This window comes from Rhizobium sp. 01L419 (assembly GCF_056400025.1).
In genome coordinates this window covers 109,618-159,362 of the sequence record NZ_JBFTSM010000018.1, presented here as the reverse complement: position 1 = coordinate 159,362, position 49,745 = coordinate 109,618, and the positions used below count along the sequence as shown (strand labels likewise).

Sequence of the window (49,745 nt, the reverse complement as noted above, 5' to 3'; positions counted from 1 at the left end):
GTCCTCCGTCAGGCGATCTATTGCTGCCGCAACTTCGGCACGGTCTCCATCGTCGGCGTCTATGGCGGCTTGCTTGACAAGATCCCGATGGGCTCGGCGATCAACCGCGGCCTGACTTTCAAGATGGCCCAGACACCGGTGCAGCGCTACCTGCCGCTGCTGATGGAGCGCATCCAGAAGGGCGAGATCGACCCGTCCTTCATCATCACCCACCGCGCATCGCTGGAGGATGGCCCTGACCTCTATAAGACCTTCCGCGACAAACAGGACGGCTGCATCAAGGTTGTCCTCAAGCCATAAGGAGAAGCGACATGGCTGATATTGCTTCGATAAGGGGTTTCGCCGTCGTGACAGGAGCGTCCACCGGCATCGGTTTTGAACTTGCCAAATGCGCGGCACAGGATGGCTATGACCTCATCATCGCTGCGGATGAAGCGCGCATTGCCCAGGCAGCCGCAAAACTCAAGGAATTCGGAGTGGCGGTCGAGGCGGTCGAGGCCGATCTGTCCACCGTTCAGGGTGTCGATAAACTGATGGAATACGTCGAAGCCGACGGCCGGTCGGTCGATCTCCTGATGGCGAATGCAGGCCGGGGTCTCGGCAAGGGATTTCTCGATCAGGATTTTGAAGAGGCTCGGAAGGTCGTCGACACGAATATTACCGGCACGATCTACCTTGTTCAGCAGATCGGCGTTCACATGCGGGCGCGTGGTCAAGGACGCATCCTTCTCACCGGTTCGATTGCCGGTTTCATGCCTGGCTCTTACCAGGCCGTCTATAACGGCACGAAAGCCTTCATCAACAGCTTCTCCTTCGCTTTGCGCGAAGAGCTTAAGGATAGTGGCGTCACCGTGAGCTGCCTGATGCCGGGTGCAACCGAAACAGAATTCTTCAAGCGGGCGGATCTGATGGATACGTCGATCGGCCAATCGAAGAAAGATGATCCTGCCGACGTAGCCCGCATCGGCTACGACGCCATGTTGGATGGTGAAGGCGATGTCGTCAGCGGCTGGAAGAACAAGCTGCAAGCTGCCGTCGCCAACGTCACCCCCGCCAGCATGCTGGCCCACCAGCACGCCAAGATGGCAGAGCCGGGATCGGGCAGCAAATAACGATCAGACAAGGCACCCGCCCTGGTCACCACTAGCTCGCCGTACGGGGGAACGAGGGCATGATCGAGGAACGATGATCCGAGGCGACCTTTGGCAAGTGCGTTGTGCGTCTCGGTGCGAGCGTCGTCGGATAGTTTCGACAAACGCGGTTACCTGCCCGGCATGCGGCACTCGCCTAAACAATGATTTCCGCTTTAGAACAGGCTCGTTGTGGGATGCGTCTCTGCAGTTCCGTTGCATGAGTATCAAGGGCGCGCTCAGGTATCTGAGGTGAACGCCGGGGGTTCACAGCAGACGACACTCTGCATGAGAGCGTCAACGCCTGATGGCTCGACGCTCTCTGCGCTGCCTCGAGGCGCGACATCAATCCAAAAAATCGCGCTCAGTCCACCTGCACGGGGAGGATCGTGGCGACGGAGATCTCGCCCTCGATTAAGCCTCTCGCGACATCTGTCCGATTGCGATCAATTTCGATGACCGTGTAGAGCTTGTCGTCGCGGAAAGCGCTTGCGTTGATCGTGGTAACGTCTTCGGCCGGGGCCGCGTCAATCTCCATGAAATCAAGCTCGCGGCCAGAAGCCACGATACGCGCATCGCCGGACGTGCGCGCTGCGACAATCACGACCCCGTGGTTGGCACTATTGTTCCACCGCGGATCATCGACAGCCGCGATGGGCTCCAGTCGATAAATATTCATGGCCTCGGTCAGATCGCCTGGCTCCGCACGAGCGTCGCGCATTTGGGCGTGGCTCTCCACGGAGCGACCGAATTCATTGGGGTTAGTGGCGTTGTTGACGGCATCATCGCCGCCGCGCAGGACGTTCGACACATGATTCTCCTCTTTGTGCACATAACAACCGATCGCGGAATTGGTTCCTGTTATTCGATCTTCAGGAGGAACGTTGTGCGTCAACGATCGGTTTCGTTGGACGGTCGTGGAACAAGAGCGTCGAACCCGTGAAAAGCAACAACCAACAGCGGATTGGGTCGTGGGTGGACGACAGGGACGCGGATGCCTGGAACATCGCGTTTTCGCCGGATGTTTTGTTTGAACAATCAAACCGGACATCGAATCGATGATCAAAATCGCCCTGCTGCTGGTCCTTGCTGTTGCTGGTCGCCAGCTCCTCTACTTCTGCGTCGGCTATGTCGATTACCTCTTGGAAATCAGCCGGGAGAGAAAACGAATGCGGAAGGCGTTTCGACACCGCCGCGACTAGGATTGGGCGGGCAAAGCAGCGATCCCAAGCCTGCCAATGCGGTCCGATCTTACCATGAGCGAGCGCTTGTCGGGCCCGGCTGTGATGGTCGGCATGCGGGGAAAATCAAAGATGCCTGCTGCACGAAACACGGACGTCTGCTCGCCCGTAGTCAGCAAGGATTCTAAAAATACTGGCGCCTTAGCCGCGTGTGTGACGGGGATGCGCTTGTGTTGGAATGACGGTCTTTCCACGACATGGGAGCCATCGCTGAGAGCATGCCTGGGAGCCTCTCATCTCCGACCGACTGAGGGAGCTCGCCACGTTCGTCGCGATGGAGTTTCTGATCGTGGATCGGGCCCCGTGTCGATTCCGTTCGGCTCTCGAAAGCTCCGTTGCCGTTGACATCGCTTGAGAATACAAAAAAGCCGCCCATTCCGGGCGGCTTCTGGCAATGTCGTAGTCGTCAGGCGACCTTTTGACCCTTGGGGTTGGCTTGGGCTTGCGCGAGTTGGGTGAGCTTTTTGTCGGTGGCCTCTTCTTCGGCAAGATTGGCCTTCAGGAGCGGCACGGCACCCTTGAGGCCGAGCTGGTTCGCCCAGGCAATCAGCGTGCCGTAGCGCGCGATTTCGTAGTGTTCGACGGCTTGGGCCGACGAGATCAGGCCGGCATCGAGAGCGGCTGACCCCTTGAATTCTTCCATGATTTCATCGCCTTCGGCGATGATGCCCTGGATCGCCTCGCAGGTCTTACCACGCGCCGGTTTGCCGAGAAGTTCGAAGACCTGCTCGAGGCGCTCGATCTGCCCCTGCGTCTCGTCACGGTGCTGCAGAAACCCCGCCTTGCCTTCCTCGGACTGGGCCGCACGCGCCATCTTCGGCAGAGCCCTCAAGATCTGCTTTTCGGCGAAGTAAATGTCCTTGAGAGTATCAAGAAACAGGTCATCTAGGGTCTTTGTCGATGCCATGATGGCTCCTCCTATACGATTGGTTGATGATGTCCGCTGGCGCTCGCGGGCAAGCGAAGACGAATCTTAATTCGAGTAGCGCCAAAATGTTCCCATACCATTTCGAACTGCCTTCCCGTCTCCCGCGTCCCCGGGGCTCGATATCGAAGAGCCCGCCTCAGCCCAACGTGCCTGCCGCCACCGCCCACTATCAGCTCAGCTCTTTTCGACCGGTGGCAGGTCTAAATCCATGCCAAAGACGTCGTAATAATGCGTCGCGATGGCAGTCGCGCAAGCCCCGCTAAATTTCGGGGCAACCTCTGACATTGGCGAAGCTGATGCGGTCAGACCTTCCGTTTCGCGTGAAACCCTGAACGGTGATGCTCCGTGAGGTTTCGCGGATAATCTGTGGGCGGCGGAGGCCCGCATCGCGGGCGTTATCAAGTGCATCACGCGGATCGCAGCGCCGGCGCGGACCGCGTTCGTATCCCGGATCGACATAGCGATCGCGATCACGGTTCTGCACGTCGACGCCCCCGGGGCCGATATGCAATTCCACCTGTGCGTGGGCCGCTGACGGCATTATGGCGCCACCCAGGAGCAATGGTATCAGTACCGACTTAAGAACGGTGTTCATGCTCTACCTCCTTTACGCTACAGCTCAAACTTCAGATGCCTGAGTTGGTTCCAGAAAGCTGTTGCAAACAGCGGCGGCGTCGCCCTGGGCTATAGACTTTACGCCCAAAGCAAATCTGCAGCAGCCTTTCCGGATTGATGCCTCTCACCTTGGCTCGAGGTTCCCGGATGCGCGCTTCCTCGACGGGCTCCAACCAGCGCGCAAGGGTCGCAACGATTCATCATCGCGGCAGTTGGCGATGTGCGACTATCCGATCCTACTATCGTGACAGTTTCTTTGCTGCTGATCAGTGCGGTATCATCGGGCCGGGTCGATCCTGGAGCTGCTGATCGACCTCGCGACGAGTTGATTGCGTTTCCTTTTCCCTCTGACCGGCCTTGCTCAACCTCGCCTTTGTCTTCCTGCTCCAGACAGACAGAACTCCCGGTGTCAGGGCACTGGCAAGCACGATTGGGCATTCATCGACATGCCCGGGGTTCCGAATTTTCCCGAAAAGCGTCATCCGATTTACTCCTGTTTCAGATCCCCAACGTCGCCGAACAACGCCGGTTCCTTTGGGATGCTGGTCGAGCCCATGGCTCGCGCAGCCGATCGGGATGGGCCACGCCGATGAAGAGGAAGAAGAGCACTAGCCTCGCTTGGGACGCAGCCGCCCCGATCCTCTTGACCGTTGCTCAAACGATGCTGAGTGGGCGGGCTCCATTGAGACAGGTATTCACCTGTCTTTGTGCTCCTTGCGGCAGTGGCTCGATCCCCGAGGCGAATTTGGCATCGGCCGGGGCCAGTAAACAGCCTGTCAGTCTTCACGGGCACATTGGGGTGCAGCGCCATGACTGCCACTCAAAGCATCGCTTGCGTATTTTGCCGAGGCTTAGCGCATTCTATCGGATCTCGTCGCCTGAAATTTCTTCCAGCGTCACACCCGCAAGCTCCTCATTCAAGCGCGCGATGTCTCCCAGTGAGAGGATTCCGCTAATCGATCCAGTATCATCGAACACGAGAAGTCGCCGCATCTGAAGTTCCGACATTCGATGGGCCGCCTCCCTCAGTTCGTCCGATCCCAAGCAGCTTTCAACCCCGCTCGTCATGATTTCGGAAATAGGTCTTGCGACATCGATGCTCTCCGCAACGGCACGAACGACAATGTCTCTGTCGGTCACGATGCCGAAAGTGTCTCCGTCAATGACTGGAATAATGCCCGCATCAATCTCTGACATGAGCCGGGCAACGTCACGAATGCTGGTGTCGGGCGCGACGCTGATCACCTGTTTCGTCATCACGTCTTTAACTTGCATATCTATCTCCTTTTTGGGGACACACCTGACGACCAGTTTGGTTCCGCGCCATCGGAGAGCTCAAGCTGATCTCAAGTCACCTCCGTCTGCCGATTGCAGGCGGTTGGCTGGCAACGGCGGCTTGGCTCCGACCAACCAAACCATGCGGTGTGGAAAGCCGGCCTTTGGAGTCGTACGGCATTTTGCTGTCATCACTCTCATTCAAGTCCTGCAGAAACCTCCAAGCAGTGCGCGAGTTCCGCCGGGTTGCTTTGCAGTTTACACGCTCGGGTCTCCATCAGCGGCCTTCGGGGAAAAGACCCACGTTAAAACTGCGGTGCTGCTTGCAGACGAGATGAAGACAGGTCAACCATTGCGCGATCTGCGCCGGGCCGCAGTTTGTGTAGCTTCGCGTGAAACAAGGACGACCGTCTCTCGTTACCTCCTTCGACAGCAAGGAGCTCGATTGATGGCCGATGACAACAAAAGCAGCATTACCGGGACCTTCCGGACCCGCGAGGCGGCGGATATCGCAATCGAGCATCTCGTGCAGCAGCATGGACTTGCCCGTGCCCAAATATTCGCCCGGCCGGTAGGGGAGCGAAACTCAGTCGGTGACATCCCTTCTGGTGGCGACGCGTTCCACGACGGCGGCAACCGGAAAGACGCTCCGACGGCGGAGGAAATCGATGTAACCGTCGATGCTCAGATCAACCAGGTCGGCATCGTCCAGCGGGTCCTCTACGGCGCCGGGGCAGTTCGGGTTTCAATGCGATAAGCGGTGAATGATGTCTCCTAACTTCGCCCATGCGCAGAGGCTTCCATCAGGGAAACCACTGTGTGAGGGGATCCGCACACTAAATCAGCGGCCAAATCCATGCTGCCGCAGCCCGGCTTTGCAAACACAGAGCCCTGGGAACGCTGCCGCGTGAGAGGACGGCCACGAGCCGGTAAAGTCCGACGGAGTCCCGCGTTAATTTTGCCTGAGTGTCCGAACTTGCTTGGAACCTCTGCCAGCAAACGAGGTTTGAACGATCTCTGGCAGGGAAAGGCAGGAAATTGAACGGAAACTGGGTTCATCTGTGCATCGACATGCAGCGAATGTTTGCGGAAGACACGCCGTGGAGCGTTCCCTGGATGTCGAAGGTTTCGCCGGCCATCGCCGAAATTGTTGGGCGCTATCCGGACAAAACGATCTTCACGCGGTTTATCCCCCCCTCTCAGGCCGATCAAATGCCGGGCGCCTGGCAGGCCTACTACCAGAAGTGGGAGGTCATGACGCTCGACCGTCTCGACCTGGATCTCGTCGATCTCGTTCCCGAGCTGCGCGTTTTCGTGCCACCGGCCCGTGTTTTCGATAAAATGACCTATTCCCCCTGGATGAGCGGCGAGCTTCACCGCGTACTTCAGGCCGAAGCGGTAGAGACGCTCGTCATCACAGGCGGCGAGACGGATGTCTGCGTGCTTGCCGCTGTACTCGGTGCAATCGATCTCGGATATCGCATCCGCCTGATCACGGATGCAGTTTGCAGCGGCGCCGACGACACACATGATGCCTCGCTCGAACTGCTCGGCGACCGATTTTCGGTGCAGCTCGACCTTCTTGAAACAGGGGCCTTTTTGGGGAATGGCGCAGGTTCCAGATGATCTGCAGCGGTCACGCAGGGCCGGCAAATCCTTGGCGCGAGAACCGTCCTCTGTCGCCTCAGGCATAGTGGCCGGTCCAGCGCCTCCCTTTGCTCCCCACGGAACAATGGTCGGAGAACGAAGTTGCTGCCTTATCGAGCCGGAGATGCAGATGCTGTACACTGAGGATCAGCAAAGAGAGATTGCCGAGCGGCTCGGTGTGACGGCGTCCTTTGATCCGGGCAAGGAAGCGCGTCACAGGATCCGATTTCTAGCCGATTATCTGCAGGCCGCGTCCTGCCATTCCCTTATTCTTGGTATCAGCGGAGGCGTCGATTCTTTGACCGCCGGTCTGTTGGCGCAAGCTGCGGTTCGTCTCCTCCGCGTCAATGGGCAGCACGCACAGTTTGTAGCCATGCGCCTGCCTTACGGCAGGCAGGCGGACGAGGATGACGCCCAGAAAGCCCTTCAGGTGATCGCCCCTGATCGGGTTGCGACCGTCGACATCATGCCCGCTGCAGACGCCATGCTCGACGCTCTCAGAAATGACGCGACAGACCTTATCGAGCCGGCCCGCCTTGATTTTCATCTCGGTAATATCAAGGCTCGCCAGCGCATGATTGCCCAATATGCGCTTGCCGGCATGATGCGAGGTCTTGTTGTCGGCACCGACCAGGCAGCAGAAGCTCTAATGGGCTTCTTTACCAAGTTTGGCGACGGCGCGGCGGACATATTGCCGCTCGCGGGCCTTACAAAACGACGCGTGCGGGCCATCGCGACGCATCTTGGAGCGCCGGAAGACCTCGTCCTCAAGATTCCGACCGCCGATCTTGAAACGGACGCGCCCCTGCGACCCGACGAGGACGTGTATGGCGTCACCTACGACGAAGTCGATGACTTCCTTGAAGGCAAGCGTATCGCAGAGTCCGCCTTTCGGAAAATTCTCACGACGTACCGCGCAAGCGCACATAAACGCCAGGTTCCCATCACCCCGGAGGCGCACTCATGGTGAGGCTCGAATGCGTTGAGCAACCGACAATCCTTCTCGCTTCTTTTTGTGCGCCACCAAAACAACAGACGGATGAGTGCACCGCGACCTGTGCGGCTGAGACAGTATCTTGTCTGCTTTAAGAGAGCTCTCATGCCGACATTGCGTGGCGACCATCCTCGAAGGATGAGAAATCGATCCGCTCGCCACTGCAGCCTATCACCCGACCTCCTCATAAACGAGATCAATTCAAGTCGAAGTGTTCCAGAACGATTGCCGCATTGCGGCGGTGGGATTTGAAGAAATATCGCCGATCACGGGGAACAGACCGCATGCAGTGTCGAGCCCCAGGTTGACGAGCATGGCCGCGAGCTTGTGTGGCGGGAGGCCCAATCGCCGCGCTTCGTTGACGATGACGAGCCCGATCAAGGAACCGGCGACGTCCCCTACTCCGTGAATGAGAGTGAGAGCGGCGTCGGCACCGAGCCGAATGCCTAAGCCGGAATTCGAACGGCTGTATCCATAAGCCGGGCAAGCCGCACCACGCGCCTGATCCTGGCTTCCTGGGCCGGGTTCATGGACACGCTCGTCCGGATCTGAGGCATGCAACGAGCACCTGTAGTCATGAGACATGGAAACACCAAAACCAAAAACGTCGGAAACTGGTTCCAACCAGCGAGCATTTTGGAGGCCTTATCGGATGACAATGCGGGCGGTTCGATCCGGAAGCAGAATCTGGTTCGTCCGCTAGCGTACAGCTATGTATCGTTGGCGCGGTTAAAGCGTTTCCTCCCCATCAACACGGGAGAACACAAGATGGCTGATGATACTGCCGCGCCCCGACGACGCTTGTCCACATCGCTTACCCAGAGGCGAGAAGCGTTCGAGCAAACAGACCGCGCTGCCCGCGACGCGCTGGAAGATGAACGAAAGCGCCGGAGCGAAAAAAGTGCCAGGCTAAAGGCGGCGAGACAGCAGGCGGAACAGCGGAGCTAGAGCCTGCGGGTGAATGCGATCCCAATTGACAGAAAAGCGCTGAGGGAAAGCGAGCGGGAAGGTGCCCGCGCCGGCGGATACCAGGGGTGCTCAAATGGTCAGGAAAGGGGCATCGCCAAACTGAAGCGGACAAAGGCACTGAGCGCGAAGGTCTTGCGCTCTTGGCTTGCGACCATGGCGGCGAAATCCCCTCAGCGGGGAATCGAACTCCAAAAGGCTGAGGACTTGGAAGCGGCCAACAGCGGCAGCGGTTGCTGCCTCGGTTGAGAGCCCCTGCAATTTTAATTGAGATTGAACCGGGATGCAAAGTCACGCATCGCACTGCGAATAGGACCATTTTCTTGCGAGCTACAGACCTATCCGACCGCGCCACGGCTGAACCAACGGACCCTTCAGAAAAAATCGAACGCCAGCCCGCCACATTCATTGCAACCCGCCTTGTCGCAGCCGCAGACAATGGTCAGAGGATCGCTTACGTTGCGCTGAGCGAAGGCACGGCATCGGCAGTCGTTGATGCGGTTCGCTGTCTCGAGCCGGAATTCGAACCCGTCTTTTTGCCGCCCTGGGACTGCCTTCCCTACGACCGGGTGCCGCCTTCACGACTGTGCATGGGACGCAGAATGGAAGCACTCTGGGCTTGGACTCATCGCGCCGAGCGGTCACCTCTGCTGGTCACATCCCTCGACGCGCTGCTTCAGCGTGTTCCACCAAAGGCAGTGGTTTCGGCCCATCGGTTTAAGCTGGCGGTGGGTGAGATCTTTGATCAGGCAGCGTTTGAGCGATTTGCACAATGCACGGGTTATGTGGAGGGCGCCGTCGTCGACGATCATGGCGAATATAGTATCCGCGCCGACGTCATCGACATCTTCCCCGCCAGCAGCGAGGCGCCGATCCGCGTCCTGTTGTCCGATCAGGGCCGGATCGTTGAACTGCGCACCTTCGATGCGCTCAGCCAGAGAACACGCGAAAGCAAGGATGAGATTTGCTTCGGACCCGCCTCTGAAGTAATTTCCGCGCACAGTTGTTCCGGTGAGGGCGACATCGCACAGTCGCAGTCGCCGCTCGACATGGAGCGACATTTGTTGAGCACCTACGGAACACTGGAGACAGTGTTTGACGCGCTCGGCAACGTTCCTGTGCTGTATGCGGCGGGTTCCGAGAAGAGGACTGCAAGCTATCACGCGATCTTAGACGACGCTCGGCAGGCCCATTGCGACCTGCGTGGCCGCTCGCAGGCGACAGGACACTCGCTCTATCTCGATCGGACCGAATGGCTGGAGGCGACGCGCAGGCAGCCATCCACTTTCTTGGACATGGGTGGGGCAGAGGATGCGCCACGATTTTACGATAGTCCCAACCCGCGCCGGGCCTTCACCGACTTTGTGACAAATGCATTGCAGTCGAACTGGAGGGTAGTCATTACCGGCCGGGGCGATCTATTTGAGAATCTGTCGAGGCGCGCCGAGCGCGCAAGCAAGGTCAGGATCGAAACCGTTGGGAGCTTATCGGCCGTCGAACAGGCTAAGCCCGGGTCGCTTTTGAAATTCTCCTGTGACCTGGAGCGAGGTTTTACCCGTTCGTCCGAAAACCTCGTGGTAATCGCACTTGGCGATGTCGTGGGCCCGCGCTCCCCGACGGGCACTCCACAGGCGCTTGCAGAGCCCGATCTTCAGATCGGCGATGCAGTCGTTCACGAGGACCATGGAATCGGCATTTTGCGTGATCTGGAAACAATCCAAGTCGACGGGCAAAACCAGGACGCGGCATGACTCGTTTATCGCGACGGCGCATCGATCCTTGTACCGATGGAGGATTTCGGCAAGATCTGGCGATATGGCGGCGTGCCAGAGGCTGTGCCACTCGATCGCTTGCACACCGAGGCATGGGCAAAGCGGCGGGCAGCCATCGCTAAGGATATCCGCCTGGCCGCGCGGCACCTTTGCCGGCTTACCAGGCAGAGGCAGGAGACGACCGCCCCCTCGTTCGTCCCACCCCGGCGCGATTATGAACAGTTCGTGGCGCGTTTTCCGTTTATGGTGACAGTCGATCAAGGCGGAGCAATCGATTCAGTCGTTGCGGATCTTCGCTCGGGCCGACAAATGAACCGCCTTGTCTGCGGGGATGTCGGCTTTGGCAAGACGGAAGTTGCGCTGAGGGCTGCAGCAACGGTAGCGCTATGCGGCGGCCAGATTGCCGTCATCTCGCCAACCACTGTCTTGACGCGCCAGCATTTTTCAACCTTCGAGCGCCGCTTTGCAGGCACCGGTATTCGGGTTGCCATGTTGTCACGCGCTGTTCCAGCCAAGGAGGCCTCAAGGGTGAAAGAGGAGCTCGCTGATGGCAAGATCGGTATCATTGTGGCAACGGAGGCGATATTGGCTAAGGACGTCGGCTTCGCACATCTCGCACTAGTGGTTATCGACGAGGAGCAGCGCTTCGGAACACGAGCCAAGCAGCGGATGAAAACCCTGTCACCTGGCCTGCACAGGCTCACCATGTCGGCAACCCCCATTCCGCGAACATTGCAGGCAGCCATGGCAGGTTTGCAGGAGGTCAGCCTGTTGACGACGCCGCCGGCGGGGCGACGTCCCGTCCGGACATCTTTAATCCCCTTCGACCCAGCGGCCATGCGCATTGCGCTTATCCGCGAACATCGGCGTGGCGGTCAGAGCTTCGTCGTAGCACCCCGGATTGAGGATCTCGATCATTTGGCAAAGCTCCTCAAGGAGATTGTCCCGGAACTATCAGTGCGGGTCGCACATGGAAAGATGCCGGCCGCAGCACTCGACGTGGTCGTCGTCGACTTCGCCGACGGTAAGGGCGACATTCTTCTGTCAACGAACATCATCGAAAACGGTCTCGATTTACCACGCGCCAACACCATTTTTATCTGGCGTGCCGACCGCTTCGGATTGGCCCAGTTACACCAGCTTCGCGGCCGCGTTGGTCGAGGAAAAGCTCAGGGGATGGCCTATTTGCTGGCCGGGTCACCGGATGACGTCTCGGAAGAGACACGTCGTCGTCTGTCGGCACTGGTAGGAAACGATCGCCCCGGCGCCGGCCTGGCCATCAGTTTACAGGATCTCGACATCAGGGGTGGGGGCGATATCGCCGGCGAGGATCAGGCCGGTCATCTGAAAGTGATCGGTGCCGGCCTCTACCACAAGCTCCTCGGAGAGGCGGTCGCCGCAACATCGAAGACAACACCGCATGGATCGTCGGCCGTCTCGGTTGCAATTGGCACAAGTGGTTCCATTCCCGCCGATTACGTGCCCGATGCAACGCTACGTCTCAATCTTTACACCAGGCTTGCCAAAGCGAGCTCGGCGTCCGAAGTCGACGGCTTTGCGGAGGAGTTCGAAGACCGCTTTGGCGAGCTTCCCGAAGACGTTTTGACTTTGCTGCGGCTCACACGGCTTAAGATCGAAGCCAAAAACCGCACCATCGTCAGACTGGAGGCGGGCCCGAATGCCTTGGCGATCACGTTCGGCGCCAAACCCAAGGCCAGCTTCGTCAAATCGCTCTTGCGCAGCGGGGGCGCGGCACTGCATGGCAACCGTCTGGTTTACAGGAAGGTGACAGCATCGGCGGGCGAGAGGATTACAATGTTAGAGAATCTACTGGGGTGACGCAGCGCCGGCGACTTGCCCCGGTCGCTTGAGAGACCACGTGATGGAGATTGCATCAGGTGTGGGCTATGCGGCCTCTTTATGTTCGGTTGCGAGTTTCGTGCCCCAAGTGCTCAAGGTCTTAAGCACCAGGGACACCGGGGCCATATCGACCCGAATGTATTTGTTGACGGTAGCGGGCTTTGCGCTGTGGACTTGGTTCGGCCTGCTGCAGGAAGAACTACCGATCGTTGCAACGAAGGCGGCCTGCTTCTGCCTGTCTGCCTTCATTCTCTACGTCAAGGTCCGTTTCGGTGACAAAACCCTTCCTGAAGGCTCCTACAATGGGCAATAGCGGATATCGAGCACTACGAGGTCTACCGGGAAAAAGGTGGCTTTGCCGCCTGGCCCGCCAATTACGGCGCGTGGATCTGGGGAGAGGAAGCACTGGTCGTTTTCGCGGCCGGGCACAAAGGCAGCCAGGGAAAATTGCACGCACGCGACAAGAACAGACCTTTCCCGCCCCTTCAGGCCCGCAGTTTCGACGCCGGCCGAAGCTGGATCATCGAGCCCTCCAATGGCCGTGTTCCGGGTGCGGAAAGCCTATCGGCTGACGAACATCTTTCGCCAGGTCTGAAAGCTGGCAACAATCTGGATCGCCTGGCACCGACGTCAGTACGATCCCCCGTCGATTTTCTCGATCCGGAGACGATCGTCATGGACGCACGCACCGGACTCGGCGGCGAGGCGCTCAGTTGGTTCTATGTTAGCCGGAACCGGGGCAAGCGCTGGGACGGGCCACATGCCTTCGCTGGTCTGTCGATCAACGGTTTAGCCGCGCGCACCGACATTGTCGCCCGTTCGTCAAACAAGGCGCTGTTGCTGCGTCAAGACACAGGACTGCGCCAGGAGCTTTCGCGAGATCGGTGCATCCGTCAAGGATCCCGACAATTATGCGATTATGCCAGCGAGCGTGCAGTTGTCCGACGGAACGATACTTTCGGTCATTCGCCGCGGCCGCGGTGTTGACGGTCCCGGTTGGCTCGACGCCTATTGCTCCATGGACGGGGGCTGCATATGGCGCAGGATCGGGACAGTCGTTGAAAACACCGGCAGGGGTGGCAATCCTCCCAGCCTGACGCTGTTGCCGGACGGTCGCCTTTACCTGGTGTATGGTGTGCGCGCCAAGCCTTGCGGTATTCGTTTGAAGACAAGCTCTGATGGCGGGAGAACCTGGTCTGATGAGCATGTGGTTCGTGGCGACGGCGGCCTTCCCGATCTCGGTTATGTGCGATCCGTCCTTCGCCCAATAGACGGTTGCTCTGTCTCTACTATTTCAATGAGGGGATGAGCGCTATAGCCGCATCGATCATCGATACCTCAAGCTTTGCATGAGGAGGTCGTCTTGATGACAGTTTCAGGCCAACGTCAATCCGGCCCGCTCCACACGATGCCGTCCCCTCGGTCGGTTTCCGAGACAGCAGTTCGCCATTCGATGAGAAAGCCGACGCCTTCGAGCGCTTCTAGGATGTCAGCCCGATGGGCGGCTTCCATTCCAGCGAGCGTCGCGTTCAACGCAACGAGCCCGCCCTGCCTGTAGATCTCGATATATTGGTCGATGATGAGTGTTGATTTCATTGGTGCCTGTCGATGACGTTCCGTTCGTTGCAACAACCCGCAACGTCAGCCCAAGTTCCCGTCGCAGGTGGGAGATCTCGTGCCGAACCCATAGGTCGTGTGCGGAGTATCCTTGGAAACGAGCAGTGGCCAGGGCTTAGCAGAAGCAACAGGCGCTGCCGTGGTTTGCTAACGCCGCGATAGCCAACGGCTGCTCGAGGGAGTCGCTCGATGGTCCGGCTGGCGCCGGGGTGAAGCCGACGGAAAGGCCGCAACAGAGATCGGCGAGCAAAGACCCGGAATGATGAATTTGCTGCCTTCACCCCGTCTGTGCGTCCGCCAGCGTACATACGGGCTGTCACCGGGTTTAACGAGCTCACCAAAAGGAACTCGTGATGCTGCGTAGCGTTTAGATAGCCGCCAAAGACGGGATGGAAAACTATGAACAACAATCGCAATGAATGGATCGCGGCACGGGCCTACTCGCTCTGGGAGCAGGCAGGCAAGCCGTTCGGCCAGGACGAGATCCACTGGCAACAAGCTGTACTCGAGCGCGAGCTTCTGGAGACAACTCAAGCATCGGCCGACGGTAGGGAAGTGATGGAACGACCAAGGGCAGCCGTGACCGTTGAGGACGAGCCGCGAATTGTCCTCGTTGTCGAGGACGAGTTCCAGCTACGTTACAACATTGTCGATTTTTTGGATCAAGCAGGCTTCAGGACCCTAGAGGCAGCGAACGCCGACGAGGCGCTGGTTCTATTGAAGAACAACGTCGTCGACACGCTCTACACGGATATCGATATGCCGGGCAGCTTGGATGGCCTTGGTCTCGTTGCCAAGGTTCGTTCTCATTGGCCGTCAACCCGCGTGATCGTGACATCTGGACTTGTCAAGCTCTCTCACAAGGACATGGAAGCGGGCGTTACCTTTGTCGCCAAACCCACGGCCGGGTTGGAGTTACTTAAGCTCATGGCCTAGCCCGGTTCGCAGGCAGGCATAGATGAGGTAATCATAGAGGTCCAATGATCTTTCGGTGGAGCGGCGGCAACAAGATGCCCTCTCGCAGGGAGGCTGCCAGAGGGCATCCAATGGAGGCGACGCCGGCCTGGCACCGGCAGCTCGGGGAGGGAAAGATCATCGCCGTCTCGAACGCAGGAACTTTGCCGACGACCACTTGTTCCCTCAAAAATTTGGAGGGCCCCATGTCGAAACTTGAGACTTGGTGGTTGCCTTTGTCGGATTCCTGTTCTCCAGCTGCCCGGCTAGACATTTAGAGGCGAACGACTTCGATCGTCTCACCCAGGCGGCGGTGGGCGCGTCAATGATTAGATTTCCCAACCGGCGTGCGAACTCACCGCCACTCACTTCAAAGCGGAGTGTCGTCTGCCCGGGGAGCCCGCATGCGACGCGAAGGGAACGTCAACGTGATCAGCAGCATTATCAATAAAAGATCGGTGCTCCGTCAGGCCTGCGGTGATACTCGAAAGGGTGGAACCCTTGGGCGTTGATGATCGTTGGAATCTTCCAGCAAGGTACCAGTGAGTCGTCCTAACGAGCGGCTTCTTCACCAAGGCGCTTGCTCAGTTTGAGACGTGCACGATTGAGCCGGCTCTTGATTGTGCCCGTCGCACAGTGGAAATGTGATGCAGCGTCTTCGTACGAACGCCCTTCGACCAGCACATATTCGAAGACGGATCGATAAGGCTCGTTCAGTGCAGCGCAAGCGACTTCGAGTTCCCGGCCGCGTATATGCCACTCCTGATCAGCCAACACGGAGACATCCAGCGATGCGCATTCGGCACCGCCAAGGATTTCACGCTTTCTTGCCTGGTATTGCGTGCAGAACGTGTTGCGCATGATGGTAAACAGCCATGATTTCAGCCGGGTACCTTGCTGAAACCGATCGATATGGCTCAGCGCTCTGACGAGCGTTTCTTGTACCAGATCATCGGCGTCGCCAGGATTTTTTTGGAAGGTTCGCGCAAAACCCCGCAACGCTGGCATCAGCCCTACCAATTCGCTCTCCAACGGGGCGTACTTGTCATCTTCTAATGTCATTCGTTCGTTCCTCCACCTGAGCAGATAAAGGACAAGCGGTTTCTTGGTTCCTCACCCGTACGCTAGCGTACGGGCTTTATTGGGCGTTCGGCGCAGGATTAAAGAGCGCTGTTGCGATGTCGTCGAGTGCATTTGGTTTGCCGGCAAGATAATAACCTCCATAACGCTGCGGAATATCACTGCCGAGATAAGCTGTGGCGAAGACAAATGGAATTCCAATGTCTTGAAGCCGTTCTGCGATCGGGAAAACCGTCTCTCCGTCGAGCCGAATATCCAGGATCGCGCCTTCGATCACGTGCTCGTCGATCAAGGCCAATCCGATGTCAACGGATGGAGCAGGACCTATGACAGTGGCGCCGGCCCTTTCCAAGGCGCGTCTCGCTTCATCTGCAACAAAATACTCATCTTCGACGATCAGGATACGTTTCCCCTTGAACAGGTGAAGACTTTCACTTCCCATTAGACGCATTCCCCCGTCATCGACAGCCACCCCATTCAAAAGGCCTCCGAAGCCCTGCAGCTAATCTGGCAAACTTTCTATCATCGAGTCCACCTCCTGCGCTTGGATGTCATAGTCTAAGCATCACCACGAAAAGAAGGTCCGGCAAAGCGGCCTTGACCGAGATCAGCACGCAAGACTCATGCCAATTTGTCAATGAACGTTATACTAGCTGCGCTGCGCCACGCCATTAGAAATGCATGCTTTTGGCCATTTGGAGCATCCAGGACGAGCGGGCCAGGATCGCGCAGAGGGCGGCGGGGGCGACCCTGGTTGCACGGCTTGCCTCAAGCAGGCAGACCCAACAATTGGTTCAAGCCAAGCATGCGGCGGTTGATTGCGGGAAGTCGAACGCGCACTGGCTCCTTATTGGGTGACGTCCGGGTGTTCACCTCGAAGCTCTATTCACAGCCAAGACGGCGGCACTGGTTTTTCAAATTCGGCCGACGACTTTTAAGGCAGTCTTCGGTCAGAATGGGAACAGTTCTGGGTGAACAAAGTTCAGTGTCGGTAGCGTTCACATCGCTGTCGGGTGGGCAGTCTTCAACGTGCTTGGCAGCCTCGTGTTCCTGTTCAATCTTCAGCAGCGGACCGCTATCGGCCGAAGCCTGAGCCTGGCGTGGCACTTGTCGATCTTGGCCTTTCCGACGGCTCGAGCGGAGCGGCGCTCGCACGAAGGCTGATCGATCGGTTCCAGATCAAGGTAATCTTCGTTACCGGTCGCCCCGGCGCCGTCGGCCGCGGTCTTGAAGGTTCGCGGGACGTGATCGGAAAACCTTTTTCTGACGAGAGCGTTCGTCGCAGTCTCGCGAAGGCGGCAAACGCTTGACGAACTTGGACACACTTGGCCGGCCAACCAGGAACTAGCTATTACAAACATTCGCGCGGGTGGCCGCAAGCGACCCGGGAAGGCCTTCGCGAGGCTCGCTGCAACGCCAGAGCATAGAAGAGCCGCAGACCCGTCGCTCAAGGCAATGTTTAGCGCCGAGATGGCTCATTCGATCGAACGATGCGCGCAAGGAGAGCAGAGCAATCGGCAAAATGCCCATTGCAGCCTTCAGACACGTCCCATCACGTGATGGCACCCTGTTAGACAAAGGACCAGAATACCGACCAGGGATCCATCCGCCCCTCCTCGTGCGAACCGAGAGCAAAGATTGCCACCTCAGGGTTTGCCTCTTCATCAGAGTCGACGATCTGGTTGCTCAAGTTTGCACAAAGGCGCAGCCTGCGACCGTCCGAAAGGTGCCATTGAACGGAAAGCGCGGCACCCGCGCGCGCGCGATAGCTTGCAGTGCCGCCGACAATGTCCGGTAAAATAGGGGCTATGCTGTCTCGGCGGATGGACAGCAGCTCTTTGTAGAACAACAGCCAGCGTCTGGCATCCTCCGTCTCCCGCTTTGTCCAATCGAGCTTCGCGGACAAGAAGGTTGCTTCATCGGTCGGATCAGGCAGATCGTCGGCGTCGAAACCGGGAAGACGGGACAATTCCTCGCGACGCCCTCGCCTTACCTTTTCGTTGAGATCCTCATTAAAATCGCAGAAATAGGGAAACGGCTCTCTGGCGCCCCACTCCTCGCCCATGAAAATCATGGGGACGTGCGGAGAGAGCAGATAGATGGCCGCGATAGCAAATAGAACGTTCTCCGGCCGGCCTGCAACCATGCGATCGCCGAGCGCACGATTTCCGATCTGATCATGGTTCTGGATAAAAGAAATGAATGCCGAAGGCGGAAGGTGGCCGCTCGGCGTTCCCCGCTCCTCGCCGCGATAGGGCATATGTTCGCCTTGAAACACAAAACCCTCCGCCAGTGCTCGCCCGAGCTTTGCATTCGCATCGAGGTAGTCGGAGTAGTAGCCGAAAGATTCACCAGTCGCTGCGACGTGCAGGACATGATGGATGTCGTCGTTCCATTGTGCCGAAAAGAGGCGAGGTTGCCCCTGGCCGTCGCGCGCAAGGAGATTACCATCATTGTTTTCATTTTCGACGATCAGGTGAACCGGGCGCCCACCGGCGGCAGCCTTCACTCGGCGTGCTAGCTCGTGAAGAAGATGCTCGCCCGACCCATCCTTGATTGCATGGACCGCGTCCAGGCGGAGACCATCGAGCCTGAATTCGGTGATCCAGTAAATGGCATTCTGAATGATGAACTCCCGGACCAGATGCGATCGGTCCCCGTCATAATTGATGGCACTCCCCCACGGGGTCTTGTGTTTGTCGGTAAAGAGTGGCGCGTAAATCGGCAGGTAATTTCCGTCCGGTCCGAAGTGGTTGTAGACCACATCGAGAAAAACGCAGATCCCGCGTACGTGAGCCTCGTCGATCAGCCGTTTGAACTCTTCCGGTCGGCCGTAACTCCCGTCCGGCGCGTAGGGCAGCACGCCGTCGTATCCCCAATTACGCCGTCCCGGAAAATCGGCGACAGGCATGATCTGGATAGCTGTCACGCCAAGCGAACTCAGATGGTCGAGACGGTCGATGGCAGCGGTGAAGGTCCCCTCCCTTGTGAATGCACCGAGATGGAGTTCATAAAGGACGAGGTCATCAAAACCACGACCGTTCCAACCCGCCGTTTTCCACCGATAAGCATCGGGATCGATGACTTCGCTCGGCCCATGGACGTCACGGGGCTGGAAACGGGAGGCTGGATCCGGGACAGCAAGACCATCCTGCAAAATGAAGGAATAGGCTGCGCCGGGGCGCGCACCATCAACCTCGCAATGATGCCAACCGTCCGTCGATCCAACCATCTTAAACGTTCGCTCCCCATCGATTGCGAGTGCGACATCTGACTGGAAGGGCGCCCACAGACGGAAACGTATACCGTTTGGCGTGATTTCAGGTCCAAAATCGAATTCTATCATGATCCACCTTTCGAGCCTGCGTGCAGTATTAGGACGCTACGCGCCGGCAGGGTATATTCCGGAGACTCGACCTTGCGGGGCTCGGAAAGTGGATCGGCAGTATCGAGAGCCACGGTCCACCCGCCGCGGGCCTCCGGCAGCGAAAAGGGCACATCTCCATCATGCGGGTTGAACAGGATCATCACGTCGCGCCAATTGTCCTCATGGTCATTTTCCTGTTGAAGCGACAATCTGAGTCCTATCGTCGTACTGCCGGCGTGGGCCCATTGCTCCTCGTTTTGTTCGCCGCCGCCCGGATTGATCCAGGTCACCGTCATGCCGTCGCGCCAACTGGCGCGACGAAAGATCGGCTGTTCACGGCGCAAGGCGGTCAAGCGCTTGGTGAACTCACGAAGGGCTTCGGCACTCTCCGGCAGGTGCTCCCAATGCACCCAGCTCAGCTCGTTGTCCTGGCAATATCCATTATTGTTGCCCATCTGACTGCGTCCGAACTCGTCGCCGGCAAGGAGCATCGGCGTGCCATGCGACAGAAAGAGTGTCGCAAGCAGGTTGCGCTTCTGCCGGTCGCGCACCGTATTGATGCCATCGTCATCGGTCGGGCCTTCGACGCCGTAGTTGAAACTGCGGTTATCGTTATGGCCGTCCGTATTGTCTTCCTTGTTAGCGTCGTTGTGTTTGTCACTATAGGAGACGAGATCGTTTAGCGTGAAACCGTCGTGGGCAGTGATGAAGTTCACGCCCGCCCAAGGCCTGCGACCGCGCAGGTCATAGACGTCGCCAGAGCCAAGAACACGGGCCGCGAAATCCTGCGTCGTGCCGTCTTCATCCTTCCAATAGTCGCGAACCGTGTCGCGATATTTGTCGTTCCACTCTGCCCAACCCGGCGGGAAGCCACCCACCTGGTAGCCGCCTGGTCCGACGTCCCAAGGCTCGCCGATCAGCTTGACCCTGGATAGCACAGGGTCCTGGCCAATGGCGTCAAAGAAGCCGCCGCGTTGGTCAAAGCCCTCCGGCTCTCGGCCTAGGATCGTGCCGAGATCGAAACGGAAACCATCTACATGCATGTCTTGCGTCCAATAACGCAGCGAATCTGTGATCATCTGCAGCACGCGCGGATGTGACGTGTTGACAGTATTTCCAGTCCCTGTGTCGTTGATATAGTAGCGCGGTTCCTCGGGCATGGTGCGATAATAGGAGAAATTGTCGATGCCCTTGAAGCAAAGGGTGGGGCCGAGTTCATTGCCCTCGGCTGTATGGTTGTAGACGACATCTAGGATGACTTCGATGTCGGCATCGTGGAAGGCCCGGACCATGTCGCGAAAACCGGAAATCCCATTCGGCCCAAAATACCGGGACGCCGGCGCGAAAAAGGCGAGGCTGTTATAGCCCCAATAATTCTTCAGCCCACGATCGAGGAGATGGGCATCATCGGGGAACCAGTGGATCGGCAACAATTCGATCGATGTTACACCGAGGCTTTTCACATAGTCGACGATTTGCCTATTGCCGAGGCCATCGAACGTACCGCGAAGTGGCTCGGGTAACGCCGGATGTAACTGTGTGAAGCCTTTGACATGCGTTTCATAGAAGATCGTGTTCGCCCAGCTGATGGCAGGGCCGGTGTCGCCCTTCCAGTCGTACTCAGAAGGATCCGCCACCTTGCATTTGGGCATGGATGAGGCGCTGTCACTCTCGTCGAAGGACAGATCCTTATCGACGCTGTCCATCTGATAAGCGAATTGCGCCTGCCCCCAGTCGATATTTCCAACGAGTTCGCGGGCATAGGGATCGATCAAAAGCTTGTTGGCATTGAAGCGATGACCCCGTTCGGGGTCATAAGGGCCATAAACCCGGTAACCATAAAGCGTTCCAGCTTTCAGCCCGGGCACATATCCGTGCCAGATTTCATTTGTGAACTCGGGGAGGACAAGGCGCCCCACCTCCGTCCTTCCGTCAGCTGAGAATAGGCATAATTCTACGCGTTCGGCATGCGCGCTGAAAAGAGCGAAATTCACACCATCGCCGTCGTAGTTCGCGCCGAGGCGTGTGAAATCCCCCGGTAAAATTTCCAACTTCGGTTTTGTCATGTCGTCCGCCTTGTTTCTGCCGCCCCTAAATCTTCACGCAGCCCAATAGTTCCGCTTTGTCACCTTGCGTACGGTGCGGCAGCCAGCAGATTGGCGGAGGAGAGGCGCATTTTGTTCAGTTTCGCCGCCATCTTGCCCCCAAGTGTGGCAGCGTGCGCTGGGCGAGATCGCATAGTGCGCGCCAGCCAGGGGCGACGGCTTTCACCGGCAGTCATGTCAGTTTGGTGACCTGCGGTCATGCGCTTTTCGACGAAGCGGAAGACAACATATGCATGAGACGGCAGCAGAGACGCGCTCAGCTGCCGGATTACCCTGCCAAAGCATCGTTCGGCAGCGCGATGGAGATGTCTTCAGAGAGCCACTTATGGGCGCCGATTGCGGCGCGCAGTTCAGGAAGCGTTCCGTTCCCCTGGCGAAACAGCGTGAAAACGGTAGCAGCTGCTATTTCATATTCCGGATCCTGCCGGCTTACGCCCTTCGCAACCCGCCATTCTTCGAGCGCCTGGGCGATGAAATCGAGTTCTACTGAGCCGAATGTGGCGTTGACGAAATCGCTCATTGGGATCCCCTGAATTCACGCGGGGGGGGGGGAGATGGCAATTTCTCGCATGCGATTCAAGGGCCGCCGACGCCTCCTTCATCGAGGTCGGCCCATCTCGTCCGCACTTAGTCGATGGTAGCGACGAATTCGCCAGCGCCACCAAACTTTCAGGCAAGTGATTGGCAGTGAAAATTGAGCCTGAGGAATGTCAGCGAGCCGCCCATTCCCACCGGCACGAGGCTGCGATCGCAGCCCTCTCTGTTGTTAGGGGCCTTCGGTTGCAGATGATGACCTGCGCCTTCTCTGAGGCGCCCCGGGCTTGCAAGATGCCCCGGGGTTACCGGCTACTATCGTTCATGGACGACAATTCGGTTGTACATCCGCTTAGACGATCGAAACCGGCATGTCGCTGACATCAACGCGATGTGCGTCCATCGGAATCCATGATCGCACCTGCCTCAGCGGGTCGCGATCAATCCTGGCACTGACAACACCAGGCCTGTCCCGGGCACGCGCGAGGATCTGTCCCCAGGGATCGCAGACCATCGAATTCCCAACATATACCGCTCCTCGCCGGTAACCGTCTTGTAGGAGCCGCATTGGCCGCAGGCGACCATGAAGGCCTGGAACTCGACTGTGCGGGCTCGGCACAGGACCTCCCAAAGGTATTTCCCGGTCTGGGTCGTGAAGGCCGCCGGCAGGATGAACCTCTCCATTCCGCAGATTCACCAAGTGTCATGCCATAGTCCGCCCCATACGCAGCGGCCCGTGCACAATGGGTCGACATGGAATACCTCTCCGGACTTAGGGTACGGAACCTCCGATGCTGCCATGATTGACTCTTCGGCATTGACGGAACATAATAAGAACATCCCAGGCACGTACGTGCCGCTCCGACAAAATTCGACAGGGAGAACGACGATGCAGATGCATTTGGACGACGGCGAAGCTTCGCCTGAGGTTACGGTGACGCCCTTTAACGGCGTCTATTGGGGCCCGCTTGCCCCGTTGACGGTCAATGGGGCCCACGAAATGCTGCTCCTCGCAATTAAGGGGCGCAAAGACGTCAAGCTCTTCACGGCGACAGCTTTCAATCGTGCATCAGACACGCCGTGTGCCTCTTTCGATATTGCGATCGACGCTCGGTCGGGCGACGGATGTGGTATCTTTCGCACGATTATCGTGGAGGCCGGACGCCATGAGCCTCATGATATCGCAACGCCGGCGTTCTGGTATCAATGCGAAAAGCCAGAGGAAGTGGTCGCCAAAGTTCACAAACATCTCGCCGACCTGAAGTTCTTCGATAATTTCTATTCGTATGTCGCGGCGGCAATCGACCTGATCGAGGAAGAGCATAATCAGCGCATTCATTGAAACCGGCCTCTGCGTCCTCGGCCAGTGGGGTCTTCGCTCATGATCGATCCGAGCCGATCACTGTCCTGACCACACTTGCGGTACGGTCGGGACGGAGCCTTTGTTCGCGCGCGGCAAGCCGCACGGATCAGCTGGCTGCGCTCGATGTGGCGATTAAGGAGCCGGAAAAACGGCTCGCCCTCCTGGAGCATCTGCAATACAAACCACATTGCACCCGAACCGGCTCAGACGCTAGTCGACCCGCATGCGTCGACGTGGAGGATCCATGTCCGATGACTATCGGGCTGACGCTGGGATATCGAATACGTCGTGCAGGAGTGAGCGGCGGATGGACTGCACACTGCTACGGAACCAATCGAAAGCAGCCGGGTTTAGTGGGTTTGGCCGGGAGTGGTTGTATGCGTGTGCTCGTTGTCGAAGACGAATTTCTGCTGGCGCTGGACGTGTCGCAAATGGTGGAGGATCTTGGCCACGAAGTCGTTGGACCGGCGGGCAGCTATTCTCAAGCAGTTGAGGCGATTGATTCAGCCGAGATCGCTCTGGTCGACGTGCGTTTGTCCGACGGTTTTACCGGGCCCGACGTCGCTGCCCATCTGGTCAACGAACATGCCGTCACCGTGGTTTTCGTCACCGGAAATCCGGAAGCAGTCTACGAAAACCCCGACGCGGTCGGCGTTCTGACGAAGCCATACTGCGCCGAGCAGATCGAGGAGGCCATCAATCTGGCGATGGCGTGTCATAGGGGAACCGAGCCACCGAAGACACGGTACGTCCAGCGGCTGCCGATAACTTTCCAATGACGCTGGAAGGAACGGATATTCGATAAGCAAAGACCTTGAGGGCCAACACATCTTGAAGGCCGGCGGCGCCCGGAAACATCCGACCATATCAAGGTTGCTACAGCCGCCATTCCTGGTAGTTGCGGGTATCCAGTTCCCAACCGAGATGGGAGGCGGCACCTATCAGTGCAAGTTGGCTTTCGGTCTATGCTTGTCCGGTAGAAGCCGACACCGTTGCAAGCTCCCAGGCCTTTGCGTTCTCAATCGCGATGCTCAGGCATGTCCTTGAGCTGCTCCTTGGTCCAGGCCGTTACCGCATGGACATCACCACTCTCGTCGCGCATGAAATCGAGGTCGGACATCGGAACGGAAACCGGCTTCGCGCCAATACCGAGGAAGCCGCCGACGTCGATAACAACGGCGGCGCCGGAGCCTGATCCATGCACATGGTCCACGCTTCCGACGGTATGGTCATCGGCCCCGTAGACGGTGGCTCCTTCCAGGATTGCGGGTGTAAGTTCGTCGGCACCGAGCCGGATGTGTTTACTGTGGTCCATCGTCAAGCTCCTCAATGGCGGTTGAACTCCATCAACTCGTCGAAACGAGCATTGTTCCGAGGAGTGAGGCGCCGGTCGCGTCCCAGGGGCCGGCAGATCAGCTGTGGCAGCGTCGCACAATGGTCGCTGACCGCCGACAAAAACCGGCAAGTAAGAATATCGAGGGAAGTCCACTTCGGTGCCTTTCCTTTTTGCTCGGCGCACCGGAGTGAACAATGGCTGTGCAGAAAGCATCCACAAGAAGTGCTTTGCGCGCGGCAGTCGATTTCGTCGATCAGGTCGCGGCGGGCGCTCAGTTGTCGAAGCGTCCGTACGGTAGCGGACAAAGCAACACGGCATATTGCGAATCTGGTCTTTGTCGATCGGAACTCAATTCTCCCGCGCCAGTGTTTGTTGCGAGCCAGCCACGCAGTTTCTACCAGAGATCATGGTGTAAGCAGAGGACCTAGAACGATGACAGGGATGGAGCCCGGCGGCTTTTATTGGGCTGTCGAGAAGCACGAGGATACAAGGGCAACGATCGTTCACGTCTCGACGGTGTTTGGGGAGGATCCGGAATATTGGACGCTAGCGGTGATCGGATCGGAACAGCATCGTATGCCGGACGAATTCGTCATAATATCGAGAATAGAATGTGACCATCCAGAAGTTCGCGCGCGGAATGTCGGACCAACAGTCTAGGGCAAGGGGTTTCTTACAGGTCCCCGCTTCAGCATGCGGTCGGTAACCAAAAGGCCGCCCCGGCGGTGTCATGGCTCCTGACTTGTGCTGGCTTTCTCGCAAAAGTGCGGGAAACAGAAACAGCGCCGTCCATTTTCGTCCTGAGTACTGCCATGATACCGGCCATGCGCAGGTTTTTAATGAATCCCCGCCAATAACGATCCGCTCAGTCAGCGGCACACACTGTCTCTGAGGAATTTCTCAACCACGCCCCGAAATGGGCGGAGCCTCCGATAGCAACCACGGCTGCCTCAACATCATCGCTGATTAGGAGGACTTCTAATTGTCCGTGGGGGGGATTTCAACGGATCCATACCGTTCTTGATCTGGAGTTCTCAGTTGTGCGAGCTTTGAGACGAATGCCTTTCAATTGGCGAACAAAACCATTCCTGCCGCGCCGCTTGCTGCTCTAGTCCTCAACGGTCACAACAGGCCCAACGCGCGAGGTTCCATCGACAGTGCCCGTATCAATCGAGCACCCGGTAATCATGACACGGGATCGGGACGCCATCACCTTATCGACCGAACAAGCGAGGGAGAATGGTTTTTAGTGGTTTCTAGGTTGCAGAGCCGCTGTTCTTCAGACGATCCACTTCATCGAGGACACGGTCCCTGGCCGTATCATGGAGGTCAGCGGTCACTGAAAGCGCTCTGTCAACGAGATCCGAGGCCGCATCTCTGCCATGTTCAACCGCCTCGCTTACGTCGGACGCGACCCTCGCCTTCACAGCGTCGGCCGCCTCTCCTATCATCTCATCCTCCTGTTCGGAGTGCGGAAGCGCTGCTCCGATCGCCGCTCCGACGGCAAAAGCCAGTGCGCCACCAACCAGCGGCTGATCGCGAAAATGCGACAGGATTGCTTGATTCAGGCGATTCGACTGATCCATGAGGTTTGTTCCCGTCGAGGCCGCCGTGCTGGAAACGGATTCTGCGGCCTCGCCGATCCTTTGCGTTGCGCCCTCTACTGCACCTTTGACATTGCCCCAGGTGTGGGATGCCCATCCGAGCGAGGCATCGAGAACCGCGCCGGCTTCGTCTCTGATGGAGGAAACCTGCTCACCGGCCGCGTCCGAAAAGCCCCGATAGGCTTTTCCCGTCGAATCAAGGAAATCGCCGGCGCGTCTCCCGGTCGCATCGGTTAGCGCCTTGAAATGCTGGCCTGCCTCATCCGTGAAATGACTATATCGACTACCACCGATGTCTTCGGGAGGACCAATCCGCTGAATTGTGCCACGGGCTGGATACAGGGGCAGAACGTCCTGCCCTGCCGTGGCCGGCGAGGCTTGAGATCCCTCCGCGCCCTGTTTGGCCACCAGCCACGCCAAGCTCACACCCATCAACGCTACTGGCAACGGATTAGTCCTGACGGCTTTCCCAAGATTGCTCAGATAGTCCGCGCCGCCGCTTCCCTTGGCGTAGGCAATGACCTCATCCACAAGCTGCCCCGGAGACATGCGTTCCTGGATCGCATCGATCCGTGCTCCGATCCTCTGGCGATCGACGTCGATTTCACGCTGGATATCAGCGGAGGATTTTTCTGAAGATTGCGTCATCACACTTTTTCCTTGACGATGTCGACATCACGGCGAAGCGAAGCGGTCGTGCGATCAAGTTTGAATTGCCCACCTCGCAGTGCGGTGATTCCTTTCGAGACAAGCAACCAAGCAATGCCGGCAATGACGAGGCCGACAATCAAGGCCGCAATCGCGTTGGCACTAATTTCAGTCATACCGTTTTGTGCAAGTGCCGCGGCCAGTCCGCTGACCAAGGCGCTGAGCAGCACGCCAACGGCGCCGATCGCAAGCACGACGCCAATCAAAAGAAGTTCGACGCCACTCAGCGCCTTATCGAGTTTTTCGGAAGCCTCGGTCTTTGCGAGATCGATTTCCTTGCGCAAGAGTCCTGTTACATCCGCAAGAAGCCCGCCCACGAGCTCGGCCAAAGGCGTATTGTCACCCGTCTTAGCCATTGTTTGGTCCTCCCGTGCGGTCGGACGAATCCTCCGCATTCACCCGCTCGGACGATCGGCGTGGCAAGGACGAAGGGGACGCGGGACGTTTCGCCGAGGCGGTCAGGAATCGGCTTGCAACCAGACCGGCCAGCGCGGCGGCGCCCAGAAAAGCGACGGGCTGACGACGGCCGAATGCCTCTGCCATGCCGGCGATTTCGCCGAGATCGCGCCCCTCCATATCTTTTGCAATTGCCTGGATGTCCTTGCCTATCCGGCTGGCCAGTCTGCCTACATCCCGCTGATCACCGGCTTCCAGTTCGCTGCCGACCTTTTCAAGGGCGGTAGCGATCCCACCAACCTGTCGCGCTGCGAAATTCTTTTGTTCGGCGACCGCATCCTGGACCTTGGCCATGACAGTTGCCGAACTTGTTCCAACGGCCTCTGCAGCCCGCGACAGGTCGTCAGAGACCCGGTCCTTGAGGTCGCCCAGTGTAGGCGTTCCGGTTGCGGACGGCACATTGATAGGTTTTGCGGCCGTACTGGAGGGCCACGAGCCAGCGTAGGGGGTTTCTTCAGGCATCTCTTCCTCCCCGGAGGTGGGTAAATTCTATTCGGATGCTTCCCAACCTCGCCGGAGGAGGTTTGTTCCCAAGTCGCTCGCCCCGTTCTTTCGAAAAACCGCAAGTTAATTTTCGTCATAATCTGTCCAACGCATCGGCTATGATGGAACGCGGTCCTCAGCACGCCTTCCCGGCGCGTTGACCAAGCAGTCGGCACAGGGTCTTGGCGTTCTTGGTCGCACTGGCGTCCCTGTCGTTGTTGAAATACGCCCAGACGCGCTTGGCCCCGCTCCCCTTGATTCGATCGGCCCAATTTTCCAGCTCAGCGTCGCTATAGTCGTGACGATACCAATTGGTCGTGCCATGGAAGCGCACATAGACGTCATCTGCCGTTTTTATGAGCTGATCGGGTAGACGGGGGCCGCTGATCGAACAGAAAATTACGCCTGCTGCTTCAAACTTTTTGAAAACGTTCTCTTCCCACCAGCTCTTGTGACGAAACTCCACAACATTTCGACGCCTTGGATCGAGCTGGCGCAGGATTAGCTCCAAGGTCTGTGGAGTGTAGCGGACGCTCGGTGGGAGCTGAAACAGGAAGCATCCCATGCGATGTCCCAGCATATCCCCAATGTAGGAAAAATCCTGGATCAGGTCATGGGTCCCTTCGAAACGCTTGATATGGGTGATCAGTTCGCAGACCTTGACAGTGTAGATGAACTCCTGGCTGGCTTGGCGAAGCCAGGTTTTCACCGTGGCGACCGTCGGCCAGGAATAAAATGGAGCGTTCAGTTCGACGGTTTGAAGCTGCGTTTGGTAGAAGGAGAACCATTGGTTCCGCGGCAAACCTTCGGGGTAAAAGCGACCATTCCAGTGCCAGTAATACCATCCAGAACAACCGACGTGGACACTGCCATCATGTTGGGTAGGACCCCCTAACCTCGATTCTCGCTGTTGCATCCTCTCATCGTGCATTTTGGAAGCGCGCGCTTCGTTGACGGCACGCTGCTTTTGCCGCCGTTCGTCCCGTCGGGCGTTGCGCTTTGCAAGTTCTTCTGTTGTTATGACCGGCAAATCGCACCTGCAGTTTTGAGTATGCGCGTTGCTAACGCGATTTCGAAACAGCTCAAACAACTCCGGTTCCCGCACTGTGTTCCGGTGCTTTAGTGAACTGGGTCGCGGACCTTGGCCTCTCGCTTCATGCAGCGATCGCGGCGTAGCCTGATTATTTACTAGTCCCCGATTGTTTCGGTACACTATTTCCCGGACCGGTTTCAGTGGGGGACTGCGGCGTCAGAAGAAACCACGCGCCGACGAGGATCAGGAACGCCGCAAGCAAAGCAACCGCCCAGGCAGATTTGGCAACACCGCCCTTGGGGGGATTGCGTTGTCCTTCGTAAGGCGTGGTCTGATCGGTTGAACCGTAAGAATCGCGGCCGTCATTTGTCATCGGAGCATCTCCCGCTACAGAGATCCAACATCGGTTGCGGACGCTTGTTCCAGCTTCTTTGTGAAGCAAATTGAACAACGGCCGCATCAGATCCCAGTCGACCAAACTAAGGCAGAGCGCTGACCTTGAGCCGCGGTGTAACCGAGCATGACGCGGCGCTCCCGCCACGCTGCCTAATCCCGTTGGCTCAGATTGGTTTGGGGCGATCGTATGAACGCGTCCGGATGGGGAAAGAACGGCTGTGTCGGGACACATCGTTTGCACTTTGTAGTCTCGGAGCAACCGTGGCGGGAATCATTTTGCCAGTGTCAGCCGCGCACTTGCCGCATGGCGCTGGCGATGGCCTGGACAAGTGGGACGCCTGGTAGATCCTCGACTGGAGCGGAGAGTTTGGGCTTCCAGTTAGGATAGCTGTCCTTGGTGCCAGGAATATTCGTCGGGGATTTTTCACCGGTCATGTCAGCAAGTCGAACCGCGGCTAGCATCGAAGGCGTCTTTGCAATGAACAGGTGTGCGCTGACCACAAGCGACGTCAGCGTTTCCGCGGTCGCGGTTTGAGGCGGAAGTCGCTTTGGGAGTTCGCCCCCCGCCTCCACTAGCGCCTGCCTCAGGTCCCTTCGCTCTTCCTTGCGCTCTTCCACATGCCTTTCGGTCAGGTCGGAAGGGACAATCCCATGCTCGGCGCGCGCCCTTATATCGGCGCCTCGCCACCATCCGGCGAGGGTCTGGTGATCGTGGGTCGAGATGCAAGCGAGAGCAAGCTTGGGGTAAGCTGCGGCGGGCTTGAAACCATCCTGATCCCGCTCATAGGAGAGGATGCGGTAGGAAAGGATGCGGGCTTCCGCCAAGTCCTCCTCCAATCCGTCCGGCAACATCCCCAATGCCTCCCCAATCACCAGGCAGCGGTATTGACCAGACGCTTGTGCAAGAATTCGCAGCAGATCTGCCTGCGGATAATCGACATAACCACCGCCGTCCGGTCCACAATCCAAAGGTACCAGGAAGAGGCGCCTCAATGCTGCGGCATGATCAATGCGGATCGCGCCCGCATAGCGCATCGCCGCATTCACCATCCTGCGATAGGGAGAATTCCGGCCAGCCGCAATTGCGGAGGGATGGAGGGCGGCAAGATGCCAGTCCTGACCTTCGGTTGCGTTTGGATCTGGCGGGCTGCCGATCGTTGCTCCGGCGATGTAGACGTCAGGATCGCTCCAAGTGGCGGAACCATCAACCGCTTCGCCGACAGCAAGATCCAGATAGAGACCGACCTTCAGACCAGCGTCGCGCGCCGCCTGCGCCGCCCTCATCAGCTGTCGATGCGCAAGCCACTGCAGCCACATATGAAAGTTGACATCGTCGTCGTGATCGCGGCAAAATTGCGCAACAGCCGGGCTCGTGGCGCTCTGATACTCCGCAGGCCATGTCGTCCAACCGGTGCCGCGGCCGGAGCGGCTCATAGTGGATGAAATTGCTTCGAAGAGCGCATGAAGACGTAGCACTTCTCCGCGCTCCTTGACGAAGTCGATAAATTCGTCACGTCCCAATGCAGGACGATGCACCGCCTCGCTTTGCCAGCTCCGCCAAATCCTGCGAAGCGCCGAGTACTTGGTATGGGCCACCCCGACATAATCAACGAGCTTGGTCATACGCAATTCCTGCAGTCGCTTTTCGAGTTCAGGCTCGCTTTGGAAGCCCGGCACTTTGTCTACCGCGATGTAGAGCGGGTTGAGCAACTGGCGATTTGACGGCTCGTAGGGACTGCAACGATCGGGATCTGCTAAAAAAGGGGCGTGCAGCGGGGTCAATCCGATGAAGTCCGCGCCCAACGGTCGGGCAGTGCCGATCAAGTCAACAAGATCTTCATAGTCGCCAATTCCCCAGTTTCGTGCCGAACGGAGTTCATAAAGCTGGGTGCTGATGCCCCACACGCGTGAATTCTCGAGAAACTGAGGCACATAAGATTTGGCGACAGTCGTCTTGGCGGAGCCCTTCCTGGCGCGCTTCAACCCTCCATCGGGCAAGCCCCTTGCAACGGTGAGATCCACATTGAGGGCAGCGAGAAGCTTTCGCTTGGTTTTGTCCGAGATCGGAACCTCGACATTGTCAGGGCTGGGCCTCGTGAGGCTCACGCCGTGGTGGCGCGCAAACTCGTCAAGGATAGCAGATTTCATGTCTTAGAACCCCTAAGCGGTTCATGCCGCAATAGCCTGCGATACGTTCCGTGGCGCATCGCCCGCCTCCCATTAACGAAGTAAACCCTGCCCACCGTCCACCCAGACAGGCGATCCCGTGATATGGCGGGATTTATCGGACGCAAGAAAGGCAATTACATCTGCAACGTCTTCACTGCGCCCGGGCCGGCCGCCGGTGATCGGCACCTGGCCTTCGGGCCAAACTACCGGAATGACAGTCTCGTCTTCTTTTCTTATGGTCGTATTCAATTCGATTTTCGTCTCGATTTCGCCCGGGCAGACTGCATTTATTCGGATGTGATGGCGGGCGAGCTCTAGGGCAAGCTGCTGCACCATCGCGACCTGGCCGGCCTTCGTTGCTGTGTATGCTGTCGCACCAGGTGTGGTGAACGTTCTTGTTCCGTTGATCGACGAGACCACGACAATCGAACCTCCTCCGGCACGCTTCAGCTCGGGCACTGTCGCGCGGATGGTCAAAAAGGTGCCGGTTAGATTGACGGCGATCGTCCTGTTCCATTCCTCGAGCGTAAGGTCGTCGATCGGAGCCCAGACTCCGTTAATACCAGCGTTGGCAACGACAAGGTCTAAACGACCAAATGTCCGCACCAGGAGGCTGACGGCACTCTGCAGCTGTTGCTCATCGGAGACGTCAGCCAAAAGCGGAATCGCCTTTCCGCCAACGGCGAGGATTTCATCCACTGTAGAGGAAAGCTCCGCCGCGGTATGACCGAGCGCGCCGATATTGAATCCATCTGCGGCGAGCGCAATCGCCGCCGCTCTGCCGATTCCGGACCCGGCTCCGGTCACTAGTCCAACACCTGACGTCATATCATCTCCCAGAGTGGGCGAGTGCGCGGCTCTCAACGGGGCTGGCCGCGAGACCATGGCGTCGATTGTTGCCAAAAGCGCGTCACGTCCACGGTCATCGCCTCAAACACCTGCTAAAGCCGAGTGGTTCCAAAGCCGGAGTGGTTGGTACGCTAAGAAACGAGAAGGCACCGGACAGGAACCGTTGGCACCATTCAGCAGCAAAACATGCATGCGGTGAGACCCCTGCGATTACTCAACCCGGCAGGGTAAGGCCCGACCCGCTCCGGCAGCTTCGCGTTTGTTTCCCCCGCGATTGCGGTAACTACCGGCGTTTTCATAGCCAGCGAAGCAGTCGCGCCGAGGAATGTCATCGGAATGGCTCTCATACTCCTGTCGGCGGCCGTATGCCTGCTGGGTCCCCGTTATGGGCAATCGAGGCCGGCGATGGCGCTGCCAACCAGTGGCTCTCCTGACTGAACGACCCCGCAATTCCTAAACGAGAATATAGCACTCGCATCCCGTCAGCGCGAAGGACGCGTCTTGATAGACCGCCAGTCTGCCAGGGTGGCCACCTATCACGCAAATCGATCGTTCTTTCGGGTCTGTGAGGGAACGAAATTCGTATCCAACGCTTAGAAAGCTTAAGCCGTTGGAGATCGCTATGAACGAGAAAACATTCGCCCAACTCAGCAAGGTAAGCAGTCAGCTCCATTTCAGGGTTCGCGAACTGTCCAGGGGCGAGAATGACCGCGACATCGCATTGCTGATGTCGGCACTTGCCGTGACAATGGATGCGCTTGCATCTCTCGGTGATGGTGTCACGCAATTGACTGGCCCGAGAGGGCTAGGTGCCAAAGGAGAATAATTGGATCCTGCAGGCGGTTGTATTCCGCGCTGGATACGCTTGCGCTAATGCGTCGGCGCATTCCTTACTGGCACCGCACATACTGTTCTTGCCCCACAAAGGCGCGAGATCATCAAAAGGCGATGGTTAGGAGCACCTGCAAAACCAGTTTACGGGAGAAGAGGCGGCACCTGCATCGGCGCCCGGGTGACGCGCATCGACGGTCGGTGCGCGTTCGTGTTGACAAGCACCGTTCTTCAGTAGCCCGTCATTTCCAGATATCCAACCCCTGACGAAGTCCCCGAGAATGCAATCGGCCCCTCCCAATAAGGCGTTGTGGTCGACATCCACGATTGGTCGTTGAGGGGTTCGGTTGTTATATCAAGTGACTTTTCATGAATCTGGACATGCCACGCGACCGGAACTTGTCGGCCGTTCACGCTCGCATGTCGAACCGGCTCGAGCTTGACCGCGTCGCCAGAGAGGGGAACGGTTTGACCGTCGGGCGAAATCCACGTCGCGGAGATGAACCCATCTCTGTCGTCGCGGAGGCGGAACGCCATCACCTTCTCACCGCCTTCCAGATGCAATGAAAACCAGTCCCACCCCGTCTGATCGGAAGAGAGTGGTTGGGACGACCACTCTCTGTCGAGCCACGCTTTTCCGCTAACATGCACGTCGGCGCCACCGATATTGATTGTGCCCGAGACCAGATAAAACGGCTGAGAATAATAGTAGCTCGCCTGTCCCTTGGCAGATTTTACGGAATATCCACGGTCGCCTTGAAGAACCACTGGCTTGCTCGTCTCAAGATTGAGCGTATAGCCGAAATCAATGCCTGCCGCGCTTAACGATATGTTTGCGAGCGCGTCGGCACCTGGGACAGCCGTACCCCTCATTTCCCAGTCGTCGATCCAGGCACGGAATGGGGCGGCCGTGACATTTGCCTGTCCAACGCCGCCCCGGGCGAGGCGCTCTGCCACATAATGGCGGCTCTCTGACGTCAGGGCAGCGTGACCCATCCAGATTTGCGGGTCCGAAAATCCATTTCGGTTTCCCGGCTCCATAGCCGATCGAAACAGGGTCCACTGCGCACCATACTGCTTTCCATCATCATCCAGCAGGTTGGCCGTCACATACCACCACTCGATCCTGTAGTCTGGATGCGGGCCATGATCGGAAGGAAGGGAGATTATGCGTCCGCGTTGAGGCACTGCAAAACCCTGGGCATCCGAACCGAGCCCTGCAAATCCCTGCGAGGGGGCACTTTGCGGCAAGCTGGCCACAGCCAATGCGCCGAGGACGGTGAGAACGATCCTAGCGTTCATAGGTGAAAATCCTCAGCAGGTCCGCCGGATCGATCGTTGCCAGGCGTTGGACAGGCACCAGAACGGACAAGAGTGCAGCGGCAAGCGCAATAGCCCCAAGCCAAAGCCAATCGGACGGAAAGAGAATCATTGGCAATCGCCATCCGAACGCCTCGACGTTAACAATTGCTAGCAGGACCCAGGCGAGTGCCAGACCGACGGGTATTGCGGCAACGAAAGTCGCAATCCACAGCGCGAGCGTCCGGAGAACCTCATAAAACGCCAAGTCACGCCGTCGCACACCAAGTGCCCAAAGGGGCGCCAGTTGAGGAAGCCTGATGCCCGAGAGCGTCAGCAAGCTCGAAAACATCGCAAATCCAGCGACCGCAAGCGTCAGTACGTTCAACGCGCCGGTTACTTTGAAAGTTTGCTCGAAAATCGCCAACGACTGCTGTTTGAGAGCCGCCTGGTCGACGACCGCATTTTCCGGTAGGCCGAACTCGTTAATGAGCCCGCGCTTGAGATCTTGTGCCTGGGCGGGCTCAACCCGTATGCCGTAGCGAAGTTTCGATATGTCGGGATAGTGATCCACCAGCGCATTTATCCCGACCATCACTTGTCCCTTCGGATTGCCGTAATCGGAGTAGACCCCGACGATCGACACGTTCCACCCACCCGTCAGAGTGACGGTCTGGCCCACCCTTGCCAATCCCGCCCGCCACATCTGCTCGTTGATGAGCGCTCCCTGTCCGGCTGCGACCCGGTCCCAGGCGTCGGCATCGGCGGAAATCAGGGGCCAATAGTCCCTGTAGGTCGGATCATCCGCGACCCCATAAATCTGTAAGTCCTCGCCTGATACTTCGCCTTCAGTGCTCCAGATTGGCAAGACAGCCTTCGAACGCTGCGGCAGCCACGCGCGCAGCCGCCTGGCTTCTTCTTCATCTCTTGCGGTCACGTAAAGCTCGGCGGCCAGTCTCTGATCGAGCCAGCCCACAAAGGTAAGCCTGAAGCTAGACACCATTGTTCCGACCCCGATATTGGCGGACAGCGCCAGAAGCAGCGCCATCAAAGCGAGAGAAAGGCCTGGCAGTTGCAGTCTGGTATCGGCCCAGAACCATTGGACGAGGGCGCCGCGCGATGCACCCTCTGCGGCCACAAGAGCAAGAGCGAGGAGAGGTGGGAGCATCAAGGCCGCTGCAAGCAAAAGGCAGCCAAGGATCGCAAAGCCCGCGAGGAGACCGGATCCAGCAAGAGCAAGCAGGATCGCCAAAATGAGCAACAGGCCACCGGCAACGGCCTGATGCACCAACCCACGTGCAGACGACCTCGCCCATGCCCTTGGCTGGGCAGCCGCCAACAGGGGCAGTCTCCACACTCGCCACAGGCTTTGCGCCGAGGAAATGGCGGTACCGGCAAGAGCAACCCCCAGTCCTGCGAGCCACCAGTCCGCCCGTAGCGAAAGCGATCCCGAGACTGACGCACCGAAAAGACCTCTCAACGTGGCAGCGACGCCCGGCATCAAGGCCGACGCAACAAAGTAGCCAAGCACAATGCCGATCACTCCTGACAGGAGGGCCAGAACCCCGAGCTCTATGACCAGCATGACAGTCAGCGCCCGCAACGAGACCCCCAGGGAGCGCACCGTTCGAAATGTCCCGCGCCTCTGCTCGAATGACAGTCCGGTAGCCGAGTAGACGATGAACAGTCCAACAATGAAGGACAGAAACCCGAAGGCTGTGAGGTTGAGATGGAAGCTGTCGGTCAACCTTGCGGCGTTCGGATGGTCGTTCTGGCGCAGCGTGACTTCCGGCGCGATTTTTCCGAGAGGCTCCAGATCAGGTAGTTGGTCACGAGCAACGACCAGACGGCTGATCCTTCCCTGCATGTCCAGCAGTTTTTCCGCCGCGGAAATATCCACGAAAGCTGCATCTTCTGGAATTTCATCCGAGATGGTAATGCTCATGTCCGTGGCGCCGCGCAGCCTTTCTGCGGTCGCCGCCGCAACGATGAGTTCCCTGCCCGACACGAAGTTGCTCAGGTTGGAGTTGATGGCGATCGAGAAACCATGCTGGTCTTTCGGCATGGTCAGGGGCTCGATGCCAACGAGCCGCAGCCGTGCAGGTCCGACCTTGATCGATCCTTCGATGACAGGCGAGACGTCCCATCCGGCCTGTCGCAGGCGGCTATAGGTTTGGAGAGGAATTCCCTTTCCATCGCGTGCCACGATCTGCCGGAGCCCGCCCTGCTCCAGCACCGAGGCCGCGCGGGCATAACTCGCGCGCGCTTCGGCATTGATCGCCTGCACACCAGACCATAGTGCCGTAGCAAGAGCAATGCCGAGTACCAGGGTCAGGAGCTGGAGAGGCTTGCGGCGCCAATGAGACGATAGTGCCAGAAAGGCGGACAGGCTCATTCGGCAATCCTTCCGCCGCGGAGCATCACCTTCCGATCTAAACGATTTGCCAGTTTTGATGAGTGAGTGACGAAAAGCAGCGCGGACCCGGCAGTTTTGGCGAGCGTCAGCATCAGGTCCAGGACGGAATCACCCGTCGCTTCGTCCAGATTGCCGGTCGGCTCGTCGGCGAGGATGAGGAGCGGCCGGGCCGCAAGCGTGCGCCCGATTGCAACGCGCTGCTGCTGACCGCCGGACAATTGCTCGGGATATCGCGCTATATAATCCTGGAGCCCCAGCTGGGCGATGAGGTGTTTCTCCCATTGAGGGTCGTATCGGTCAGCAAGTTTGGCATGAAAGGAAATGTTGGCGGCAACGCTTAGCGACGGGATGAGGTTGAATTGCTGAAAGACGAGGCCGACCTTCGTCCGGCGGTAGTTCGCCCTCTGGACGTCCCGGAAAGCGCCTATGTCTTGTCCGTCCATGATGACAGATCCCGCATCCACCCGATCAAGCCCGCCCGCCAAGTGCAAGAGGGTACTCTTGCCGCTCCCCGATTCCCCCGTGAGCGCCACGGTTTCGCCCGCAGAAACGTTGAGATCTGCCCCCTTCAATATCTCCACCGGGCCTTCGGCCGTGATGTAGGATTTTCTGACGCCGGACAGGCTTAAAATCATTTTAGTCATTGTACCCATGGGATCTCACAAGCGCCTATCCGCTTTGATCTTGAATGCAACAGACAAGAATTGTCGCTAGAAGCAAGTCTCGCTGCTCGCGCCGCGGCCGGTCGTACGTCCCGCCCTCAATTCTGTTCGGTCATGATGCCGGGCAAGCCTTTCTGTGGATCCCCAAGCCGCACGGCCGCGGCGTGTCTTCGCGCTTCGCTCGCGCTTGAAACGGGGCCGCGAAAATACACTGGCTCTAACCCCATTCTCAGGAAGTGCCGAATCGGGCACGAGGGCTCGGACCATTCGCTGATCCATGAACATGATCACGCTGGCGCCCACGACCCCTCCTAGCCTACAGGCGGCTCCTTTAAGAAACGCCCATGCAGGGTGGTCCCGACACGCCATCATCCCGCAGGTTGGTTGAACATCCCCAACCCTTTGACGAGGGCTTAGTTCCGGTCTGCCGATAACGACAGCGCAGGCTGGGCGCCGGTGGGACATTTGTTTCGGCGGCAAAGGACCTGGTGGTGCGAATGGTTCCGGCGGCAAGCGTCGACCGCCTCATGTTTAGCTCGCTAAGGTCTTCTCCCGCTTTTCCGGTGCACACCAGCCCTCTGCTCATGCCGATAAGGGAGGCTCGTGGAAGCGTTCGGCGATAACGCTCGTTGCGGGGCCTTCTCGCACGATGGCAATTGAGTGCCGGGGCGCTGCCGGTTTCGGAGATGAAGGATCCAATTGGCCCCGAAATGCTCAGAGCCGGCCACCCCGGGAACAACAACGATACAACGGGGTTTGAGCGCATGACAAATCGGAGCAAATCTACATGAACTTTATATGGCTTTTTGTCGTGGCTGGCGGCGCGGCGCTCCTGGGGCTCGCGTTGGCTTTCGGTATGATCACGCAGGATCCAAAACGATCGCTAGGTGCAATCGTTGGTGCCTTCGTCGTTGCGGCCCTCGCCTTTGTTGGCGGCTTGTATGTTTCCCGCGCTCCCACCGCCCCTATTGTTGCCCCGGATCGTCAGGGTACGGATGAAAAGTTGCCCGCAGCACAGGCACAGGCCAGCGAACTAACGGGGAAAAGCAAGGGAAATTAATTGCGAAAGGCTTGCACAGGGATGAACGGGCCTGTGTGGAACTGCGTGGACTAAAGTCTTCTCTAGGCGACTTATCTACGGCAGACCCCCATCACGCCTATCTTGCCGGTGGATGATCACTTGGGGAATTCCAGCGCTGGCTTGACGTTTGCGGTGCGGCGAGAACTGCGCGCAAGACGCGCGCTTGACGTTGACGGTGGTCGCCACGCTAATGAGCCCTAGCCGGCGCCGATCAAGGGAACATTTCGAATGAAAAACGTTATTTTGAGGGTCCTCTGTTTCAGTCTGCTTGCGGGTTGTACCGCGGCGAATTTTGACGGTCCAGGGATCGCACCGATATCCGGCAGCATCACGTATAACGGACAGCCCCACACCAAGCTGACCAAATCGCCTGTTGGCTCGACTTTCCCCCATGACTTTACGGACCAATGGGGCAGACAGGTGGAGGAAACCTACATCATTCGCCCTGATCGTAGTCTTGCAATCGTCGACCGCCAATACCGCCCCGACATTTTCGGCGACGACTAGAGGCGAATTCATCGGGACGCCGAAGCCTGGGCGATGATGTCTCTTGGGTCAGTACAGATATCGGCCCACATCCGCCATGATTGCAGCTGGGCCGCCTGGGAAGGCTAGGCCGACCGGCTCAATGGTTAGCTCTCGGTAGCGCCTGTCCTAATTCGGCGCTCTTGGTACGTTCCCAGACATTGGCGGAGTCGAACTTTCCCTGCTGGAACAATGGTAACTGCTTGGGGTTAGCGCAATGCAAAGACGATCCAACCTGAAAGGCAATACTCATGATCATGAAGATCCTGGCAACATCGGCGCTCGCGCTCGCGCTTGCGACTTCTGCGATGGCCCAGTCGTCCGGAAGCTCTGGAAGCTCCGGCGGAGGGAATTCGGGCAGCGGCACGTCGTCGGGTAGCAATACATCCGGCACCAGCGGCGGAAACTCGGGTACCAATGGGACAGGCGGCAGCAACATGAACGGGAATAAGGGTGGTGGCGGTTCCACTGGCTCGGGCGCCGACGCCGGCAACCCCTCGGACAGCTCCAGCAATTCCGGTGCATCCGGTGGCGACACGAATGACTGCCAGCGCGCCGCGGGAACCGGCACCGGCAATCCTGCGCCGGACAGCTCCGCTCAGTCGGGCGCCGGCAAAGCCTGTTGAGCCCATTGGATTTAGAGGCGGCCAGTTCTTGACACCGCCAGCATCAATCCATGAGCAAGCCTGTGACGGATGATGGGCTTGCTCCATGCTTTCCAATGACCATTCGAAGTGGCGTGGCGCCAAGGGCGACTTCCCGCAACAGATGGCGAAGAGAGCGCTGCGAGGTTGGACGGCGGCAGCCGACATCGTGAACCAGCAGCGGAATGGCGCGCGTTTGGACTTTCCTCGTCCGCAAACGGTCCTCCAACGAAGCCAATCGCTCACATTTGACCCTCCTGATCAAGCGCGGGAACTCTCGACGCACGTTGTTTGGGTTCAACCAGGAGGAGGCCATGTCAGACGGACGAGAACAAGCCCAACCACACCCGGCTAAATTCCAATCTCCCGGTGAAAGCCGCTATGATGATCCGACGATGGGGATGATCAATGCTGAGCTCGCCGACAAGGGTTTTTTCGTCACCAGCACCGATGAACTCATCACCTGGGCACGCACTGGCTCGCTGATGTGGATGACCTTCGGGCTTGCCTGCTGCGCCATCGAGATGATGCAAATGTCGATGCCCCGTTACGATGTCGAGCGTTTTGGCGTGGCACCGCGCGCGAGTCCCAGGCAATCGGATCTGATGATCGTCGCCGGCACACTCTGCAACAAAATGGCGCCGGCCTTGCCGTGGTGCGAGGCTGCGACCGCGTCGTGCCCGTCGACATCTACGTTCCCGGCTGTCCTCCGACCGCTGAAGCTCTGCTGTACGGCATTCTCCTCCTGCAGAGAAAGATCAGACGCAACGGCACAATCGAACGATAGGAGGCTGTCCGAGCTGTGAGCCGCGGTAGCTGGTGGGTTGGAGGCCAAGCACAACGCTGAAGAACCGAGCGAAGGAAAGCTTGTCGTGGACATGCCAGCGCTCTTCACAACAGCGTGGATTACGCCGACGGGGTTGAGAGTCCCTGGGCGGGTTAAGAGCCATGTCCGGCCCGCCAGACCTCCCCGAAACGTATCCGGCAACATCGTCGGCTCCCCGCTGACCCGCGGTCAAGCCACACTTCGAGTCTTCAGCGCAGTTGAGTGCCAAGGGGGCTCGTCGCCCTCCTTTTGCCAAGTCGGCCCTATGTGCGAAATCTTCACGACGACGGTCGGGTCGTACACCGCCTGTTCCTGTGAAACCGCTGAGCCTAGCCCTCGATCAGGCGGTTCGCCTTACCATGCGGGCGAGCGCGATGAGAATGCAGGCCCCGATAAAGCCGGCGATGAGATAGCCAAGCCATCCGCCAAGGACGATGCCGAAAAGCGAGAGAAGGAAGTTCGCGACGATCGCTCCGACGATCCCGAGCAGAACGTTCATCAGAACGCCCATGTTACTTTTCATGAGCATCTCTGCCAGCCATCCCGCGATACCGCCGATAATGATTGCGGCGATCCAGCCGATTCCTGCGTCTTCCATGAGATTTCCCCCGGTACGTTGAACTATGTGACCGCCCGACAGATTCCGCTCGTTGAAATGCCTGCCGCCGATCGGGGTTTTAACACCCACAGGAGCAATTGGTTCCGCCTTGCCATGCCGCTGATCGGGAACCGTCGGATATCGACGTTGGTCGCCTTGACTACGGGGTCATTCGCCTCCTGCGTGGGAATCGCTTGAAGCGGTAGTCCTGGCTACCGATCATAACCTTGCGGACGACGGCGGTTTCCCCAAAGGGTTTGCTGTTGAACGTTTCTGACCTGTGCGAAGCCTTCGGCCGCCTGGTGGTCGCCGCCTCGACGTCAGCCGAGTTCGTTGACCCGTTGAATGGGTCCCTATGCCGGATCGCCGATGTTTTGCCGGCGAGGCGTCTTGCTTTTCGGGCAGTAGCGGCCGGCTGCATGTTCCTGCGCACGGGGAGGTTCCCGCCGCCAAGGATGGACGAGAAAAAAACCGAACCGACGCCACCGAATTCGGCGACGGGAATGCAGCGCATTGCGCCTTAAGAGCGACTGTGATTTTGCGAACAGACGCGCTGCACCCAGCCTTAAATCATGATCTCGCCGCCGGTGACCGGAACGATTGCGCCGGTCATGAAACTTCCGAGGTCGGAGGCCAGTAGTACGTAGGCGCCCGCGAGCTCGGCCGGTTGCCCGGCTCGGCCGATCAAAGTCTGCTGCCCGAACTTGGCAGCCTTCTCTGCGGACATTGTCGAGGGAATAAGGGGCGTCCAAATAGGTCCGGGCGCCACCGCGTTGACGCGGATGCCCTTGTCGGCGACCATTTCTGCAAGCCCAGCCGTAAAATTCGACACAGCGCCCTTCGTCGACGCGTAGGCGAGCAGCTGGGGCGAGGGCTGACGCGACTGGATGGACGTCGTATTGATAATTGAGCTGCCGGGCCGCATATGCGGAATCGCCGCCTTCGACAGGAAGAAAGGCGCATAGATGTTGGTGCGGAACGTTCTATCCCACTCTTCACCCGGAATGTCGGAAATGTCCGCATAAGTTCGCTGGAAGGCAGCGTTATTGACGAGAATGTCGACGCCACCAAGCTCTTGAACCGCCCTCTGAACCAAATCCTTGCAATGGCCCTCAGCAGTGATATCGCCCGGTACGGCCACGGCCTTTCGGCCTGCATCTTCCACCCACCGAACCGTGTCCTCCGCGTCGTCGGTTTCATCAAGAAACGAGATGAGAATGTCAGCGCCTTCGCGAGCGAAAGCGATCGCGACGGCCTTCCCGATTCCGGAGTCGGCGCCGGTGATGAGAGCCACCTTGCCTGTCAACCTGCCGTTTCCCCGGTATGTCTTCTCCCCATGGTCAGGAATAGGCTGCATTTGCGCGGTCTTGCCGGGCGGATCCTGCTGTTGCTTCGGGTACGGCGGGATCGGGCGTCGTTCGTCGCTCATAAAAACCTCCTGTGTAGCGGCTGCGACTCAACCTCCAGGATGGAAATCGGTTCCCTTCGGCAGGCGGCAAGCCTTGCAAGCAACGGCCATATCAATGGTGACGGTGAGCGCTGGCAATGCGAAAGCGAGCGGATCCGTGAATGGATCGATCAGAATTGCCGGTCCAAAAAAACAAGCCTACACCATGTATGCCAGGTGCGAAGATCTCGATGCCGCCCTTCTCCTCACGACGCGGTTCGGTTTCGAGCACGATCAACGATTGCTCAAGACGCGGTCAGCCATAGAACGCGAATCGCGGTCGGCGCTTTCGTCTATCGGTACAGCCGGGCTAAGGGAGGCGCCTTCGTTGCCTGCTCCTGTTGGCTCGTCGAAGCCTATGCGTGCTTGGGCGACGTCCCGCAAGCGAAGGAATGTTGGAGGCCCTTCTTGGCCCTCTTGGAAACAATTTTGGCATCCTCAACGAGCAGATCGATCCGGCGACCGGAATGGACCTGGGCACCTTTCCCCAAGGACTTAATCACCTTGCCCTCTTGCATGCGACCTTTTCAATTCGTCGAACGCCCGGCGCTGTCGGAACCCTTGAGTTCTATTCAAATCTCCAAATCGTCTTCGCGGGCACAACATGCCGAACGACAGTCGCCCTTACCCTGCTGGCCTCCTCAGGCAAGTCGGGCCCCAACCCGACCGCGCCGGGGGATCGGGCTCAATGCATCAACATCTGGCACGTGCCTCGAGGTGGGCGGGAACTTCGGAGCCCATTTCATGTTCTTATCACCATGAAGGACACGGAAGGAAAAGCCAGTAAGGGCATGATCAAATTCGTGCTGACCATTTCATCATCGGGTTGATGATTGCCCTTGCTTATCTGGCTTTTTTACGCCTAGGAAGGCTGAGCCAGCGAACTCTTGGGACGGAGGTTTCCATGAGGTATTACGTCTATGCAATCCACAACCCGAAATCGCCTGCACCACGTATGCGAAGACAGACACGATGCTGCAGAAGCAGAACGTGAATTGCAAAGTCGAAATCGTCCAGACGCTAATTTCTTCATCCGGATGTTCCGGCTCACAATATCGGTGAGGCAAGGATGAAAGCGGCTGGTATGCGGCCATATCCTCGTTCCGACGATTGATGGTCTGAGACGCCCCCGGGGAATTGGAGCATCCAGGCGCAGTTTTCGATGCGGCTCTGGCTGGCTTGCCTCCAGGTGGAGCAGATGAGATGAGCGAAAACTTCAGCGCCAGAGAGACCTTCGCCATTTACGGCGAGAGCGAAACCACTGTTACAGTTCTACGAGATGGGTTTTCCGTCGAAGAAAAGACCTTCGCGACGATGCGGGATGCGGTGGATTACCTGAGACGATTGGACCCTGTCCGCCTTAGGATCGTGCTGCGAATCCGTGCCCACGGTCGCGACATACCATTCGAGGGCGAAAACGTCACCAAGCTGATGCAGGATCTTTGACCGGGGGCGACAACCACAAGGCCCCCGGGGCTGATGTTGGCATATCGACGGAGCCGGTTTCGATCGAGCGCTCGGCCTGGCCTCACCGATGATGCGATGGGCTTCGAGCACCATCACGCCCCCGTTCTTTAAAAAAGGGCACCGACTCCGGCTCTTCGGCAACAACGAAATCTGACTAGCTGCGATCGCGAAGCTTGCCGTAGAGAGTGCCAATTTCGTCCAGCATGCGCCCGTAACGCGACCGTGGCGGGGCCGACCGCAGACCAGCAATGACGAGAGCGACCGCACCGGCAATTGCGGCTACAGTCATGAGACCGGAGACGGGATAGAGCTTCACGCCGGCTTCAGTTTGTCGCCCCGCCTGACGAACCCCTCCTTTGATCTTGCTGGCGGTGTCCGAGACCTGCTGGCGAAGGGCGTCCAATTGCTTATAAAGGGCGCCTATCTGTTCCTTGGCATTGGCCTCCGGCTGCGGTGGGATGCCAACCGATGCCGAGTTCGTGTCTACAACGGCCCGCGGTACAGGCTCGCCTAGTTTTGCGCCGTCCGAGATGAGAGTGGCGGTTCCATTTGTCTTAGCTGGCATGATGTTGCTCCGTCCTTGCCGGTGCCGTGATTGGCGCACTTTTTGATCGGACCTATACGCCGCGTCATGGCAGATTGTTCCACGCGTCAGTGATTTCTGAGCTTGAACGATCCGCTCGGGCACTCTTTCCCTCTTGCCTTCGCAAAGCTCGGCAGCGGCGGGCAAAACACGTGATCGCATTTCAAGGTCAGGTGAAGCGCTCAGTCAGCATTGTCAAACCACGTCATCTCGCGATGGGACGGGGAATGAAATAAGAATGGCAAAAGCCTGTGGAATGGCGTGCGGGAGGCTTTAGGTCCTTTTGAATCGGTCACTTCGTGCGGATTGGTGGCGCATGCTTGACCCACTACGTCGTGGGCATCGTCCCCGGCTGAACGTCGCTCATGGCGTTCAAGTGCGAGGCCATCGCACGCGCTGCCCGTCGCTTTAAGGGCGTCAGTTGTGCGCGTTGAACCTGCGGTTTTTGACGATGCCCTTCCCAACCTGCGCCGCATCAAAAAAGCGCCAGCAATGTGCGGGTACGCTAGCAGACAGGATCTCCCAATACGTTGAAGCAGTTCGCCATTCTACCATATGTAAGAAAACCCTTGAGGATGATTGTCATGGTAAGCAGGCTCGGGAAGACCCTGACTGTGCAACAGCGCACGGCGGCATTCGAGCATACACACAGGGTAGCGGCTGAGGCGACCGAAGAAGAACGTCGTCGGCGCAATGAGAAGAACGAGAAGTTGCGCGCCCTTCGACTGGCCGCCGATCGCAACGTGACGGTTGGATGTGACACGCACCATGTTGCGTCTCTCGCCATTCCTTACCCGGCAAAAAACTGGAGATAAAGATGGACCAAATCATGATGTCGAATATGACGCCAGCGGAACGCCGCCGTGCGGCTCGCCTTGCCAAAGGTTACAGTCTTGAAGATCTCGCGATTGCGACGGGCCTGACAGTCGGCGAGATTGCAGCGACAGAGCGGCTCGATAGGACGGTGCCGAGGAACCATGCGGATCGCATAGAACATGCTTTGAGCTAAGATCGGGTGGTGTAGTTTCGGGCGTTTGTTGCATCACGCGGCGAACGCTTCGGTGGCGATCGCAGGAGACTATTTACCGCTCGAGATCGCGGCGGACCGACGCGACAACCTCGTCGCCTTCGCGCGCTCGAACAACGAGGGCGCTCTGATTGTCATTGCCCTCGGCAGGTCTTCGACGCGCTCAACCACGGCCCACCCCAACCTGCGTATCGCATCGGACTATCCGGTATCCGGCTTCCGCCACGACTTGCCCACCGCACTATCGGAATGTCTGGACGGGCGACGGTTCGAGGACCAAGACCCCATCAAGATCGACGTCCGCGATGACCTGCCGTTTGTCGCACTGTGGGCTGAGTAGGAACGGCAAGTGGCTTACGGCGGCATCGCGCGGTCGACCTTCAACGTCGATGATGCTCGCCTTCGCGGAACAACATGCCCGCGGCGCCGTTTCATGCGGCGCGCAGTTCCCGTCCGCGCCAGAGGCTCATGCGCACCGTCGCGATGGGTTTTTCTCACAACTCTCGCCCAGCCAGCATCGACACACCAACTCGCCGAACCTGGAGCATCGTCGCTGATAGCCTTGTTGATTGTGAAGCGAGAGCGAAGAAATAATGGATAACCATCATGGAAAATACCGCTGAATCGATCGCTGCCACTCCGACCGCGCTTGCGCAGCTCGGCGCGTTGGCCATCCACTATGGCCTCTCGCTCGCCGGCGCCGTCGTGCTTCTTGTTGGCGGATGGATCCTGTCGGGCCTTGTCAGCCGATGGGCTTATAAGGGCTTGTCGCGGATTCACGGAATTGACGAGACGCTCGCGCGATTCTTTGAAAACGTCCTGCACTACGGTCTCCTGATCCTTGTCTTCGTCATGGTCCTCGGGCAGTTCGGCGTTCAGACAGCTTCAATCGTTGCCGCCCTCGGCGCCGCCGGGCTTGCAATCGGACTCGCGCTTCAGGGAACGTTGCAGAACATCGCGGCAGGCATCATGCTTCTCGTCCTTCGCCCTTTTCGGGTGGGTGAGTACATCGAGACCTCCAGCATCAGGGGCAAAATCATCGAGGTGGGCCTGTTTGCGACCGAACTGCGGACGGCAGACGGGCTTTACCTGCTCGCGCCAAATTCCACGTTATGGAATACGCCGATCATTAATCATAGCCGCGAACCGGAACGTCGCCAGGAGCTTTCCATCGCAGTCGGCAACGATGCCGATGTCCATCTTGCAAAACAGACGCTCCTCGACATTGTAGCCTCCGACAAGCGCGTTCGCCGCGAACCAAACCCCCGGGTCTATTCTGATGACTTATCGGCAGACAGGACAACGTTGAAGATCGAATATTGGGCGGCAACCGGGGAATGGACTGAAACACGCCATGATATAATTGACAGGCTGAAGGCCGGATTGAGGGCCAAAGAGATCGCTATCAAATGATATTCCCAGTTGCGTCGGGTCCCGCAGTACAAGCGACAGCACAAGCAGACAGGGCGACGAGCAAAGCAGCAGGCAACGGTAGGCGCTTAAGGGCGACGGGAACGTCGGTATGGCCGTGAAGATGACGTTCCGGATGTGAACAGAGCCCGGCTCGCAAAGTTCCCTCAGCAGGGGCAAGTCCGAAAGCGTACCCGCCCGAGCGGCATAGCATTGTCCCAAGCGAGCGCGGTGTCCGTGGGAGTGCCATCCAGGGATGGCACTCCCGCTTTGATCAGGCGACCTGCTTTTCAGCGTCGATTTGCAGCGGGACCTGGGCTGCGCTTCCAAGACCGATTTCGATCTTCCGCGGCTTCATTGCCTCCGGAATTTCCCTCTTGAGTTCGATGCTCAAGAGGCCGTTCATCAGCAAGGCATTTTCGACCTTGACGTGATCGGCCAGCTCAAAACGGCGTTCAAAGGCGCGCCCGGCAATTCCACGATGCAGGTACTCGCCGCCTTTTTCGTCGGCCTTCTGCCCCTTCACCACAAGCACGTTACGCTCCTGCGTGATGTCGAGGTCCCCATCGCCGAAGCCTGCGACAGCCATCTGTATGCGGTAGCCGTCTTCGCCGGTCTTGACGATGTCGTAAGGCGGCCACGTATCGATGGTCTGCAGGCGCGACTGTGCATTGTTGAGAAGGTTGAAGACACGGTCGAAACCGATGCTGGACCGATAGAGCGGTGCGAAGTCAAATTCGTTTCTCATGACCAAATCCTTCGTAAAGCGAGATGGATAGAGACGCGGAAACCAGCGTCTCCGGTTCTTCCGGCCCCTATTGGCGACCGGCCAAAAAAATCTGGTTTCGGCGATTTTCGGATTCAAGAGGTCGTCAAAAAAAATTTGAGCGTCATTTCGACCCCTTGTTCCTCCCGCTCTCGCCGGCCTCAATGCTTACCTTGTAATCGGCAATATTCTTCCTCAGTCACGGCAGCCTCCTTTATGCGAAGCTGCTGGGAGGCACGAGACAACTGGTCGAATGTGTGGAGTAACCGGCGCGTTCAGGACAACTCATCAAGTTGAACCAGCGGAGCGGAAGCCGGCCTCCGGATCTTCGGATAGCTGGACAGTCTCCTCCCACAGATCAAACCACCGACATCCGCCGGGGAATGAATGGGCGTGGTTTTGCCACTGGATGGCTTGAAGTTGGCGGTTGGGCCGCCAGTGGCGCCTAGTCGTCATTCTCAGGTACCTGCGTGGCTCCCAAGCGCAAGCCCGAGCCAAGAAACCACCAATATCCCTTTGGCGTCACCGGCCAAAGAGAGCTGGGGAAAACGGCGTCCCAGGGAGACCACCGTCGCTTTTCGTCTCGGCCAGAACGACATACCGATGCTGGGGCGATAGCACCGCCTCCAGCTTCCTAGACGCGCACACCGCTTGGTCTTCTCTTTCGGCACCACCACATCCGTCGCGCCGACGTGGTAGTCCCTATGGATGCTCAGCGAGCAGCCGCGTTGCCAACGCGATGGCCAGCATTCTGCGTGGCATTCACGGTGTTTGCGGTGTCTTGACCCATGCCCCGGATCGTGTTGCCGCAGGCGGACAGCATGAGCATCATGCAAAGGGTGGCTGTGATTACAGAAGTGCTTTTCATTGGGAACCCCCGGTTGGTTGAACAAGGGCATAACCGCCGAACGGCGCATGGGTTCCACAAGCTTGACGCAACCAACGCGCGGTACGCCATCATCATACTGCCTCCCAAGATTTCATCACGGTCAGCCTCGCCCCAGGGCGAGGCTTTTCTACCTTGAGCCCCGGGGATGCGACGCCTCTGTTCGTCGGGCCAACGCGTTCATCAACTGCGGCAGCTGGCGTATTTGCTATGCGGCCCTCCCTTCCCCGCGTTTCACCATCAGGATCGGTCAGCGCCCATTCAATGAAGCGTTCCGCTGATCACCATTTTCGAAACAAATGCAGAGAGCAGTTGACTGTCGAAGTGGCCGGGAGAGGTCATCATCATGCTGATTGCCTCGGCCTGGGAGAAGGCCCGTTTGTAGGGCCTGATTGTGGTGAGAGCCTCGTAGACGTCACAGATGGCAGCAAGCCGGGCGACATATGGGATCTTCGTCCCAGAAAGCCGGCCGGGATAACCTGAGCCGTCATATCTCTCATGATGATAGCGGCAGATGTCGAGCACGGGCGGCGGCACTTGGCCGACTTTTGACACCATCTCGTAGCCGCGTTGCGGATGTTCGCGAACGAGCGCCATTTCTTCGCTGGTCAACTTGCCCGATTTCGTGAGAATTTTTTCGGGAAGAGCGACCTTGCCGAGATCATGCACGATTCCACCGAGGCCGAGCAGCCGGACCTCTTCTTCGCCATGACCAAGGTTGCGCCCGAACGTGACCATGAGGGCACTCACCGCCAGCGAATGGAGGAACGTCACCTCGTCCTTTTCCTTCAGCTT

General features: G+C 58.3%; 50 protein-coding genes and 4 pseudogenes (1 of these 54 running past the window's edge). 25 read left to right on the top strand and 29 right to left on the bottom strand.

Annotation, left to right across the window (positions count from 1 at the left end; all coding sequences use genetic code 11):
* A pseudogene (locus tag AC1DUP_RS29300) lies at positions 1-300 on the top strand (glutathione-dependent formaldehyde dehydrogenase); the annotation flags it as partial.
* Between the two features lie 11 nt (positions 301-311).
* Positions 312-1,112: an SDR family NAD(P)-dependent oxidoreductase gene (locus tag AC1DUP_RS29295; protein ID WP_477836192.1), complete on the top strand. Its 801-nt coding sequence runs from the start codon at positions 312-314 to the stop codon at positions 1,110-1,112.
* Positions 1,113-1,494: 382 nt separating this feature from the next.
* Here the strand turns inward: AC1DUP_RS29295 and AC1DUP_RS29290 are convergent, their stop codons facing one another.
* Entirely contained in the window at positions 1,495-1,941 is a 447-nt protein-coding gene (locus tag AC1DUP_RS29290) for a hypothetical protein (RefSeq protein ID WP_477836190.1), read from the bottom strand.
* A 247-nt stretch (positions 1,942-2,188) separates the two neighbouring features.
* On the opposite strand from AC1DUP_RS29290, the gene AC1DUP_RS29285 reads away from it, so the two are divergent.
* Positions 2,189-2,332 carry a hypothetical protein gene (locus AC1DUP_RS29285; RefSeq protein WP_477836188.1) on the top strand — a complete coding sequence of 48 codons (144 nt, stop codon included), beginning with the start codon at positions 2,189-2,191 and terminating at the stop codon, positions 2,330-2,332.
* A 445-nt stretch (positions 2,333-2,777) separates the two neighbouring features.
* Here the strand turns inward: AC1DUP_RS29285 and AC1DUP_RS29280 are convergent, their stop codons facing one another.
* From AC1DUP_RS29280 to AC1DUP_RS29270, 3 genes are all read right to left on the bottom strand, one after another.
* Entirely contained in the window at positions 2,778-3,278 is a 501-nt protein-coding gene (locus AC1DUP_RS29280) for a YciE/YciF ferroxidase family protein (protein ID WP_113301880.1), read from the bottom strand.
* A 280-nt stretch (positions 3,279-3,558) separates the two neighbouring features.
* Positions 3,559-3,894, bottom strand: coding sequence for a hypothetical protein (locus AC1DUP_RS29275; RefSeq protein ID WP_113301881.1), 336 nt, complete (start codon positions 3,892-3,894; stop codon positions 3,559-3,561).
* 881 nt (positions 3,895-4,775) lie between these two features.
* Positions 4,776-5,189 (bottom strand): CBS domain-containing protein, encoded by a 414-nt coding sequence (locus AC1DUP_RS29270; protein ID WP_113301883.1) that lies wholly within the window; start codon positions 5,187-5,189, stop codon positions 4,776-4,778.
* 448 nt (positions 5,190-5,637) lie between these two features.
* On the opposite strand from AC1DUP_RS29270, the gene AC1DUP_RS29265 reads away from it, so the two are divergent.
* From AC1DUP_RS29265 to nadE, 3 genes are all read left to right on the top strand, one after another.
* Entirely contained in the window at positions 5,638-5,946 is a 309-nt protein-coding gene (locus AC1DUP_RS29265; protein WP_477836185.1) for a hypothetical protein, read from the top strand.
* Between the two features lie 281 nt (positions 5,947-6,227).
* Complete coding sequence (locus AC1DUP_RS29260) at positions 6,228-6,815, top strand: cysteine hydrolase family protein (RefSeq protein ID WP_477836183.1); 588 nt, start codon at positions 6,228-6,230, stop codon at positions 6,813-6,815.
* 151 nt (positions 6,816-6,966) lie between these two features.
* Complete coding sequence (gene nadE, locus AC1DUP_RS29255) at positions 6,967-7,806, top strand: ammonia-dependent NAD(+) synthetase (RefSeq protein WP_477836206.1); 840 nt, start codon at positions 6,967-6,969, stop codon at positions 7,804-7,806.
* Between the two features lie 220 nt (positions 7,807-8,026).
* Here nadE and AC1DUP_RS29250 read toward each other — a convergent pair.
* Positions 8,027-8,387, bottom strand: a pseudogene (locus tag AC1DUP_RS29250) (DUF4112 domain-containing protein).
* 732 nt (positions 8,388-9,119) lie between these two features.
* On the opposite strand from AC1DUP_RS29250, the gene AC1DUP_RS29245 reads away from it, so the two are divergent.
* The 4 genes from AC1DUP_RS29245 (at position 9,120) to AC1DUP_RS29230 (ending at position 13,415) form a co-directional block, all read left to right on the top strand.
* A complete protein-coding gene (locus AC1DUP_RS29245) occupies positions 9,120-10,547 on the top strand; it encodes a CarD family transcriptional regulator (protein WP_477836181.1) in 1,428 nt (475 codons plus the stop codon).
* A 36-nt stretch (positions 10,548-10,583) separates the two neighbouring features.
* Positions 10,584-12,407, top strand: a complete 1,824-nt coding sequence (locus AC1DUP_RS29240) for a helicase-related protein (protein WP_477836179.1) — start codon at positions 10,584-10,586, stop codon at positions 12,405-12,407.
* Between the two features lie 43 nt (positions 12,408-12,450).
* On the top strand, positions 12,451-12,741 hold the full coding sequence (locus AC1DUP_RS29235; protein WP_113308639.1) for a SemiSWEET family transporter: 291 nt from the start codon (positions 12,451-12,453) through the stop codon (positions 12,739-12,741).
* Positions 12,742-13,103: 362 nt separating this feature from the next.
* On the top strand, positions 13,104-13,415 hold the full coding sequence (locus AC1DUP_RS29230) for a hypothetical protein (RefSeq protein ID WP_477836177.1): 312 nt from the start codon (positions 13,104-13,106) through the stop codon (positions 13,413-13,415).
* A 399-nt stretch (positions 13,416-13,814) separates the two neighbouring features.
* Here AC1DUP_RS29230 and AC1DUP_RS29225 read toward each other — a convergent pair whose 3' ends face one another.
* Positions 13,815-14,024 carry a hypothetical protein gene (locus AC1DUP_RS29225; protein WP_113301890.1) on the bottom strand — a complete coding sequence of 70 codons (210 nt, stop codon included), beginning with the start codon at positions 14,022-14,024 and terminating at the stop codon, positions 13,815-13,817.
* A gap of 420 nt (positions 14,025-14,444) precedes the next feature.
* Between AC1DUP_RS29225 and AC1DUP_RS29220 the strand changes: the two genes are divergently transcribed.
* A complete protein-coding gene (locus AC1DUP_RS29220; RefSeq protein ID WP_113308638.1) occupies positions 14,445-14,981 on the top strand; it encodes a response regulator in 537 nt (178 codons plus the stop codon).
* A 570-nt stretch (positions 14,982-15,551) separates the two neighbouring features.
* Here the strand turns inward: AC1DUP_RS29220 and AC1DUP_RS29215 are convergent.
* The gene (locus AC1DUP_RS29215) at positions 15,552-16,061 is read right to left on the bottom strand and encodes a sigma-70 family RNA polymerase sigma factor (RefSeq protein ID WP_113301892.1); all 510 of its coding nucleotides are present in this window, start codon (positions 16,059-16,061) and stop codon (positions 15,552-15,554) included.
* Between the two features lie 76 nt (positions 16,062-16,137).
* Positions 16,138-16,521: a response regulator gene (locus tag AC1DUP_RS29210; RefSeq protein ID WP_113301893.1), complete on the bottom strand. Its 384-nt coding sequence runs from the start codon at positions 16,519-16,521 to the stop codon at positions 16,138-16,140.
* Positions 16,522-17,179: 658 nt separating this feature from the next.
* Here AC1DUP_RS29210 and AC1DUP_RS29205 point away from each other — a divergent pair.
* Positions 17,180-17,389: pseudogene (locus tag AC1DUP_RS29205) on the top strand (response regulator); the annotation flags it as partial.
* Positions 17,390-17,649: 260 nt separating this feature from the next.
* Here the strand turns inward: AC1DUP_RS29205 and treZ are convergent.
* The 4 genes from treZ to AC1DUP_RS29185 all read right to left on the bottom strand — a co-directional run bounded on the left by treZ (position 17,650) and on the right by AC1DUP_RS29185 (position 22,599).
* Complete coding sequence (gene treZ / locus AC1DUP_RS29200; RefSeq protein ID WP_113509367.1) at positions 17,650-19,425, bottom strand: malto-oligosyltrehalose trehalohydrolase; 1,776 nt, start codon at positions 19,423-19,425, stop codon at positions 17,650-17,652.
* A complete protein-coding gene (gene glgX, locus AC1DUP_RS29195) occupies positions 19,422-21,512 on the bottom strand; it encodes a glycogen debranching protein GlgX (protein ID WP_477836175.1) in 2,091 nt (696 codons plus the stop codon). The genes treZ and glgX overlap by 4 nt, the downstream gene beginning before the upstream one ends.
* Positions 21,513-21,819: 307 nt before the next feature.
* The gene (locus tag AC1DUP_RS29190; protein ID WP_113301898.1) at positions 21,820-22,071 is read right to left on the bottom strand and encodes a hypothetical protein; all 252 of its coding nucleotides are present in this window, start codon (positions 22,069-22,071) and stop codon (positions 21,820-21,822) included.
* Positions 22,072-22,437: 366 nt separating this feature from the next.
* Complete coding sequence (locus AC1DUP_RS29185) at positions 22,438-22,599, bottom strand: carbon-nitrogen hydrolase family protein (RefSeq protein WP_162748475.1); 162 nt, start codon at positions 22,597-22,599, stop codon at positions 22,438-22,440.
* A 375-nt stretch (positions 22,600-22,974) separates the two neighbouring features.
* Between AC1DUP_RS29185 and AC1DUP_RS29180 the strand changes: the two genes are divergently transcribed.
* Positions 22,975-23,427, top strand: a complete 453-nt coding sequence (locus tag AC1DUP_RS29180; protein ID WP_113301899.1) for a hypothetical protein — start codon at positions 22,975-22,977, stop codon at positions 23,425-23,427.
* A gap of 272 nt (positions 23,428-23,699) precedes the next feature.
* Positions 23,700-24,227, top strand: a complete 528-nt coding sequence (locus tag AC1DUP_RS29175; protein WP_477836172.1) for a response regulator — start codon at positions 23,700-23,702, stop codon at positions 24,225-24,227.
* Positions 24,228-24,466: 239 nt separating this feature from the next.
* Here the strand turns inward: AC1DUP_RS29175 and AC1DUP_RS29170 are convergent, their stop codons facing one another.
* The 8 genes from AC1DUP_RS29170 to AC1DUP_RS29135 form a co-directional block, all read right to left on the bottom strand.
* Positions 24,467-24,763 (bottom strand): PRC-barrel domain-containing protein, encoded by a 297-nt coding sequence (locus tag AC1DUP_RS29170; RefSeq protein WP_113308631.1) that lies wholly within the window; start codon positions 24,761-24,763, stop codon positions 24,467-24,469.
* 1,277 nt (positions 24,764-26,040) lie between these two features.
* Positions 26,041-27,036, bottom strand: coding sequence for a DUF3618 domain-containing protein (locus AC1DUP_RS29165; RefSeq protein ID WP_477836170.1), 996 nt, complete (start codon positions 27,034-27,036; stop codon positions 26,041-26,043).
* Positions 27,036-27,452, bottom strand: coding sequence for a phage holin family protein (locus tag AC1DUP_RS29160; RefSeq protein ID WP_113308628.1), 417 nt, complete (start codon positions 27,450-27,452; stop codon positions 27,036-27,038). The genes AC1DUP_RS29165 and AC1DUP_RS29160 overlap by 1 nt, the downstream gene beginning before the upstream one ends.
* Positions 27,445-28,014, bottom strand: a complete 570-nt coding sequence (locus AC1DUP_RS29155) for a nutrient deprivation-induced protein (protein WP_477836168.1) — start codon at positions 28,012-28,014, stop codon at positions 27,445-27,447. Before AC1DUP_RS29155 ends, AC1DUP_RS29160 begins: the two co-directional genes overlap by 8 nt.
* A 157-nt stretch (positions 28,015-28,171) precedes the next feature.
* Positions 28,172-29,065 (bottom strand): DUF72 domain-containing protein, encoded by an 894-nt coding sequence (locus tag AC1DUP_RS29150; RefSeq protein WP_113301907.1) that lies wholly within the window; start codon positions 29,063-29,065, stop codon positions 28,172-28,174.
* 151 nt (positions 29,066-29,216) lie between these two features.
* Complete coding sequence (locus AC1DUP_RS29145) at positions 29,217-29,441, bottom strand: hypothetical protein (RefSeq protein ID WP_162747308.1); 225 nt, start codon at positions 29,439-29,441, stop codon at positions 29,217-29,219.
* Positions 29,442-29,749: 308 nt separating this feature from the next.
* Complete coding sequence (malQ, locus tag AC1DUP_RS29140) at positions 29,750-31,612, bottom strand: 4-alpha-glucanotransferase (protein ID WP_477836166.1); 1,863 nt, start codon at positions 31,610-31,612, stop codon at positions 29,750-29,752.
* A 72-nt stretch (positions 31,613-31,684) separates the two neighbouring features.
* Positions 31,685-32,461: an SDR family oxidoreductase gene (locus AC1DUP_RS29135; protein WP_113308626.1), complete on the bottom strand. Its 777-nt coding sequence runs from the start codon at positions 32,459-32,461 to the stop codon at positions 31,685-31,687.
* A 643-nt stretch (positions 32,462-33,104) separates the two neighbouring features.
* Between AC1DUP_RS29135 and AC1DUP_RS29130 the strand changes: the two genes are divergently transcribed.
* Positions 33,105-33,308: a hypothetical protein gene (locus AC1DUP_RS29130; RefSeq protein WP_477836164.1), complete on the top strand. Its 204-nt coding sequence runs from the start codon at positions 33,105-33,107 to the stop codon at positions 33,306-33,308.
* A gap of 236 nt (positions 33,309-33,544) precedes the next feature.
* Here the strand turns inward: AC1DUP_RS29130 and AC1DUP_RS29125 are convergent, their stop codons facing one another.
* The 3 genes from AC1DUP_RS29125 to AC1DUP_RS29115 are packed head-to-tail and all read right to left on the bottom strand — an operon-like array spanning position 33,545 to position 37,663.
* Positions 33,545-34,615, bottom strand: coding sequence for a lipocalin-like domain-containing protein (locus tag AC1DUP_RS29125; RefSeq protein ID WP_477836162.1), 1,071 nt, complete (start codon positions 34,613-34,615; stop codon positions 33,545-33,547).
* Positions 34,605-37,007 carry an ABC transporter permease gene (locus tag AC1DUP_RS29120; RefSeq protein ID WP_477836160.1) on the bottom strand — a complete coding sequence of 801 codons (2,403 nt, stop codon included), beginning with the start codon at positions 37,005-37,007 and terminating at the stop codon, positions 34,605-34,607. The genes AC1DUP_RS29125 and AC1DUP_RS29120 overlap by 11 nt, the downstream gene beginning before the upstream one ends.
* Complete coding sequence (locus AC1DUP_RS29115) at positions 37,004-37,663, bottom strand: ABC transporter ATP-binding protein (protein WP_113296311.1); 660 nt, start codon at positions 37,661-37,663, stop codon at positions 37,004-37,006. Before AC1DUP_RS29115 ends, AC1DUP_RS29120 begins: the two co-directional genes overlap by 4 nt.
* A gap of 814 nt (positions 37,664-38,477) precedes the next feature.
* Here AC1DUP_RS29115 and AC1DUP_RS29110 point away from each other — a divergent pair.
* The 4 genes and pseudogenes from AC1DUP_RS29110 to nuoB all read left to right on the top strand — a co-directional run bounded on the left by AC1DUP_RS29110 (position 38,478) and on the right by nuoB (position 40,727).
* Entirely contained in the window at positions 38,478-38,750 is a 273-nt protein-coding gene (locus AC1DUP_RS29110; RefSeq protein WP_113509359.1) for a hypothetical protein, read from the top strand.
* A gap of 249 nt (positions 38,751-38,999) precedes the next feature.
* Entirely contained in the window at positions 39,000-39,278 is a 279-nt protein-coding gene (locus AC1DUP_RS29105; RefSeq protein ID WP_113308622.1) for a hypothetical protein, read from the top strand.
* A 269-nt stretch (positions 39,279-39,547) separates the two neighbouring features.
* Positions 39,548-39,922 carry an oxidoreductase gene (locus AC1DUP_RS29100; RefSeq protein ID WP_113509357.1) on the top strand — a complete coding sequence of 125 codons (375 nt, stop codon included), beginning with the start codon at positions 39,548-39,550 and terminating at the stop codon, positions 39,920-39,922.
* A 332-nt stretch (positions 39,923-40,254) separates the two neighbouring features.
* Positions 40,255-40,727, top strand: a pseudogene (gene nuoB, locus AC1DUP_RS29095) (NADH-quinone oxidoreductase subunit NuoB).
* A gap of 379 nt (positions 40,728-41,106) precedes the next feature.
* On the opposite strand, the gene AC1DUP_RS29090 reads toward nuoB, so the two are convergent.
* Entirely contained in the window at positions 41,107-41,364 is a 258-nt protein-coding gene (locus AC1DUP_RS29090) for a GlsB/YeaQ/YmgE family stress response membrane protein (protein WP_113296293.1), read from the bottom strand.
* Positions 41,365-41,627: 263 nt separating this feature from the next.
* Between AC1DUP_RS29090 and AC1DUP_RS29085 the strand changes: the two genes are divergently transcribed.
* On the top strand, positions 41,628-41,888 hold the full coding sequence (locus tag AC1DUP_RS29085) for a hypothetical protein (RefSeq protein WP_162765503.1): 261 nt from the start codon (positions 41,628-41,630) through the stop codon (positions 41,886-41,888).
* Between the two features lie 41 nt (positions 41,889-41,929).
* Here the strand turns inward: AC1DUP_RS29085 and AC1DUP_RS29080 are convergent, their stop codons facing one another.
* Positions 41,930-42,793, bottom strand: a complete 864-nt coding sequence (locus tag AC1DUP_RS29080; protein ID WP_477836157.1) for an SDR family oxidoreductase — start codon at positions 42,791-42,793, stop codon at positions 41,930-41,932.
* 410 nt (positions 42,794-43,203) lie between these two features.
* On the opposite strand from AC1DUP_RS29080, the gene AC1DUP_RS29075 reads away from it, so the two are divergent.
* Positions 43,204-43,641, top strand: a complete 438-nt coding sequence (locus tag AC1DUP_RS29075) for a hypothetical protein (RefSeq protein WP_477836155.1) — start codon at positions 43,204-43,206, stop codon at positions 43,639-43,641.
* Between the two features lie 373 nt (positions 43,642-44,014).
* The gene (locus tag AC1DUP_RS29070) at positions 44,015-44,257 is read left to right on the top strand and encodes a hypothetical protein (protein WP_477836153.1); all 243 of its coding nucleotides are present in this window, start codon (positions 44,015-44,017) and stop codon (positions 44,255-44,257) included.
* Positions 44,258-44,432: 175 nt separating this feature from the next.
* On the opposite strand, the gene AC1DUP_RS29065 is transcribed toward AC1DUP_RS29070, so the two are convergent.
* Positions 44,433-44,843, bottom strand: a complete 411-nt coding sequence (locus AC1DUP_RS29065; protein ID WP_113296289.1) for a hypothetical protein — start codon at positions 44,841-44,843, stop codon at positions 44,433-44,435.
* A gap of 835 nt (positions 44,844-45,678) precedes the next feature.
* Here AC1DUP_RS29065 and AC1DUP_RS29060 point away from each other — a divergent pair.
* The 3 genes from AC1DUP_RS29060 to AC1DUP_RS29050 all read left to right on the top strand — a co-directional run bounded on the left by AC1DUP_RS29060 (position 45,679) and on the right by AC1DUP_RS29050 (position 47,301).
* Positions 45,679-45,870, top strand: a complete 192-nt coding sequence (locus AC1DUP_RS29060) for an XRE family transcriptional regulator (RefSeq protein ID WP_113296287.1) — start codon at positions 45,679-45,681, stop codon at positions 45,868-45,870.
* A gap of 52 nt (positions 45,871-45,922) precedes the next feature.
* Positions 45,923-46,228 carry a hypothetical protein gene (locus AC1DUP_RS29055; protein ID WP_477836151.1) on the top strand — a complete coding sequence of 102 codons (306 nt, stop codon included), beginning with the start codon at positions 45,923-45,925 and terminating at the stop codon, positions 46,226-46,228.
* A 263-nt stretch (positions 46,229-46,491) separates the two neighbouring features.
* Positions 46,492-47,301: a mechanosensitive ion channel family protein gene (locus AC1DUP_RS29050; RefSeq protein WP_477836202.1), complete on the top strand. Its 810-nt coding sequence runs from the start codon at positions 46,492-46,494 to the stop codon at positions 47,299-47,301.
* A gap of 271 nt (positions 47,302-47,572) precedes the next feature.
* On the opposite strand, the gene AC1DUP_RS29045 is transcribed toward AC1DUP_RS29050, so the two are convergent.
* From AC1DUP_RS29045 to AC1DUP_RS29035, 3 genes are all read right to left on the bottom strand, one after another.
* Positions 47,573-48,046, bottom strand: coding sequence for an Hsp20 family protein (locus tag AC1DUP_RS29045; RefSeq protein WP_113296285.1), 474 nt, complete (start codon positions 48,044-48,046; stop codon positions 47,573-47,575).
* Positions 48,047-48,776: 730 nt separating this feature from the next.
* A complete protein-coding gene (locus tag AC1DUP_RS29040) occupies positions 48,777-48,932 on the bottom strand; it encodes an entericidin domain-containing protein (protein ID WP_113296284.1) in 156 nt (51 codons plus the stop codon).
* A gap of 279 nt (positions 48,933-49,211) precedes the next feature.
* Positions 49,212-49,745 carry the 3' portion of an HD-GYP domain-containing protein gene (locus AC1DUP_RS29035; protein WP_477836148.1) on the bottom strand. 528 nt of this gene lie beyond the right edge of the window, so 534 of the gene's 1,062 nt are visible here — the last part of the coding sequence; its start codon lies off the right edge, out of view — the gene reads right to left on this strand; the stop codon is at positions 49,212-49,214.

Coding starts and splice junctions, on each gene's coding strand:
- AC1DUP_RS29295 (WP_477836192.1), top strand. CDS start 312: ATGGCTGATATTGCTTCGATAAGGGGTTTCGCCGTCGTGACAGGAGCG.
- AC1DUP_RS29285 (WP_477836188.1), top strand. CDS start 2,189: ATGATCAAAATCGCCCTGCTGCTGGTCCTTGCTGTTGCTGGTCGCCAG.
- AC1DUP_RS29280 (WP_113301880.1), bottom strand. CDS start 3,278: ATGGCATCGACAAAGACCCTAGATGACCTGTTTCTTGATACTCTCAAG.
- AC1DUP_RS29275 (WP_113301881.1), bottom strand. CDS start 3,894: ATGAACACCGTTCTTAAGTCGGTACTGATACCATTGCTCCTGGGTGGC.
- AC1DUP_RS29270 (WP_113301883.1), bottom strand. CDS start 5,189: ATGCAAGTTAAAGACGTGATGACGAAACAGGTGATCAGCGTCGCGCCC.
- AC1DUP_RS29265 (WP_477836185.1), top strand. CDS start 5,638: ATGGCCGATGACAACAAAAGCAGCATTACCGGGACCTTCCGGACCCGC.
- nadE (WP_477836206.1), top strand. CDS start 6,967: ATGCTGTACACTGAGGATCAGCAAAGAGAGATTGCCGAGCGGCTCGGT.
- AC1DUP_RS29240 (WP_477836179.1), top strand. CDS start 10,584: ATGGAGGATTTCGGCAAGATCTGGCGATATGGCGGCGTGCCAGAGGCT.
- AC1DUP_RS29235 (WP_113308639.1), top strand. CDS start 12,451: ATGGAGATTGCATCAGGTGTGGGCTATGCGGCCTCTTTATGTTCGGTT.
- AC1DUP_RS29230 (WP_477836177.1), top strand. CDS start 13,104: ATGGACGCACGCACCGGACTCGGCGGCGAGGCGCTCAGTTGGTTCTAT.
- AC1DUP_RS29225 (WP_113301890.1), bottom strand. CDS start 14,024: ATGAAATCAACACTCATCATCGACCAATATATCGAGATCTACAGGCAG.
- AC1DUP_RS29220 (WP_113308638.1), top strand. CDS start 14,445: ATGAACAACAATCGCAATGAATGGATCGCGGCACGGGCCTACTCGCTC.
- AC1DUP_RS29215 (WP_113301892.1), bottom strand. CDS start 16,061: ATGACATTAGAAGATGACAAGTACGCCCCGTTGGAGAGCGAATTGGTA.
- AC1DUP_RS29210 (WP_113301893.1), bottom strand. CDS start 16,521: ATGGGAAGTGAAAGTCTTCACCTGTTCAAGGGGAAACGTATCCTGATC.
- treZ (WP_113509367.1), bottom strand. CDS start 19,425: ATGATAGAATTCGATTTTGGACCTGAAATCACGCCAAACGGTATACGT.
- glgX (WP_477836175.1), bottom strand. CDS start 21,512: ATGACAAAACCGAAGTTGGAAATTTTACCGGGGGATTTCACACGCCTC.
- AC1DUP_RS29190 (WP_113301898.1), bottom strand. CDS start 22,071: ATGAGCGATTTCGTCAACGCCACATTCGGCTCAGTAGAACTCGATTTC.
- AC1DUP_RS29185 (WP_162748475.1), bottom strand. CDS start 22,599: ATGGTCTGCGATCCCTGGGGACAGATCCTCGCGCGTGCCCGGGACAGG.
- AC1DUP_RS29180 (WP_113301899.1), top strand. CDS start 22,975: ATGCAGATGCATTTGGACGACGGCGAAGCTTCGCCTGAGGTTACGGTG.
- AC1DUP_RS29175 (WP_477836172.1), top strand. CDS start 23,700: ATGACTATCGGGCTGACGCTGGGATATCGAATACGTCGTGCAGGAGTG.
- AC1DUP_RS29170 (WP_113308631.1), bottom strand. CDS start 24,763: ATGGACCACAGTAAACACATCCGGCTCGGTGCCGACGAACTTACACCC.
- AC1DUP_RS29165 (WP_477836170.1), bottom strand. CDS start 27,036: ATGACGCAATCTTCAGAAAAATCCTCCGCTGATATCCAGCGTGAAATC.
- AC1DUP_RS29160 (WP_113308628.1), bottom strand. CDS start 27,452: ATGGCTAAGACGGGTGACAATACGCCTTTGGCCGAGCTCGTGGGCGGG.
- AC1DUP_RS29155 (WP_477836168.1), bottom strand. CDS start 28,014: ATGCCTGAAGAAACCCCCTACGCTGGCTCGTGGCCCTCCAGTACGGCC.
- AC1DUP_RS29145 (WP_162747308.1), bottom strand. CDS start 29,441: ATGACAAATGACGGCCGCGATTCTTACGGTTCAACCGATCAGACCACG.
- malQ (WP_477836166.1), bottom strand. CDS start 31,612: ATGAAATCTGCTATCCTTGACGAGTTTGCGCGCCACCACGGCGTGAGC.
- AC1DUP_RS29135 (WP_113308626.1), bottom strand. CDS start 32,461: ATGACGTCAGGTGTTGGACTAGTGACCGGAGCCGGGTCCGGAATCGGC.
- AC1DUP_RS29130 (WP_477836164.1), top strand. CDS start 33,105: ATGAACGAGAAAACATTCGCCCAACTCAGCAAGGTAAGCAGTCAGCTC.
- AC1DUP_RS29125 (WP_477836162.1), bottom strand. CDS start 34,615: ATGAACGCTAGGATCGTTCTCACCGTCCTCGGCGCATTGGCTGTGGCC.
- AC1DUP_RS29120 (WP_477836160.1), bottom strand. CDS start 37,007: ATGAGCCTGTCCGCCTTTCTGGCACTATCGTCTCATTGGCGCCGCAAG.
- AC1DUP_RS29115 (WP_113296311.1), bottom strand. CDS start 37,663: ATGATTTTAAGCCTGTCCGGCGTCAGAAAATCCTACATCACGGCCGAA.
- AC1DUP_RS29110 (WP_113509359.1), top strand. CDS start 38,478: ATGAACTTTATATGGCTTTTTGTCGTGGCTGGCGGCGCGGCGCTCCTG.
- AC1DUP_RS29105 (WP_113308622.1), top strand. CDS start 39,000: ATGAAAAACGTTATTTTGAGGGTCCTCTGTTTCAGTCTGCTTGCGGGT.
- AC1DUP_RS29100 (WP_113509357.1), top strand. CDS start 39,548: ATGATCATGAAGATCCTGGCAACATCGGCGCTCGCGCTCGCGCTTGCG.
- AC1DUP_RS29090 (WP_113296293.1), bottom strand. CDS start 41,364: ATGGAAGACGCAGGAATCGGCTGGATCGCCGCAATCATTATCGGCGGT.
- AC1DUP_RS29080 (WP_477836157.1), bottom strand. CDS start 42,793: ATGAGCGACGAACGACGCCCGATCCCGCCGTACCCGAAGCAACAGCAG.
- AC1DUP_RS29075 (WP_477836155.1), top strand. CDS start 43,204: ATGTTGGAGGCCCTTCTTGGCCCTCTTGGAAACAATTTTGGCATCCTC.
- AC1DUP_RS29070 (WP_477836153.1), top strand. CDS start 44,015: ATGAGCGAAAACTTCAGCGCCAGAGAGACCTTCGCCATTTACGGCGAG.
- AC1DUP_RS29065 (WP_113296289.1), bottom strand. CDS start 44,843: ATGCCAGCTAAGACAAATGGAACCGCCACTCTCATCTCGGACGGCGCA.
- AC1DUP_RS29060 (WP_113296287.1), top strand. CDS start 45,679: ATGGACCAAATCATGATGTCGAATATGACGCCAGCGGAACGCCGCCGT.
- AC1DUP_RS29045 (WP_113296285.1), bottom strand. CDS start 48,046: ATGAGAAACGAATTTGACTTCGCACCGCTCTATCGGTCCAGCATCGGT.
- AC1DUP_RS29040 (WP_113296284.1), bottom strand. CDS start 48,932: ATGAAAAGCACTTCTGTAATCACAGCCACCCTTTGCATGATGCTCATG.